Source organism: Archangium sp. Cb G35, assembly GCF_001896145.1.
Taxonomy (GTDB): domain Bacteria; phylum Myxococcota; class Myxococcia; order Myxococcales; family Myxococcaceae; genus Archangium; species Archangium violaceum.
The window spans coordinates 288358-345650 of record NZ_MPOI01000003.1; the positions used below are offsets into that span (position 1 = coordinate 288358).

Below are 57293 nucleotides of genomic sequence, written 5' to 3' on the forward strand. Positions count from 1 at the left end.
GGACGTGGGGTGCAGGAACACGGTGTTCAACGCGCAGGCGCAGAGCGCGGCCTCGCTGGTGCCGAAGCTGCTGGAGCGAGGGGTACGCCGTTTCCGGGTGGAGTTCGTGCGCGAGTCCCAGGAGGAGGCGGCACGGGTGCTGGCGGCCTACCAGGAGCTCCTGGCGGGAAGAATCTCCCCGGCCGAGGCCGTACGCCGCACGGCGGTGCACGAGCAATTCGGAGTCACGAGGGGCACGATGAAGGTGTTGAGCACCCCCCCAAGTGCCCACTGAGCACCCTCCCCTGAGCACCCTCCCCTCGCCCCCCGGGAGAGGGACAGGGTGAGGGTGCCCGGACCCGTGCTCCCCACCGTGCTCAAGTCCCGGAGGCCCGTGAAGCCGCCCGTGTATTCGCGGGAGCGAAGGCCTCGACGACACCGGACAGGTCCTCGATGACGAGCGCGCGGACGATCTTCCCGCCGCTGAATTCGAGGACGAAGGCGAACTCGCTGTAGCAGGTGCGCCCGGTCTTCTTCACGACGAACTGCTCGTCGCCGAGGACGATGACCTGGTCGCCATTGCCGACGAAGTCCCAGGTCTTCACTTCCAGGACCTCGAGCACCTGCTCGAGCCGCTCGAAGTACTCGAGGATGGCCTCCCGGCCGCGGAACTCCCCACTGAGGGGAGTGCCCTTGGGGAGGGACAGCTTGTAGACGGCCTCGTCATCCAGGGCATCGAGGAGGGGCTGGTTGCTACCGGTCCGGGCCATCTCCTCGAAGATGAGCCGGGTCCGCTCCACGTTCTTCTTTGCTTCTGACACGTCGATTCCCTCGTGGCACTGCGCGGGAAGCCACTCTGCGCCCGAGCGGGGGAACACGGCCATGGCCCCCGTCATGTAGAGTTGGCGGCATGACGGTCGCCATCATCGGATATGGCCGCTTTGGCCGCGCGCTGGGCTCACTGTTGGACGCGGCGGGCATCGCCTACCGGGCGTGGGACACCGCGGCGGACATCCCCGAGCCCCACCGCGCCGGCTCCATCCCGGAGCTGCTCTCGGGGGCCGAGCAGGTGGTGGTGGCCGTGCCGGTGCCGCGGATGCGCGAGGTGCTCGAAACACTGCGTCCCCACCTGACGCCGGAGCAACTGTTGCTCGACGTGGGGAGCGTCAAGGTGAAGCCCGTCCAGGCCATGAACGAGGTGCTCGGGACGAAGGTACCGTGGGTGGGAACCCATCCGCTCTTCGGGCCCCTCAGCCTCGCCATGGCCGAGCGCCCGTTGCGCGTGGTCGTCTCGCCCAACCCGCTCCACCCGGACGCGGCCCGCCAGGCCCGGAGCTTCTTCGAGCGGCTGGGCTGCGAGGTCATCGAGCAGTCGCCCGAGGGCCATGACCGGATCATGGCGCACACGCACGCGCTCACCTTCTTCGTGGCCAAGGGGATGGTGGATGCGGGCTCGGGGGTGGACGTGCCCTTCGCACCCGCGAGCTTCAAGGCGTTGTCGCGCACCATCGAGCTCGTCCGCTCGGACGCCGGGCACCTCTTCACCGCCATCCAGCACGAGAACCCCTTCGCGCACGAGGCGCGCAGGCACCTGCTGCAAGCGCTCGGGGCCATCCACCAGGAGCTGGAGGCGATTCCGCCCGAGGCCGCCACACCGGACACGCCGCGCATGGAGCTGCCAGCGCTCGAGACGGGCCTGCCGGAGCTGAAGGAGACCCGCGAGCACATCGACCAGCTGGATCGCGAGCTGGTGGAGCTGCTGGCCCGGCGGGCGGAGCTGGCCCGGCGGGCGATTCGCACCAAGGCCGAGGCGGGCCAGCCGGTGCCGGATCCGGCCCGGGAAGACGAGATGCTCGCCACGCGCCGGGCCTGGGCCACCGAGCTGGGGCTGGACCCGGAGGGCGTGGAGTCCATCTTCCGCGCCGTGCTGCGCTTCTCCCGGCGCGCGCAGCAGACGAAGGGCTGACCCAGAACCCGCAGGAGGAGGTGTAGGACAACGCGGGCGCCTGCAGTCCGTTGGCGTCACGCGCCACGAAGGTGAAGCTGGATGAAACCCGTGGGGGGGGCATCTGCGTTCAGGCCGCCCGTGGGCTAGCCTCTGGCCCATGTCCCTCCCGCGCGCCCTGTTCACTGGAGTCCTCCTCGCGGCCCTGGCCCTGCCGGGCTGCAAGCGCAGCTCATCTGACGAGGAGAAGCCCCCGGTGCCCGAGGCCCCCAAGGTGGCCCCGGAGCCGTTCGCCCGCGCCGGGCTCACCGCGCCTGGCACCGTGCCGGGCGTGCGGGACACGGGGACAGTGGACCTCCCGGCGCTGCGCGACGCCGTCGCCGACCCGCAGCCCGTCACCGAAGAGGAGCTCATGCGGCTCGTGGTCGCGGCGAACTGGCGAGGCGTTCAGCCCGCTGATGAGCCGCGCACCGGAGCGCCCCAGGCTGGAGCACCACGGCCGAGCCGCCACGACGTTCAGCCTGTCGTCGCGGCGGAGGTGGACGCGTCCCTGGGCTCCGAGCAGATGGAAGGCGCGATGGCCCAGGCTCCGGCGGACGCGTCTCCGCCCCCCCCGCCGCCGCCCCCCTCCCCCGTGGCCATGCCCGAGCCCGCCCCGAGGGCCGCGGCTCCAGCGGCCCCCATGGATGGAGAGGAGGAATTCGAGGAGCGCCCACGCGTGCTGGAGCAGAAGCGGCGCGAAATCATCCAGATCATCAAGGGCGGCGGCGGCGGCTCGTCGGGTGGCCGAAGGGGTGGAGCACCCGCCCCGAGCGCGGCGATGCGGGACGACGCCTCCCCCGAGAAGCCCAAGGAGAAGTCCAAGCTGGAAGAGGCGCCCCGGCCGGTGCTGCCCAAGGTGGAGACCGCGCAGCGCGTGGCCAAGGTGCTGGTGCAGGACGACGAGGGCCGCTACCAGCCGCTGGTGACGCGCGAGGTGCGCGTGGTGACGTACATCCAGGGAGCCCGCGCGCGCACCGTGGTGGACTACCTCTTCGAGAACAACACCGCGCGCGCGTTGGAAGGCACCTTCTACTACCCGCTGCCGGGCGGAGCGACGGTGGCGGGCTTCGCGCTGTACTCGGGCGCGGTGGCGGTGGACTCGCCCTCGCTCTTCCAATCCACGGAGCTGCTGCCGCCACTGGGAGACTCGGGCAAGGCGGAGACGCTGGTGGCGGCCGCCCCGCCGAGCCCGCCGGGAGCGAAGCGCTCGTGGGGTGAGCCCCAGGAGGCCCGCATCGTCGAGCAGAAGCGCGCCCGCGAGGTGTACGAGGACGTGGTGCGCCGCAACGTGGACCCCGCCCTGCTGGAGTGGGCGGGCGCCTCCAACTTCAGCGCGCGCGTCTTCCCCCTGCCGCCCAGGTCCCTCAAGCGCGTGGTCATCGCCTACGAGCAGACGCTCCTCTTCGACGGCCAGCGCCTGCGCTACACGTGGCCGGTGCCGCCGGGCGCGGGCAAGGGCCTGAAGGTGTCGGCGCGCGTGCACGTGGACCCGAAGCACGCGGGCGAGGTGGTGGTGGGCCCGCAGACGGGCAAGCCGCTCACGCTCGGCACGTGGCAGGCGTGGGACTGGCCGAAGCTGCAAGGGGATGGCGTGCTGGACGTGGCGCTCACGCCCAGGAGCCAGGACGCGGACGTGCTGGTGGGCGCGGACCCAGCGGGACTGCCCGGGCAGGCCTTCTACACCCGCGTGCGGCTGCCGGAGCGGCTCACCGCGAGCAGTGAAGAGGCGGCCACCGGGCGGGCGGTGCTGGTGGTGGACACCTCACTGTCGGTGGAGGACGGCAACGCCTGGGCTCTGCAGGGCGCCATGCTGCGCGCGCTGCTGGAGAAGGACCCGAGCCTCACCGAGTACGCGGTGCTCCTCTTCGACGTACGCCCGCGCTGGCTGCACGGCACCGGCTTCCGGCGCAACACGCCCGAGGCCCGCAAGCAGACCTTCTCCGAGCTGGAGCACGCCTTCCTCGAGGGCGCTTCCAACGTGGGCGGCATGCTGTCCGAGCTGGACCGTGCCGGACGCGACTGGCTGAAGCCCGCGGCGGGCGGCGGACGGGTGACGGCCTTCCTGCTCTCGGACGGCAACGTCACCTGGGGACAGAGCAACGTGGAGGAGCTCATCTCCCGCCACCCGGCCGCGGAGACACTGCGGTGGGTGAGCTACCGCTTCGGCGAGGCGTCGGTGAACACGGACCTCTTCGACGCACTGGCGCGCTCGGGTGGGGGCCGGGTGGTGAACGTGCTCTCCGGCGCCGAGGTGGACGCGGCGGCGCGCGCGCACCGGGCGGCCTCGGTGGTGCTCGCCCGGGTGGGCGTGAAGGGCGCGCCGGTGAAGGATCTGGTGGTGTCGGGCCGGCCGCACCTCGTCTATTCCGGGCAGGAGCTGCGGGTGGCGGGGCGGCTGGTGGGCGATGGCCCGGCGCAGCTGGAGGTGGTGACGCAGGCCGCGGGCGAGGAGCGCACCCTGTCGGTGCCCCTGCCGCGCGACGAGGACAGCGCCTTCGCTCCCCGCGCGTGGGCCGAGCTCTTCGTGTCGCGGCTGGTGGGGCTGGATGACGTGAAGCTGGACCGGATGGTGGTGGCGCTCAGCCAGCACTACCGGCTGGCCAACGCCCGGGCCTCCATGCTGGTGCTGGAGTCCGAGGGCGACTACGTGCGCTACGCGGTGCGCGGCGAGCAGATGGATCTCACCGACCTGGACGCGCTGCGGCGGCAGCAGGAGGACCAGCGCCGGGACGAGCTGCTGGGGCTGTCACTGGACGGGGTGCCGGACGCGGGCCGCGAGGTGTTGCGGGTGCTGAAGGAGAAGCAGGCGGAGCTGGGCTCGCGGATGAAGGCCCAGCCGCTGCGGGACGAGCCCTACGCGGGAGGCGAGGAGCGGCTGCAGGCGGAGCTGGCGTACCGGCGGGCGCGGCGGGAGAACAAGGACGACGTGCTGGTGTACGAGACGGTGGCGCGCAAGCGGGCCTTCGCGGGCGACACGTGGGGCGCGGTGCGGGCGCTCTCCTCTCCGGTGGAGCTGCGCCCCAAGGACGCCGAGGCGCTGCGGCTGGTGGGCTATGGGCTGCTCGCGCTCGGCCAGTTCCCGGCCGCCACGGAGCTCTTCGAGCACGTGCGGCTCAACCGTCCCTTCGAGCCCCAGTCCTACCTGGAGGAGGCCCTGGCCCTGGATGCAGCGGGGCGTCCCGCCGAGGCGGCGCGCAACTGGGAGATCGTCCTGGCCCGTGCCTGGAAGCGCCACGATGGCCAGACGAAGACGGTGGCGGCGTACCACTACGGCCGGATGCTGGCGGCCCTGGCGAGACATCCCACGCTGGCCGCGCAGTCGGCGGCGCTGGAGGCCCGGCGGCGCGAGCTGAACAGACTCCAGGAGACGAGCCCCATCGACTACCAGCTCACCACGCACTGGAACTCGGACGGGACGGACATCGACCTGTGGGTGATGGAGCCCAACGCCGAGAAGTGCTTCTACCAGCACAAGGAGACGTCACTGGGCGGCAAGCTGCACTGGGACATCACCGACGGCCTGGGGCCGGAGCTGTACCACGCGCGCAAGGCGGCGCCGGGCACGTACTTCGTGCTGGTGCACTACTTCGGCAACAACTCGCAGCGGTACGTGGTGCCCACCGCCCTGCTGCTGGTGACGGACCGGAACGTCTTCTCCAAGGACGACGCCTACCAGCGGCGCTTCCAGGTGCGCATCCTGCCCAGGCAGAACGCCCAGCTGCTGCTGCGGCGTGAGGAGCTGGTGCCCGCTCCAGCTCCAGTGGCCAAATCCCAGGAGTGAGGCCCCCTCCCCGGCCCCATCACCAGGAGCAGTGCAGCTGGAAGTTCATCCCCGGCTCCAGACACGGCCCCAGGGTGACGGTGATGTGCACGCCCGAGATGTTCTGGGCGATCACCGTATAGGCCCCCAGCAGGAACGAGGGCCCCATCAGCTCGCGCTTCCAGATGAGCCGGGCATGGGTGGGTCCCTCGCGCTCGTACTTGCGCTCGCCATACGTGACGAGCACCCGGGCCGAGGCCTGTGACACCGCCAGCCGCTCGTGCGGGTCATTCCCCACCGCCAGGTGAGCGGCCCTGCTGAAAGGTGTACCCTGGGTGATGCGAGTCACCCACCCGCCCATCTCCTCCAGCGCCTGCGGGTAGGTCAGGAGCCCCTGCTTGTCGGCGAGGTCCGCCGCGGCGTCCATCATCCGCAGCAGCTCCGCCACGGGGTAGCGCTGGAAGCTGGCCCACGGCCGGAGCGGCCATGTGGCTGCCCGCACCGAATCCGCCACGTCCCTGCCCAGCATCTCCCGTATCGACAGGTAGGCGTTCTCGCAGAATAGCCCGGAGACCAGATCTTCCGGGGTGGACTGCTCGATGCGCCGGGCCATCGCCTCTCGTGTATCCGCGTCCATCGGCTCTCTCGGGGCGGGGGTGCTCAGCGCCCGGGGCTCAGGATGAGGCGCAGCTCCTCGAGCATCTCCTGCTCGGAGGCCTGGAGCTTGCCATCACTCGAGATGAGCGCGCGAGCCGCCTCGAGCACCTCATCGGAACGATCTCGCAGCAGGCCCAGATCGGGCGCCGGCAGCGTCACGCCGCCCTCCAGCGCCTTCTTGAGGGCGGCCACCTCCAGCTCGGGCACGCCCCAGCTGCGCGCCGCGCCGAGGATGGTCCCCACCTCCTGCACGTCGATCTGATCATCGCTCCAAGCCAGTTGGAGCATCAACTTGAGCACCTCGATGTTGAAGTGATCCTCGGGGGTGGGTTTCGCCATGGGAAGCGCAGCCTCGCCGTTCCCGCCGCGAACGTCCATGGGGGGCGGGCCCCTGAAAGCGAGAGAGCCCCCATTTCCCGGCGGCCCGACGCACCGCGGCTTCGTCCTCCGGCGCACACCCGGCGGCGGCGGCTGCCCCCGTGCTGCCCACCCGCCGACATCCCTCCCCGGGCCGTGTCCTCGCATTCCCTCCATTCCCAGCAATCCCTTGCACGTATTCGCCATGGACTCACAACACCGGGGGACGGCTCCGCCAGGGCTGCAGAACCGCCAGCCCGGCAAAAGCCTGACAACGCCCCACGCGCGCCCTGCAAGTCATTGTTTGCCCGGTTCCACGCGGGAGCGGATTTCCCTGAGATACAGCGGGGTTCCAGGGTCTCGACCCGGAGGGACGGACTTTTCCAGCCCCGTGGACCCGGGCGGATCGCATGAGCAAAGAATGGCACTGTCCGCCTTGACGAAATGGCGCCCCGGGCGTTTTCTTTTCATGAAAGGGATTACCCTCATCCCGAAGAGGACTGAGGAGAGAGCCGCACATGCGTGGAGACGTAGAGACATCGGCCGGACCGGGCCTCGCCGCCGGGAGCTACTCGGGGTACTCGCTGCACGCCGAGAGGCCGGAGAAGTCCATCAACCTCATCCTGTCCCAGCCGGGGATCAGCAGCAGCCGGGTGACGCGGCTGAGCCCCACCGTGGTGTGGGCCCTCCCCGAGCCGGGCGCCGAGCTGCCTCCCCGAGACCGCCTGCTGCAACTGTTGCTGGACGACAACGGCCGCACCATCGGCCCGCTGAGGGGGGAGCTCTTCTGGAGCGATCCACGCCGGTATGACGCGCCCATCGGCATCCAGCTGGTGGGGGTGACGCGGGAGCAGGGCCGGCAGATCCTCTCCCTGCTGGACGTGGCGGCCCGCGAGGGACGGGCCCAGCCCGCCGTGTCGCCGCAGCCCATCGAGGAGGCCTTCGTCGAGCCCGAGCGCATCCGCTCCATCCTCAAGACGGTGTGCGTCATGAAGCACGAGGGCCTGCTGCGGCAGCTGGGCCGGACGCTGCGCGTGTCGCTGGAGTACTTCGACGTGGCGTCCTCGCAGCTGCACTGGCGGCTGGAGGAGCCAGAGGCGCTCTGGGGCATGGCGCCCTATGACATCGAGGTGGTGGGCCACAACACGGCCTACCGCATGCGCGTGCCGGCGCTCGGGACGCAGGGCGGCCGGATGGTGACACCCCTGCCGCGGCGGCTGTGGAAGGTGCGCCACCGCTCACACCGGCGCGTGCCCGCCCCCGAGGGAATGACGGCCTGGTTCCACCACCCGCTGTGGGGCGAGCTGGGGCCGCTCGAGCGCGAGGTGGTGGACCTGTCCTTCAACGGCCTGTGCCTGCGCGGCACGCCCGAGGACCTCATCTTCCCGGGGCTGCTGCTGCAACCCCTCGAGGTGCGTGGCGCCAATGGCGAGCCCATCCTCCTGCGGGGCGAGGTCCGCTACGTGGGCGGCAAGCAGCAGGACGGGCAACGGCTGTTCGGCCTCCAGGTCACCCCGCGCACGCCGGTGGACGAGGCGCGCTGGGTGCAGCTCGTCTCCCAGGCGCTCTGCCCCGCCACGCGCGGCGCGGAGGGGCTGCTCGAGCCGCTGTGGGAGCTCTTCGTGGACTCGGGCTACTTCAACCTGGCCGGCAAGACGACGGAGCACTTCCAGGAGCTGCGCGCCAGCTTCCTGGAGACGGGCCACCATGCCGCGCACCTGCCGCGGCTCTTCTGCCAGACGGTGTGGCCCTCGGAACGAGGGGTGGAGGCCACGCTCTCCTCGGTGCGGCCCTACCGGCACACCTGGCTGGTGCACCAGCTGGCCAAACGCCCCGGCAAGCCCGCAGCGGACGTGCCGCCCGGACAGATTCTGCGCGACATCCACGTGCGCACGCTGGAGCACGCCCAGAGCGATCCCGACTTCCGGTGGCTCATCGCCTACACCGAGTCCACCGTGCCCCTCATGGAGCGCGTCCACCACGTCTACGCGCGGGAGCACGAGGCCAGCGGCGAGGCCCTGGTCATGCCCGTGCGCCTGATGCACGTGAGTTGCGATGAGCCGAGCGGGCAGACCGGCCACGGTTTCGAGCTCGGCCCGGCGCGCTTCGAGGAGAAGAAGCGGTTGGTGGAGCAGATCGCCCGCACGCGTCCGGCCAGCTACGTGGACGCGCTGGACCTGTCGCGCGAGCGGTTGGACCTGAGGGACGCGATGGAGACGTGGCACGAGGCCGGGCTGGAGCGCGAGCGCCAGGTGCTGGTGGCGCGCCGCGACGGCGTGGCGGTGGCCGCCCTCCTCCTCGAGCTGGGGCAGCCGGGGACGAACCTCTTCCGCCTGCTGGACTCGGCGCGCCTGTTCCCGCTCACGCCCGAGGGTCCGGAGGCCTATGTGGCGCTGCTGGACGAGGCCCGCGAGTGGTACGCGCGGCGGGGCCGCAACGCCTTCGTCTTCGTGCGCGAGGACGAGGACGACAGCTACGCCGCCGCCGCCCGGCTGCACGACGAGCCCGGCGCGAAGCCCTGCCTGTGGCTGCTGTCCGCCCGGCTGCTGCCCGATTTCCTGGAGTACGTGAGCGAGGCGACCCTGGGCCGCCTGACGCCCGTGACTCCCACCGTTTGAAGTGCCGTCGCCGTACCGCAGAAAGAGCCGTCAGGAGTCGTCGCCATGAGTCTGGTCAAAGAGTTGTATGAGCCCTACGTCCTGCCCGCCCGTGCCCGCATCTCGACGGATCCGGTGATGCGCAGGCTGGTGGACCCCGCCATCGAGCCGGCGGTCCTGGAGCGTTTCTTCATCCAGTACCACTCGTTCGGCGTGTACATGACCGAGCCGGTGGAGGGGTGGATCCGCCGGGCGGGCCAGCGCTGCCTCCTCCTGGGGATGGACTCGATTGGCAAGGGGCTGCTCAAGCACGCCAAACAGGAGGCCGGCCACCACCAGATGATGATCGACGACGTGCGGATGCTGGTGCGCCGGTGGAACATCCGCCGCCGGGCCATGCTCCACACGGAGCGGCTGCTGGCCCAGTACCCCACGGACGCGATGCGGGCCTACCGGCATCTGCACGAGGCGACGATCGCCGGGGAGCTGCCCGCGGCGCAGATCGCCATCGAGTTCGAGATCGAGAACCTCTCGCTGGTGCTGGGGCCGCACCTGCTGTCCAACGTGGCGCGGGTGCTCGGCCGGGAGACGCTGGAGGGGCTCAGCTTCCTCAAGGAGCACGTGCAGCTGGAGGTGGGCGGCACCAACGCGCGGATGATGGAGGAGTTGCTGCAGATGATGCCGGAGAACGCCCGGACGCTGGCGGAGACCGGCTCCGAGGCACTCGACATCTACCTGCGCTTCCTGGGGGATTGCCTCCAGTCGGCCGAGGCCGCGCTGTGGTCCCCCCAGGACGAGGCCGTGGCCTGCTGAAGGCCCGGAGACCCTTCCCGAGGAGCGCCTTCATGCCGTAAGCAGGGTGCTCCTCGAAAGGAAGGGTGTGATGACTCGGGTTCCGTCGAAGCTGAAGCGCTCCGCCTCGTCAGTCCCTGGCTGGTTCCTGCTCGGAATCCTGCTGGGCTCCGTGACGGGTTTCGCCGCGGGTGGGGGGCTGAAATACCCCGCCGATTGCGATCACGCGAAGCTCAAGCGAGCGGCCAACAAGAATGGCTGCTCGACGCACTCCGGCTCCAACCACCTCACCGTCAAGAAGAACGGCAAGGTCATCACCCAGATACCCCACACCGTCAAATCCAACGGGACCTGCCAGGGCACCATCAAGGCCATCAACACCCATTGCGGTGGATAAGACCTCCCGCCCGGGTACGGCCCGCCCGAGGCCGGAAGACCCCCTGAGACTCTGGACCATCCGCTCGGGCCCCGAGCGCGCGCTGCTGGAACGGCGGGGCGTGCTGCGCACGGATGGCAGGCGAATCCCCCGCTACCGCCAGGACGCCTACGCCTGGATGGGTGAGCAACTGGCGAAGCGGGTGGGGCCGCCGCCTCCAGGCTGCCGCTACCCGCTCTGGGCCTGGGTCCAGTACGGCGGAGAAGGCCGTCCCCAGCCGGACCTCCGTGCCAGGGGACACTGTCCGCCTGGAACCCGCGCCATTCGCATCGAGGCCGTGCTCCCCAGGCGGAGCGTCCTCCTGTCCGACTTCCAGAAGTGGCATGCGGTCCTCAACCGCACCTACCTCGCGGGCTCCGAGCGCGATTCGCGGGCCTTCGAGGCGGCGCTCCGGCGCGCGGGCGTGACGGACGCCTGGCCGTACCCCGAACCCTTCGCATCCCGGGTCATCCAGAGCTGGGAACGGGTGTTCGAGCTCTCTGACGACGACGAGGCCTGGTGGGGCCCGGCCCGCGAGAGACAGCTCCAGGCCGTGTTCTGGGAGCTCCACGCCGCGCAGGTGCGGCGGCTCACTCCCTTCGTCGCACGGTGAGGGTGCGCCTCAGCGCCCGAAGATGGACTCGGGGCGGGTGAGGCCGCGCGCCTGGGACAGCGCCTGGAGGATGTCCTGGGGCGGCGCGTCCGCGGTGAGCAGCAGCGCGCGCACCGCCGTCTCCACCACGTCCTCGGCGCTGGGGCGCACCATGCCCCGGCGCGCATCCTCCACCCGGCGCTGGCGGTACACGTCGAAGTGCTCCATCACCCGCTGGGCGATGGACTGCATGGCCTTGTCACCCGCCTCCACCCGCAGCTCCGACTCGGTGCGCAGCTGCACCGGATCCGCCAGCACGCCCACCTTGTCGTAGGCCTTGTTGGCCGCGTCCTCGTGCATCGCCGCGTAGTCCTCGCTGTGCGGCGAGGCCGCCGCCGCGTCCTTGGACAGCGACACCAGCCGCTCGGTCACGCTCGCGGTGATGGACAGCCGGTGCAGCTCCACGTCGTACGGGTAGTCGGCGTAGACGGGCTCGTCCACCGTGAGGGGCTCGCGGTAGTAGGCATCCCGGCCCCGCTGCACCTCGCGCCGCTGCGTCTCCGCGCTCTCCTGCGCCGACTCCAGCCGGCGCTCCAGCTCCTGCGCCGCCGAGGCCCGCTGCGACAACGCGCCTTCCTCCGCCTCGCACTGGGGGTTGCAACGCGACGGGCTGCACTCCTTGGGCACCTCGCCGGGCTTGGACTGGCCGAAGGCCCTCACGCACTCGGCCAGCGCGGTGCTGCACGCCTGGCGCTCGCGCGAGCGGCAACGGGTGGCCACCTCGCGCGCCTGGGCCAGCTCGTCCTGCTTGCGCAGGTAGTCCCGCAGCACGCCGGACAACTTGCGCTCCACGTCCTCCAGCTTGCGCTCCTGCTCCAGCAGCACCGACTCCGTCTGCAGCCGGCGCGGGTTGGGCACCGCCTTGTTCGTCACCAGGTAGCGCTGCGACTTCTGCGCCTGCTCCACCGACTTCACCGGCATCACCCGCTCCACCGACAGCCCCAGGCGCACGCCCTCGTGGTCCTTCGGCGCATCGGCGGTGATGACGCGGATGGGCACCTCCTGCGGCAGCAGCGCCGACAGCCGCCCGGGCGACAGCCGCTGCGCCACGTCCGGCGCCTCCGCCTTGTCCTCCGCCGGCCCCGTCACCACCAGGAAGGCGATCTCGTCCTGCAGCTTGCGGCGCACCGCCTCGGCGCGCTCCAGCGCGGGCGTGGCCCCCGTCTGCTCCTGGTTCGCGCGCACGTACGCCAGCAGCGCGTTGCCCAGCTTGCCCTCCTCCTCCAGCCGCTGCGCCGTGCCGAACCACCGCCGCGCCAGCGCCGTCTGCACCCCGATGACGCCCTTGCGCGCCGCCACGTTCCCCTCGTCCACCGCCAGCACCGCCTCGAACTCGGCCCGGGCCTCCGGCAGCCGATCCTCCTTCAACGCCTTCTGGGCCACCTCCACCCGGGCATCCAGCGTCTGCGCCAGCAGCATCCGCGCATCCGCGTTCTCGCCGTCCAGTTGCAGCGCGCGCACCAGCAGCGACGTGGTACCGGCCAGGTCTCCCTCGGTGAGCTTCACCCGGGCGCCCTGGAGGATCTCCGCGCTCCACTGCTGGCGCAGCTGGAGCAGCTTCGCCTTCGCCTCCGCGTCGTTGGGCTCCTCCGCCAGGGCGCGCAGGTAGGCCTCCTCCGCTTCGGCCCACTTCTGCTGGGCGGAGAATGTGTCACCCTCCTTGATGGCTCGGGCGAAGGGCGAACAGCCCGCCGCGGCCAGCAGGGTGACGACGGTGAGGGCAACCAATCCCAGCCGGCGGGCCAGGGGCGACGAGGGGGGGTCGAACGAGGAACGCACGGGGCGCATTGTCGGGGAAAGCCCCATCCGGATGAAGCACCGAGTGAAGGCGCACCAACCAGGAGAGCGGGCCCCCGGAACGGTTGCGTGACGGCCTCACCGCCGGGCGCCCGCCCGCTCGCCTGTTGTGCGGACGAGGCGGCTCGCCGCATCCCCCTTCCCGGCTCGGGAATGACGCGACGCACCAGTGGGTATGAAGAGGAGTCCCGAGGGGGGCTCACAGATTCTTAGAGAGGGAGTTTCAGCGACATGGCCTGCTCGCCACCCAAACCCAATCCCACCGAGCTCCGCCTGCCCATGTGGGCGGACCACCATCGCGTCGAGGACTACCGCAACGTCCACTGCCGCTCGTACGCGATGTGCATCGACGCGGCGGTGCGTGAGGACTGGGAAGGCTTCACCTGCCAGAAGTGCCCCTTGTTCCACAATGACGCCGCGCCGCGCGCGGAGCAGTACGCCTTTGATCAGCCGGCCGACAACGGCCGCCCGTAGTCACCCGGAGTCCAGCCGTCTCCCGGGTGGACGCCACCCGGTGTGCGCCAGCGCACGGGCCGCCCGTGGGCTCCGTGCACTGGCACACGTGGGGACCGTCCCCCGGTGCATTGGCCCACGCGCCCGTACATGGAGCCCTGGCCATTCCACCCCGGCGGCAGCACCTTGACGCGTCCTCACGTGCGGGCCACCCGCGGGAGACGCGATGATCCGACAGCTGCTGCTGTCCGAAACGGACTTCCGGGCTGAAGACGCGACGCGAGCGCACTCCGGTGCCTTCGTGCTGCTGGCCGAGGAGTTTCCCACCGTCACCGTGTGGCCCGTCACCCTGGATGGCCACGAGAACGTGCTGAAACTGGACGCCCAGCAGTGGCGCGCCCCGGGGTTCGACCCGTTCGACTGGGACGAGCGCGTCTTCACCGCCGACGCCGCCGGGAGCCTCGCGGGCCACGACCTGGCCCTGCACATCACCGGCTCCCCGCGCGAGGCGCTCGCGGCCACCGCCCTGGAAGTGCTCACCCGCTACCAGGGACTCATCGGCCGCCGCAACGCCACCTCCGCCGGGCCCCTCTTCGACGCCATCCTCGCGCGCCACCTGGCCCTGCACGACCTGAGCAAGCCCCTCGTGCTGGCGGACTACCGGCATGCGCTGGACACCTGGCAGTGGGTGCTGCGGCTCGCGCCCCACGCGGACCTGGCCCTTCAGACGGCGGCCCTCTTCCACGACGTGGAGCGCCTGCTGTCCGAGGCCGACGCGCGCGTGGAACACCACGCCCCGGACTACCAGGCCTTCAAGGACGCCCATGCCGCCCGCGGCGCGGACGTGGCGTGCGCGCTGCTCTCCGACGTGGGCATGGACAAGGCCACCATCGAGCGCGTGCGCTGGCTCATCGGCCGCCACGAGCGTCCCGAGGGCGACATGAGCCTCACGCTCCTCAACGACGCGGACGCCCTGTCCTTCTTCTCGCTCAACGCCTCGGGCTTCGCCCGCTACTTCCCGCTCGAGCACACCCGCCGCAAGGTGACCTACACGCTCGGACGGCTGCGCCCCAATCAGCGCTGGCGGCTGGCGCGCGTGCGGCTCGCCCCCCAGGTGCGCCGACTCCTCGAGGAGGCCGTCGGGGCCATCACCCTGCCATCCACGCAGCAGGAGTCCGCATGAAACGAAACATTTCCCCTCTCCCCCCGGGAGAGGGACGGGGTGAGGGTGCCGGGTCCAACCGGGTTGCATCCCCCACCCGTGTTCACGGATTTGAAGAACGGTGACGGATACCCTCACCCTGACCCTCTCCCGAAGGGAGAGGGGACAGTGGGTGGTGGGTTGAAACAGGGTGGGTTGAAACAGGTGGGTTGAAGCAGGGTGAGTTGAAACAGGGTGGGTTGAACGGGGTGGGACAGGGCGGGATGGAGCAGGACAGGGCGGGAAGGAGAGGCGGCGTGGAGAGAACCCCAGGAAGGAGGCCCGTGGATGCGGCCTCCTGATGAATCGACGTCGTTGGACAGGTATCTGGGTGGAGACGGGCGCACGGTCGGAGACATCCTCGCGCCCCTGCTGCTGCCGCCCCAGGCGTTGCGCGGCTCCATCCTCTTCATGGCCGCGCACCCGGATGACGAGGTGCTGGGCGCCTCGTGGCTGCTGCGCCGCAGTCCCGGCTGCCACGTCGTCCACGTCACCGACGGCGCTCCGAGGGACCCCACACTGCGCCCCCCGGGTGCACCGCCCGCTCGCGAGGCCTACGCGCGCATCCGCGAGGAGGAGTCCTTCGCGGCCCTGGCCCTGGCGGGGGTGCCCCGGGACAACCTCTTCTCGCTCGGAGCCGTGGACCAGGAGGCCGCACTGGACCTCGCCACGCTCACCGGGTGCCTGGTGGCGCTGCTCAAGGCGCTCCGCCCGGCGCTCCTCGTGACACACCCCTACGAGGGCCGGCATCCGGACAACGACTCCGCCGCCTTCATGGCGCATGCGGCCGTGGCGCTGCTGGCGCGGGCGGGGCGCACACCTCCGGCACTGCTGGAGATGGCTCCCGGGTTCCTCCCCGCGCCGGATGGCCGTCCGGGCACCACCGTGGCCTTCACCGAGGCGGAGTGCATCGCCAAGCAGCGGATGCTCGCGTGCTACGCCTCGCAGGCCCGGGCGCTGGAGTCCTTCCCGGTGGGCAGCGAGCACTACCGGGCCGCGCCACGCTACGACTTCACCCGTCCACCTCACGAGGGAGCGCTCCAGTACGAAAACTCCGGCTGGAGGATGACAGGCGCCCGCTGGCGGGAGCTCGCCCGCGCGGCCCTCGAGACGCTGAAACTTCCGGAGGCACCATGGCACTGAGCACGGACATCACGACGCCCCACCTCCGGCCAGCGCGGGCCCCCGCGCCCCTCGAGGTGGAGGAGATCGTCTCCCTCCGGGGACTCGAGCAACTCCAGGGCGAGTGGCGCTGGCTGTGGACGCGTTGCCCCACGGCCACCACCTTCCAGCGGCCCGAGTGGCTGCTGCCCTGGTTCCGGAGCTTCGGCGCGTCCTTCTCGCCACAGCCGCCCTGGGTCATCACCCTGCGCAGCGAGGGCCGGTTGGTGGGGCTCGCGCCGCTGGCCATCCGCGAGGAGAACGGGGGCCGCGTGGTGCGGCTGCTCGGCGAGGGCAGCGCCGATCACCTCGACGTGCTGATGGATCCACAGCTGGCACCGCACGGAGTGCGGCTCCTGTTCGACTGGCTCGCCCTCAATGGTGAGCTCTGGGACACGTGTGTCTTCGAGCAGCTCCGAGAGGGCTCGCCCCTGCTGCACACGCCGGCACCCGAGGGCTGGGGCGATCGCACCGAGACGCGGGAGCCCTGTCCCCGCACGGGCCTGCACCACTACCGGCGCATCCTCTGGCACGGACCCGAGCGCAAGGTGTGAGCCAGGCCCCGGAGCCGGGGTCCACCGCCCTCATCGAGGAGCGTGGACCCCGCGAGGCTTCGCACCTTCTCAGGAGCCCAGCAGGCGCGGCTTCAACCGCTCCGCCACGCGCGGCAGGTCCTCCGGCGCCTTCACCGGCTCGAACCGGCTGGCCGCCGGGTCCACGCGCTCCACCTCGATGAAGGCCACCGGCATCAGCGGCTGGCCATCCGGACGCGTGAGGCTGCTCGCCTCCGCCGTCACCTGCTCGAGCTGAATCACGGGCTTGTCGTCCACCTTCTTGGAGACCGCCCGGTAGGGAATCGGGACGTCCTTCCCGATCATCGCCTCCAGGTCGAAGGTGATGTTGTTGGTGGAGATGAAGCCATGCTGCGCCGGGTCCACCTTCTCCACCAACTGGAGCTGGCCCTTGAGGCGCACCGGCGCCGCGCCCGCGTCCAGCGCCCCGCTCGGGTTCTTGCGCGGCGTCACCTCCACCGTCATGGCCTTGCCCTGCTTGATGTGCAGACCGATGACGATGGGGTCCAGCGTCGCCCCGAGGTTGTCCACGTTGGAGAAGTACACGTGGCGCACACCGCGCCGGCTCAGCTCGTCACCCACGCCACTGTCGCGCAGCGCCCGGAACACGTCGCCGTGCCCGGACGGGGCGAAGGACAGCTTGCCCTCCGCGTCCTTGAACAGCTCGCCGGAGGACGTGAGCCGCGGGAGCATCCGCTGGCGGAACAGGAACACGTTCTCCTGCAGCCGGTGGTCCGCCAGGTACTCGGCGATCTCCTCATGCGTGAGGTAGGACGTCATCAGCGCCATGGGCACCGGACGCCCGTAGTGCCGCCCCAACTGCCGGGCCTCCTGCAGCTTGAAGTCGAGGAACGACTTCCCGCCCACCACCTGCACGAGCCCCTTCACCCCACCGCCGAAGCGCGTGCCGGCGCCACCGGCCACCACGAGGCCCGCCACATGGCCCTTGCGGAACGCCTCCTCGCCCCGCGCCTTGCAGTCCTCGTACTCGGGAGTGCCCGCGCGCGGCAGCGGCTGGATGTCCCCTTCCTGGAGCGGCTGGAGGGCGCCCGCCAGCGGCGGGGCTTCGATGAGCTCGCCCCGCTTGTACCGGGCGAGCAGCTCGCGAAAGCTCGCGGCGTCGAATCCGTCACGCGCGAGCTGGGGATTGTCGAGGTCCATATCCATCGGTTGGCCTGTCACGAGTGCAAGGAGATTCTGCGCACCTCCGCGGTACGCATGTCCGCTCTGGACCCCCCAGGTCTCTCATGAACACAGGCAAGGGGGAAGAGGCCTGTCTGCTCAGCTGCCGGACATTCAACGGGCTCGGGGCAGGAAGGCCCCGCCGCCATGTCCACTGCTGCGTTGCGTAATCGGTACCTAGCCTCCACGAGGAGGCGGCATGACCAGGAAGATCCAGGGGTCCGTGGTGGTCATCACCGGCGCGTCCAGTGGAATCGGCCGTGCCACGGCACTCGCGTTCACCCGGCACGGCGCGAAGGTGGTACTCGCGGCCCGGAACGAGCAACCGCTCCACGAGGTGGCTTCCCAATGCGCCGGGCTGGGTGCCGAAACCCTCGTGGTGCCCACGGACGTGACGGACGAGGCATCGGTGAAGGAGCTGGCGCGCCGGGCGGTGGAGCGATTTGGCCGCCTGGACATCTGGGTGAACAACGCGGCCGTCACCGGCTTCGGCTTCTTCGAGGACACGCCTCCGGACGTCTTCCGCCGCATCATCGACACCAACTTCTTCGGCTACGTGCACGGAGCACGGGCCGCCCTGCCCCTCTTCCGCGAGCAGGGCAGCGGGGTGCTCATCAACAACGCCTCCATGGTGGCCCGGATGTCGGAGCCCTATGTGAGCGCCTACGTCGCCTCCAAGCACGCCATCCGCGGCCTGTCACAGAGCCTGCGGCAGGAGTTGGCGGTGAAGAAGGCCCGGGACATCCACGTGTGCGTGGTGATGCCCGCCACCATCGACACGCCCTTCTTCCAGCATGCCGCCAACTACAGCGGCCGCGCCGCCAAGGCCATGCCCCCGGTGTACCCCGCCGAGCGCGTGGCCCGGGCCATCGTGCACATGGCGCAATGGCCCCGGCGCGAGCTGTTCGTGGGCAACTCGGCCCGCCAGTTCAACCTGCTGTCCTTCGTGGCCCCGGGCCTCGCCGAGCGCCTCATGGCCCGCATGGTGGACCGGCAGCACCTGTATCAGGATGTTCCAGCCTTCCCGACGCCGGGCAATCTCTTCCAGCCCTCGAGACATGGCGCGGAGAGCAGCGGCGGCTGGATGCCTCATGGCCTGACGCGGCTCCGCCGCTCGGCGTTGAGAACCACACTGACCGCGGTACCCGCGGTCCTGGGCCTCTGGTGGCTGAGAACCCGCCTGCTCACTCGTCTGCCTTCCGCAAGCTGACCCCGGGGACAATGCCTCGTCGGGTGCTACATGACAGCTTGACCTCATGAGCCTGGCGATTCGGAAAGAGAGTGAGCGACGCGAGGTGGAAACCGCTACCGGCCGGCGGTGGGTGATCGTGGCCGCGGATGGACGGGGTTGGTACGTCCGGCTCGAGGGCAGCCGCGGCCTCGACCGGTACCCCAACGTGACGCAAGCCATCCACCGTGGCCGCAGGCTGGCGCACCAGAACAAGCCCTCGGGCCTCGTCGTCCGGTACACGGACGGTGAGGAAGAGGAGTCCCACTACGAGCTCGCGGTGAGCCCGTAGCGGAGGTCCACGGAGCAGGTGGGCTCCGGCTCACTTCTCCGGGTCGCGCGAGGACCCTTCGCGCAGCACCGACGAGCGCAGGCCGGCGGTGGCGGCAGCGGCCATGAAGCGGAGCACGAAGCGCGGATCATCCAGCATCCGCTTCAGCTCGCCGCCGAGCTCCTGGAAGAGGGCGCGGTACGCCTCCATCTTCTCCGGGTCCGGCAACGGGGAGGCGTGTCCGAGCATCGGCAGCCGCTTCTGCCACGCCGGCGAGCGCAGCAGGTGCGTACGGACGTAATCCAGTACGTCGATGCCCGTGGGAGGCATGAGCCCCACCGAGATGGAAATGGCCTCCTGGTCCGGCGCCGTCACCTCGTGCCAGAAGCCGCCGGGAATGTAGAGCCAGTCCCCCGCCTCCAACCGGCACTCCTGGATGGGCGTGCGCTCGCGCGAGGGGCTCATCTCGTCCTTGAGCGTCTCGTGCAGGGGCGTGGGGTTGAGCGTGTTCTGGCGCAGCAGGTAGCGCTTGGCCCCGGACGTCTGGAAGATGAAGACCTCCTCCGGGTCGCAATGCCAGCCGAAGCTGCCGTGGCCCGCGGGCGTGCAATAGACCTGGAGATTGACGGTGCCCTGCAGCTCGGCGGAGAGGGTGCGCCCCAGTTCCGCCAGGCCGGCGTCGTACCGGTCCGGGTTGCGCAGGGCCAGCGAGTATCCCTCCTTGAAGAGCGCGCGGGCCTCGGCGGCGGTTCTGGGCCGGGCACCGGGCCATAGCTTGCCATCGCGCACCAGCAGCAGGTCGCACGAGGTCGTCTCGACGAGGCGATCGACGGTGGCCCAGGTCGCCAGCTCCCGCAGGTGCGCCGCGGTGGAGGGCTTCGCGAGGGGCTGTTTCTGGTAGTGCTCCTGGAGGAAGGTGGAGCGGGGGATGTCTCCCAGGAGTGTATCGATGAGCATGGAGTGAGCGGACACGCGGGGCCGAGGATGCACCTGTTGCCAGGAACAATCCAGGAGCCCCGCCATGCCGCGCTCGGCGAAGTGCTGGTCCACGAGGACATCGCGGAATCAGACCCTCGCGCGGCGTCGCGGTCTCATGCCACCCGGAACCGGACGCTCGGCGGCCTTGTAGTCGGTCATCAGCCAGACCAGGGAGAGGCCAACGCCCGAGAAGAGGAAGAAGTTGCGCGCCGAGACGTCTCGCGAGAAGCCGAACGGGACGGGCGCGATGATGAGGAAGATCGCGACGACGGCCTCGATGGAGCCGTGCACGGTGAAGGGGATGAGCTTCGCCACGCCGAGCGGATAAGCCGTCATCAGGCTCATGAGCAACTGCGCCACGGCCAACACGTAACAGAGCACCGCGGACGACCCCGAGAAGCCGAACAACGTGGGCGCCAGGGCGAGCAGGGCCACGATGAGATAGTCGCCGTAGCCGTGAATCCTGGGGGAAAGAGGGGGTTTCATCGCGGAACCTCCGGAAGTGGACATACCCTGTCACGCAGCGTGGGCATGCCCGGCGCCAATGCCATCCCGGCACCGAACACGCTCCCACGGAGCAAGGGAGCACGTGCCAGCGAGCCCCGGGCTGCCCATCTTCCCGTCCGTGTTGGAACACCGGGTGAAGAACTGGGTGGAGTTGCAGGACGCGCTCTTCGAGGGCTCGTGGAACGAGAGCCTCCGGCGCTTCCGTCCCACGCTCGCCTTCCGTGGCATGCCGGACTCGCGCCATGACCTGGCCACCAGCCTCAACCGTCGCGGGGGCAACTACTCCCGCCAGGAGCACGTCATGCTGCGCGCCTTCCGCAAGTACGCGCGCGGCACCTCCAACCCCTGCGACTCCCTCTGGGATTGGCTGTCGCTCGCCCAGCACCACGGCCTGCCCACCCGCCTGCTCGACTGGACCTTCAGTCCCTACGTCGCGCTCCATTTCCTCTCGGAGGATCCGGAGCTGTACGGCGTGGACGGCGTGGTGTGGAGCGTGGACTACCGGGAGACGAACCGGCTGCTGCCCCGTCCCCTCAAGGCCCAGCTCCAGGAAGAGGGCGCGGACGTCTTCAGCGCCGAGATGCTCGCCTCGGTGGCCGGGGACCTCGCCACCTTCGACCGGCTCACCCGCCATCCCTTCGTCCTCTTCTTCGAGCCGCCCTCGCTCGACGAGCGCATCGTCAACCAGTTCGCCCTCTTCTCGGTGATGAACGATGCGTCGGCGCGCCTGGACACCTTCCTCGAGAAGCAGAAGCGCGGCGTGCGCCGGCTCATCGTCCCCGCGCACCTCAAGCAGGAGGTGCGGGACAAGCTCGACCAGGCCAACATCACCGAGCGTGTGCTCTTCCCCGGCCTGGACGGCCTGTCCCGCTGGTTGCGGCGCTACTACAACCCGCGTCCTCCCGGCGCCCCGGACGGCGCTCAGTAACCGTGGGCTTCCCGGTCCGAGGGGGGCCTCTGGCCCTCCGTGGCCCGACCCTCCAGTTCCACACGCTTGTCTCCCATCCTGCTGATGCCCCCCAGGATGAGGGTGAGGGCGATGACGAGGAAGAACACGATGAATCCAACGAGGAATGCCATTCGAGCGACCTCCTTTCCGCTCAAGCTAGGGCCGCCCCTGGAGCGCGTGGGGCAGAGACACGCGTGAGGGCCTGCCCGCCCGCCCGGTCTCCATGCCGCCCTCACCGCTCAGGCGCGCAGTTCCTGGAGGAGCCAGTCGAGCACCTTCGTGAAGACGCGCTCGGCGGCCTCGTCCAGGACGTGGCCCGCTCCCGGAATGAGCTCCAGCTCCTTCCGCCCCCTCGCCCGCTCGTGGATGCTCAGCGAGCAGCTCGGGGGCAGCACCGCGTCCGACAGGCCATGCACCAGCAGCAGCGAGCGCGGTGACAGTTGTGACACCGCCTCCGTCCCGTAGCTCTGCGGCGCCAGCCCCACCACCGTCGTCACCCAGGGCGATTGCGCCCCGGCGTCGATCATCACCGCCCCGCCAAACGAGTGCCCCACCAGCGCCACCCGCTCCAGCCCCCGCCCCACCAGGAACTCCACCCCGGCGAGCACGTCGTGCACCGACTCCGTCAGGTCCGTCGAGTGCCGGTACTTCAACCGCAGCGTGGACAGGTGATGCCGCAGCAGTTCCTCGCCCAGCCGCGGGAATAGCCCGAGCGCCGGTGTGTCGAAGCCTCCCCCGACGCCACCCGCCAGCAGCGCCCCTTCCTTCGCGCCCAGGGACTCGTACAGCAACGTGTCCACCGGGCCCTGTCTCGTCCGCAGCGTGTACGCCCTCGGCTCCAGCGCCCCATCCTGCGGCGTCTCGATCTCCGACATCCCTCTCCGCGCCTCCTCTCGTACCGCCAGCCCCTTGCCATCACGTTGGGCATGCACGGTCGGTGGGGAAGGCTCGGGAGTTCGAGCGGGAGCCCTCTCCCATGGGGAGCGGGAGTTCAGCTCTTCGCGGTGGGGGGCGTGTGGCGCGGCAGCTTCAGCCAGAAGCACGTGCCCTCCGCCTCCGTGGAGCGCACCTGCAGCATGCCCCCGTGCGCCTTCACGATTTCATGCGTGATGTAGAGCCCCAGCCCCAGTCCCGTGCGCGGGCTCGAGCGAGAGCCCTGCTGCCCGCGCACGAAGGGGTCGAAGATGTGCGGCATGCGCTCGGCCGGAATGGGCGTGCCCTGGTTGTGGATCTCCACCCGCACGCCATCGCCCTCGTCGCGCGCCACCACGCGCACCGCGCTGCCCTCCGGCGAGTACTGCACCGCGTTGCCCACCAGGTTGGACGCCGCCTGGGCGATGCGGTCCGCGTCCCACTCACCCCAGCCCGTGCCGGACACGCTCAGCTCGAATTGCTTCTGCGGATGCGCCACCTCCAACTCCTCCACCACCTGCTTGAGCACCTCGTGCACGTTCATCCACGTGCGCTGCAGCGTGTAGCCGCCGCCCAGCCGCGTGCGGGTGAAGTCCAGGATGTCGGAGATCATCCGCGCCATCCGGTCCGAGGAGATGGAGATGCGGTTGAGGGCCTTGCGCTGGGGCTCGGACAGGCCGCCGTAGCGCAGCAGCAACGCCGCGTTGCCGGAGATGGCCTGCAGCGGGTTGCGCAGGTCATGCCCCAGAATCCCCAGGAACTGCTCGCGGAAGAGCGCCGTCTGCCGCGCGGCCTCCTCGCGCTTGAGGCCCTCCTCGGACCGCTTGCGCTCAATGGCGTAGCGCAGCGCGCGCACCAGCAGCGGCCCCGTGGCCTGGCCCTTCACCAGGTAGTCCTGGGCGCCCGCGTGCATCGCCCGCATGGCCAGCTGCTCGTCATCGGTGCCGGTGAGCACCACCAGGGGCAGCGCCGGCGCCGCCTGCTGCATCCGCTCGATGTTGGACAGCCCGTGCCCGTCCGGCAGGGACAGGTCGAGCAGCACCACGTCCAGCCCCGGCTCCGCCACCGCCGCCAGCGCCTCGGCCATGCGCGTCACGTGGCACACCTCGAAGCGGACGGACGCCACCTCCTTCAGCTCCTCCTGCAGGAGCCGGGCGTCCCCGGGGTTGTCCTCCACCAACAACAGCCGCAAGGGCTTCACCTCGTCCATGCTCATGCCGGCCTCACTCCAGCGAGGGCAGCCGCACCACCGACAGCCAGAAGTCGTCGATGGAGCGCACCACCGAGATGAACTGCTCCAGGTCCACCGGCTTGGTGATGTAGCAGTTGGCGTGCAGGTCGTACGTGCGCAGGATGTCCTCCTCCGCCTTGGACGTGGTCAGCACCACCACGGGGATACGGCGCAAACGTGAGTCGTCCTTGATCTCCGCCAGCACCTCGCGCCCGTCCTTCTTGGGCAGGTTCAGGTCCAACAGGATGAGGTCCGGCCGCGACGCGTTGGCATGGGGCCCCTCGCGGCGCAGGAAGGCCAGCGCCTCCACGCCGTCACGTGCGACGGAGAGGCGGTTGCGGACCTTGCCCTCCTTGAGGGCCTCGATGGTCAGGCGGACGTCGCCGGGGTTGTCCTCCACCAGGAGGATTTCAATGGGGCGTCCGAGGTTGTCGTCACTCATGAGAGAATGCCCGGGGTTGAAGGAGTGGGGACCGCGGGCAGGGTGAACCAGAACGTCGTCCCCTGTCCGGGTTGGGAGTCCAGGCCGATGCGGCCTCCGTGCCGCTCGACGATCTTCTTGCAGATGGCCAGGCCGATGCCCGTGCCAGGGTATTCCTCCTTGCCGTGGAGCCGCTGGAAGATGACGAAGATGCGCTCGTAGTACTGCGGCTCGATGCCGATGCCGTTGTCCTCGACGGTGAAGCGCCACTCGTTGCCCTGGAGCTCGGCTTCCACCAGCACCCGGGGCGGCGCCTTGCCCCGGAACTTCAGCGCGTTGCCCACCAGATTCTGGAAGAGCTGGGTGAGCTGCGTCTCGTCCGCCATCACCTTGGGCATCTTCCCCTGGATGAGGGTGGCGCCCGTCTCCTCCATCAGCGTCTTGAGGTTGGCCAGCGCCTTGTTCAGCGCCAGTCCGGCGTCGAGCGGCTTGAACTCGTGGCCGCGGGTGCCCACGCGCGACCAGGTCAGCAGATCCTGGATGAGCCGCTGCATGCGGTTCACCCCGTCCACGGCGTAGGAGATGAACTCGTCCGCGTCCGCGTCCAGCTTGCCCTGATAGCGCCGCGCCAGCAGTTGCGTGTAGCTGGCCACCATGCGCAGGGGCTCCTGCAAGTCGTGCGAGGCCACGTAGGCGAACTGCTGCAGCTCCTCGTTGGAGCGCGCCAGGTCGCGGGCATGCTCCTGGAGGGAGACCTCGGCGCGGCGGCGCTCGAGACCCTGGGCCACGGCATCCGCCACCGTGGCCAGCGTGGCCAGCGTCTCCTCCTCCAGGGACGTCTGGCCGTAGACGGCGAGTACGCCCACCAGCTGTCCACGCACCAGCAGCGGGGCACCGAGGAAGGACACCAGCCCGTTGACCTCCGCCCACGTGCGCGAGCGCAACCGGGGATCCGCCAGCAGCGCATTGACGAGCAACGGCTGGCGCGACTGACCCACGGCGCCCACGAGCGTCTGTCCCAGCTCCACCCGGGACAGCTGCACCGACGGGGGCGCGGCGGAGCCGGCATTGCCCTGCAGTTGCAGCACCTGGGCCTCGCGGTTCCAGGTCCACAGCTGGACGAGCGCCAGCACCGGCAGGTTGCGCACCATCACCTCGGCGCAGGCCTGGATCAGCCGGGACGGGGTGTCCTCACGGGAGAGCACCTCGCTGACCTCGGCGCGCAGGGCCTCCAGCTGGCGGGCGCGCTGCTCGCTCTCCAGCCGGCGCGAGGTCTCCTCGGCGCGGCGCTGGGCGGTGATGTCCGTGCTGGTGCCGATCCACTCGCGCACCTGGCCCTGCGCGTCGAACATGGGCACGGCGCGCGACAGGACGGTGGCCCAGCTGCCATCGGCCCGGCTCAGGCGCATCTCCACCTCGTAGGGCTGCTTGATGACCCGGGCCGCCTGCCACCCGCGCCGCACGCGCTCCTGGTCCTCGGGGTGGACCACGGCGAGCCAGCCATAGCCCTGGTACTCCTCGAGGGCCTGGCCGGTGAAGGCACGCCAGGTGGGCGAGTCCTCCGCCACCATGCCCTCCGGCTGCATCACCCAGACGGCCTGCGCGGTGGCGTGGATGAGCGAGCGGAAGCGCTCCTCGGCGCGGACGGAGTTGGTGTAGAGGCGCGCGTTGTCCACCGCCAGGGCGGCGCGGCCGGCGAGTTGCTCGGCGAGGGCCAGGTCCGCGGGGGTGTAGCGCCGGCTGGACTCGGCGAAGATGAGCGAGAGGGCCCCGAAGGTGCGGCCCCGCGCGGTGAGGGGCACCGTCATGGCCGAGCGCAGGCCCAGCTCGCGGGCGATGCGCAGGTGCTCGGCGTCGCCGCGCGTGCCGGCCACCAGCAGCGCGTCGGGGATCTCCGGAAGCATCTCGGAGCGGCCGGTGCGGATGACCTCGTGGAGGCCGTGCGGGTCCTTGGGGTCGGGCGGGTAGCGCCGGCGCAGCTCGTGGGCCCACTTCACCTTGGCGGGGTCCACGTGGGCCACGGCGAGCAGGCGGACGACGCCGTCCTCGCCCAGGATGTCCAGGGAGCACCAGTCGGCGAGCCGGGGCACGGCGAGCCGGGTGAGGGCCGCCAGCGTCGTCTCGTAGTCCAGCGAGGAGCCCAGCAGGGCGCCGGCCTCGGCGAGGAGTTGCAACGAGTCCGTGGTGCGGTTCTGGGCGTCGAGGCCCGGGGTCGGATTCGACAGCGGTGGCACGTCCGGGACGCGTCGCTCGGAGGGGTTCATGAAGGGGACGTGGGACGTTAACAGGGCCAGAACAGCCCGGAGTGCCCCACCCCATCCCCACCCTACCGCCTTTCCACCAGCGGACACTCCCTCGACGGGAACGGCCTCCCGGGGGGACCGGGTGTGAAGCACTCACCTGCCCGCTCCCCCTGGAGCCCGCCGCACATGGCGTCGCGGCCGGGCGCGAGGCACAGATGCGGGGAAGGCCGACATAAGGAGGCGACCATGGCCAGGGCGATGTGGAACGGAGCGGTGATTGCCGAGAGCAACACGTACGAGGTGGTGGAGGGCAACATCTACTTTCCGCGGGAGGCGGTGAATCGAGAGGTGCTGAAGGACAGCACGACGCACACCACGTGCCCGTGGAAGGGGGTGGCGAGCTACTACGACGTGGAGGTAGACGGGAAGGTGAACAAGGACGCGGCCTGGTACTACCCCGAGCCGAAGGACGCGGCGCACAACATCCGGGGACACATCGCCTTCTGGAAAGGCGTGCAGGTGGAGCGATAACGACATGTCCTGGCTGGTCCCCTGCGCAGTGCTCTCGGCCGCCCTGGCCCAAACGGCCCCCGGGGAGACGACGGTGGTGGCGCCGAAAGTCCCCACGCCGCTGAGCCGCACACCGGCGGCGGTGAGCGTGGTGGAGCGGGAGGACATCCAGGAGGGCCGAGCCACGCTGGGCCTCCACGAGTCGCTGGTGGGGGTGCCGGGGCTGGTGACGCAGAGCCGCAACAACGCCGCGCAGGACCTGCGGCTGTCCATCCGGGGATTCGGCGCGCGTTCGGCGTTCGGCATCCGGGGCATCACGGTGCTGGTGGACGGCTTTCCGGAGACGCTGCCGGACGGGCAGAGCAACGTGGACAGCCTGGACATGGGCTCGGCGGAGCGCGTGGAGGTGCTGCGGGGACTGTCCTCGTCGCTGTACGGGAACGCGGCGGGCGGGGTGGTGAGCATCACCACGGAGGAAGGCCCGGACCGGCCCTTCGTGGAGGCGCGGACGGTGAACGGGGACAACGGGCTGTGGAAGCTGAACGTGAAGGGCGGGGGGAAGAGCGGGGACGTGCGCTGGATGGTGGGCGCGTCGCGGCTGGCGCAGCAGGGGTGGCGGAGTCTGTCGGGCACGGAGCAGGTGCTGCTGAACGGCAAGGTGGGCTGGACGCCGGACGGGAGCTCGGAATGGAAGGCGGTGCTGTCGCTGGTGGACGCGCCGGAGGCGGGGGACGCGGGAGGGCTGACGCGGACGGAGGTGGAAGATGACCCCCAACAGGCCTCGCCGCTCAACGCGCAATACCGGGCGGGCGAGTCGGTGCGACAGGGGCGGCTGGGGCTGACGTACCGCCGCCGTCTGGGCGAGGCGCACGAGGTGGAGGCGAGTGGCTTCCTGGCGTTGCGGCGCTTCCAGAACGCGCTGCCGCAGACGGTGGTGGCGTTCGACCGGGCGTTCAACGGGGTATCGGTGCGCTACGGGAACCGGGCGCCGCTGCTCGGGCTGCGCAGCCGTTTCACGGTGGGAGCGGAGGTGCAGTCGCAGGCGGACCGGCGGAAGAACTTCGACAACACGGAAGGCCAGCCGGGCAACGTGTTGCAGCTGGACCAGGACGAGGGCGTGCTGGGGCTGGGCGTCTTCGCTCAGGAGGAATGGGAGCTGCGCGAGCGCCTGACGCTGGTGGCGGGGGCGCGGTACGACGTGTCGCGCTACACGGTGGACGACTTCCTGAAGGAGGACGGGGACGGGACGGGGGCGCGGACGTTCCAGCAGCCCACGGGGCGGCTGGGGCTCATCTGGGCGCCGAGGGCGGAGGTGTCGGTGTTCGCGAGCGCCACGCAGTCCTTCGAGGCGCCGACGACGACGGAGCTGGCGGTGCCGGCGGGGACGGGCGGCGGGTTGTCGAGGGACTTGAAACCCCAGCGCTCGAACGGGGTGGAGCTGGGGGCGCGAGGGTTGCTGTGGGGCCGGCTGCGTTACGACGTGGCGCTGTTCGCGGTGTGGATCCAGGACGGGCTGGTGCGCTTCGAGGACGAGCGGGCGCGAGCGTACTTCCGCAACACGGGGCGCTCGAGGCACATGGGGGCGGAGGTGGCGCTGGAGGCGAAGGTGACGGAGGAGTTGAGGGTGAGGGCGGCCTACAACGCGTTGCAGGCGACGTTCCGGGACTACGTGTCACAGGGCCAGCAGCTGAGGGGCAAGCAGGTGCCGGGGATACCGGCGAACCAGGTGAGCGCGGAGGCGGTGTACCAGCACGCGAGCGGGGCGCGTGCGGCGGTGGAGGTGTTCAGCGCGGGAGGGCTGTACGCGGACGACGCGAACACGGTGCGCGAGCACACTTCCTGGGTGGTGAATGCGAGGGTGGGCCACCGCTTCACGATGGGGATGTTCGAGGTGAGCCCGTTCCTGGGCATCCAGAACCTGCTGTCGGCGCGCTACAGCGACAACGTGCGGGTGAACGCGAGCCGGGGGCGCTACTTCGAGCCAGCGCCGCCACTGTCGGTGTACGCGGGAGCGGGCCTGGCACACCGCTGGTGAGGCGCGTGCATCAACGCTGTGCTCGCGGTTCCATGGGAGCCGAGAGTGAGCTTTGAGCAATCTGCCAGGCAGGGGGAACCTGGGCGCGCCAATCCTCCGGGATGATCTGCTTCGCTCGCAGCGTCCTGTCCAGCGATACATCCCGCCCCAGCATGCGCGCGATGAAGAGTTGCTCGGTGGCTGAATAGAGCGCCTGCGTGTTGTTCTGCGAGAGGTGGCGTTCGATACGGATCAACCGGGGAGGCATCACGTAGAACGACCAGCGGTGCACCTGAGCCAGTTGGCGCGATGCACCCCCCTGCTCGAAGGACAGGACGCCCCTTGCTCGCTCGAAAACCTCACGGAGCTGTTGCTTCAAGAAGTCCGCGGGATGGACGAGGGTCTCTCGACCGATACGGTCCATGGTCATGAGCTCGGGTTCGGTCAGTGACGCACGGCCCGCCAGCGACAACAACCATCCCCTTCCAGCACGAGCCTCGAGGATGCACCCCAGGGCAATCCGGTCCTTCTCCGGAGTAGCCGGGTCGGGACGGTAATCGACGAACGAGAGCCACACCTTGTCCAGGCTCATGGGATACCCGGGTACATGCTGGCCATGATGCCGCGAATCCTGGACTGACGGTACGACAGTCCCTCGCGGATGGCGGTCCGATGCTGCTCCGACAGGAAGCTACCAGGAATTCTATTCACGATTTCACGCAGCGTCGCGGGCGGGAACCGTTCAATCTCGCCAATGGCCAACCCCATGCTCCGCACATCCAACGGCACTCCGTCCGGATAGCAGGCAACCCCCTCCTCCAGCTTCCACCACCGCTCACCCTTTCCCCAGCGGTACGCGAGCGAGTTGGCGAAATCCAGGTATGCCACCCGCAGCACCGGAGGACTGGCGGAGTCATCCTCACTCACCAGCAGGTTGCCATCGTTCTGCCGATCCGCGTTCGCCACCCAGGAGTCGAAGACGGCCATCGCGGAAGCCACGGCCGCCAGCCGGGGGAGGAGGCGTGAAGACAGCCCGGCGGCCATCGCCCAGGGGTTGGCTCTTGGGAAGGCCAGCGCGGAGATGGACGCATACCGCTGCTGCTTCGGCCCCGCTCCGGAGCGCGACCACAGGAGGACCGGTGGGACGGGAAGCCCCAGGTCGAACGCGAGATCCGCCGCGATCTTCTCGTGCGCGGCCCTCGGAAGCTGATGGACCGGAGGCTCCACGGTCCCGGGCTTGGCGAGTCCAGCCGCTCCCTCCGAGGAACGCACGAAGAACGGCTCGGACTCGAAGTGCTCGATGACGTCTCCCACCTGGGTCCAGATTGAAGACGTCAGGACCTCACCACGCCACTGGCGCGCGAGCTGCTCGACCTGGGGAGGAAACGTCCGGAGATTCATTGCCCGACAGACTCCAAGCAAATCCCTGGCCATGAGATAACACACGCCCCATGACCGCCCCCGCCTCGAATCCGCTGCTCTCCGACCGTGACGTGGACTTCCAGCTCTACGAGGTGCTGGACACGGAATCGATCTGCCAGCTCCCGGCCTTCGCGGACCACTCGCGCGAGACGTTCACGCTCTTCATGGACAGCACGCGCCGCTTCGCGAGGGACGTGCTCCTCCCCACGTACCGGCTGATGGACACCGAGCCGCCCTCGTTCCGGGACGGGCGCATCCACGTGCACCCGCTGATGCGCAAGCTGTACCCGCAACTGGTGGAGCTGGGCCTGCTGTCGGCCACGCACCCGGTGGAGGCGGGAGGCCAGCAGTTGCCCATCACGGTGTACTCGCTGGCCTCGGCGTACCTGATGGCGGCCAACCTGAGTGCGTATGGCTTCATCGGGCTGACGACCGGCGCGGCGCACCTCATCCAGGCCTTCGGCAGCCCGTGGCTGAAGGACGAGTTCATGTCGCGGATGTACCGGGGCGAGTGGACGGGCACCATGGCGCTCACCGAGCCGCAGGCGGGCAGCAGCCTGGCGGACGTGAAGACGCGGGCCACGCCGGTGGGGGACGGGACGTACCGCATCACGGGCTCGAAGATCTTCATCAGCGGTGGGGACCAGGACTTCACGGAGAACGTGGTGCACCTCACGCTGGCACGCATCGACGGCGCCCCGGCGGGGACGCGGGGCCTGTCGCTCCTCGCGGTGCCCGCGCGCCGGCCCGAGGACGGGCGGCTGGTGGACAACGACGTGCGGGTGGCGGGGGCCATCCACAAGATTGGCTGGAAGGGGCTGCCGAGCCTGGCGCTCAACTACGGCGAGGGCGGGGACTGCCGCGGGTGGCTGGTGGGCGAGGAGGGCAAGGGCCTGGCGCACATGTTCCAGATGATGAACGAGGCGCGCATCATGGTGGGCCTCAACGGCGTGGCGACGGCCTCGGTGGCGTACCACGAGGCGCTGGCGTACGCGCAGAACCGGCCGCAGGGGCGCCCCGCGTGGGAGAAGGACGCGGCGCGGCCGCAGCGCCCCATCATCGAGCACGCGGACGTGCGGCGGATGCTGCTGCGGCAGAAGGCGATTGTCGAAGGCGGCCTGTCGCTGCTGGCGGTGGCCTCGTGGCACGCGGACGTGGCGGCGCACGGGAAGACGGAGGAGGAGCGCCGGCGCGCGGGGCTGCTGTTGGATCTGCTCACGCCGCTGGCGAAGACGTTCCCCGCGGAGAAGGGCTTCGAGGCCAACGCGCTGGCGGTGCAGGTGCATGGGGGCTACGGCTACTCGAGCGAGTACCTACCCGAGGCATACCTGCGGGACCAGAAGCTCAACAGCATCCACGAGGGCACCACGGGCATCCAGGGGTTGGACCTGCTGGGGCGCAAGGTGATGGCGGCCGGGGGCGAGGCGATGAGGGCCTTCACGGAGGAGGTGGGGGCAACGGTGGAGCGGGCGCGGAAGGCGGGCGTGGAGCCGGCGTGGGGCGAGGCGCTGAACCGGGCGTTGCAGGAAGTGGTGGAGCTGACGATGGAGCTGGGCGCGGCGGGGATGGCGGGCGAGGTGGAGCGGATGCTGCGCCACAGCGCGGACTACATGGAGTTGTTCTCGGTGCTGGCGGTGTCGTGGCGATGGCTGGCGCAGGCGGCGGCGGCGCGCGAGGGCCTGGCGCGCGGAGGCGAGGGCCGCGACTTCTACGAGGGGAAGCTGGCGGCGGCGCAGTACTGGCTGAACACGGAGTTGCCGCGGGTGACGCACCTGGTGGCGCTGTGCCGCTCGGGGGAGGACTCGTACACGCGGATGAAGCCCGAATGGTTCTGAGAAGAGGGTGAGGCTCTACCTCTTCAAGTAGGTCCGCGACAATTTCCCCTCTCCCTTCGGGAGAGGGACGGGGTGAGGGTGCCAGGGTCCCGGGTTGAATCCCCTGTCCACACTGAGGGCCACGGGTTGGGAGAACGGGCTCGGATACCCTCACCCCAACCCTCTCCCGGGGGGAGAGGGAGCATGGAGCCCCTTCGATCATTTCCCTGAAGGGGATTAGCCTCCCGAGGAACCGTGTCCGTCTCCTTCCACCTGTGCCAGCCCGGCCGTGGCGCCTCGTGCGGCGCCTGCTGCGGCCTCTACAACTTCCGCGACCACTCGCGCGCCACGCTCACCGAGCGTCTCGCCACACAGACCGACACCTTCGCCCCATTGCCCAAGGAACCCGGGGCCTACCAGGCCGCGGCCCGGGCCCTGCTCGAGACCCGTCGCGCCACGCCTCCCCTCTTTCCCGCCGTGCGCGTCTGCCCGCTGCTGGGCTTCCTCGACACGGAGCGCACGCGGGTGGGCTGCCTCGGCCACCCGAAGGTGACGGGCGGCGCGGACCTGCGCGACTGCGGCGTCTACCGCGCCGACATCTGTGAAACCTTCACCTGCCCCTCCTTCACCTGGCTCTCGGACGCGCAGGCCCGGCTCGTCCACGCGGCGTGCGCGGACTGGTACCTGTATGGGCTCGTCATCACCGACGTGGAGTTCGTCCGCGGCTGCCTGCGTCTGCTCGAGTGGGAGCTGGCGGGACCCGTGGACCCCGAGGTGCTCGCCGCCCGCCCGGAGACGCTCGAGGCCGTGCGCCAGCTCTTCGCCCTGAAGGAAACCGCGCCCGGCCGGGGCACCCACGCCGCCGTGTTCGGCCGCTTCACCCCGGACACCGAGGGCGAGCCACTCTCGCGCACGCTCGACTACGCCGCACTGGGCGCGCGCGCCGCTCCTGAGGACGAGGTGGTGCTGTGCCTCGGCTATGTGCCCACGCACCTGGAGGAGCTCACCCGCGCCCGGGAGCTCGTCCGCTCGCACGTGAGCGCCGTGGCCCACGCCCTGGGAGCGTAACGGCATGGACAACCTCACCCACGGCTTGCTGGGCCTGGCCCTCGGCGCACTGCGCCGGCCCGAGTCCCCCGCCGGCTCGCCCCTCTCCCCCACCGACAAGGCCGTGCTCCTCGGCTCCGTCCTCGCCGCCGAGCTGCCCGACCTCGACACCCTCCTGCCCGCCGCCAACTCCGTCGATCACGCCCTGCGCGCCCACCGCGGCCTGTCCCACGCACTCGCCTTCGCCCCCGTCGTGGCGCTCGCCGCCACCGGGCTCGCCCTGCTCGTCTTCCGCCGCGCCCGCTTCCTCCCCGTCTACCTCTCCAGCCTGCTCGCGCTCTGCGGGGCACACCTGCTGCCCGACCTGTGGACCGGTTGGGGCACCCGCATCCTCCTCCCCTTCTCCGACCGGCGCCTCACGCTCGACTGGACCATGGTGGTGGATCCGCTCGTCACCCTTCCGCTGCTCATCGGCGCGGTGTGGGCCTGGCGCCAGCGGGCACGGTGGCGGCGCGCCCTGCTCGTGGGGCTCGCGTGCTCGGCCGCGTACGTGGGCCTGCGCGGCGTCCTCCAGGCCACGCTGACGTCCCGCGTGCGCGAGGCCTGGCCCTCGGCGGAGCGGGTCCAGGTATTCCCCGCGTGGTTCTCCCTCACCACCTGGCGCTACGTGGCCGTGCTCCCCTCCGAGTACGTGGCCGGCTCCGTGTCCCTCGCTGAGTCCCCGCGCGAGGAGCGCCGCCTGCCCCGGCCCTCGGTGGAGTCCCTCCCCGCCTCCGTGCGCGCCGTACCCACCGTGCACGAGGCGCTCGCCTGGGCCCGCTTCCCCGTCATCTCCTCGGCCTCCGGCGAACAGGGGCGCACCGTGGTGCGGATCGGAGACCTGCGCTACCACCTGCGCGGCGAGCCGACACTCGCGTTCGTCCTGGAGTTGGCGCCAGACCTGTCGGTGGTGGACGCACGGCTCGAGCGGGGTGGCAGTGCTCGCGAGTTGATGGAACGGTGGCGCGGGCCGCGCGGGGGGAACCCGGGGAGCGACATACCCTCACCCTGACCCTCTCCCGAGGGGAGAGGGGAAATCGAGCGCATGGTGGCTTGCTTGCTCTCCCACATGGGACGGGGACGGAGCGCTTGCCGTGCTCACGCCCGCTCACCACCTTCCCCGGGGCTGAGGGTGAGGGGGGCGTGGGATGGCGAAATGGATGAAGTGGGCGTTGCTCGGCGGGTGTGTCCTCTGTTGGACGGGATGCCGGAAGCCGGAGCCGACAACGGAAGTCACGAAGGTCGCGGTGGCCACCGAGGCTCCAGCCCCATCCGCCCCCGTCCAGACCATCGACGTCGTCGAGCTGCCAGAGCTGGCGGCCCCTGACACCGAAGCCGAACGGACCGGAGCGGCGGAAGAGCACCTCGCGAGCGGAGCGGACGCGGATGCGCCCCCCTCGCGGATTCTGGAGACAGACTCCGAATCCAGGGAGCGGCCGGGAGGCCAACCCGCCCGCCCCGGCATTCCGGATGAGGACCGTATCGGCTTCCTGGAAGCCGCCGAGGCGGCACGTGCCGGCAACGCGAGCATCTCCGCCACCGAGCCCGCCGAGGAGGTCACCATCGCCAGCGGCACCGTGGATGGCCGGGTGAAGCGCGTGCGCCCCGGCACCATCGAGGTGAGCGACGACGAGGGCAACGTCTACGAGCTGCGCATCGACGGCCGCAGCCGTGGCCTTCACCGGGGCCGCCACATCCCGCTGCGGACCATCACCGAGGGCACGCCCGTGCGCGCCTCGTTCGACCTAGTGGGCGGAGGCGAGAGCCTCGCGCGGGACATCCTGCTGCGGCGTTGAGCGCTCCGCATAAAAGACGACGGGCGGCCCCCACGAGGAGAGCCGCCCGCCCGTCAATCCATCCTGCCCACCCGGACTACGGCCGGGTGTAGCTGATGTTCAGCGAGTACGTGGACGAGGTGTAGCCGCGCACCATGACGTAGGCGCTGCTCTGGCCCGCGGGCACCGTCAGGTCGCACGTCTCGGAGGCGTTGGAGGTGTACGGACGGCAGTTGTAGGTGGTCGTCGTGGGCGCCGCGCCGAAGCGGACGTAGAGGTCCGGGTCACCCGAGCCCGACATCACCACCTTGAACTTGGTGCCCGCCACCACGCTGTACGGACCGAAGTTGTCCGCCGCGCCCGAGTTCACGCTGTCGTTGATGGTGAGGGTCACCGGCGTGCCACCGCCACCGCCAGTACCGCTGTACGTGCCCTTGAGGGTGACACCCGAGAACGCCGAGTAGGGGTTCAGGAACACGTACCAGGTGCCCGCGGCCGGGTTGGTGAAGGCGCAGTTCTCCGTGTTGCCACCCGCGTACGGACGGCAGTCGTAGGAGCTGGTGGTCGGCAGCGCGCCGAACCTCACGTGCATGTCCGCGTCACCCGTGCCACCGCTGATGTCGAACACGAGGTTCGCCTGGCCGGCGGGCACCTGCAGCGAGTAGTACTTCTTGCCACCGGAGATGCCGGTCACCGACACGCCGTTGGTCAGCGGATCGATCACGGGCGGCGGAGGCGGCACGCCCACGGCCTTCCAGGCCTCGTTCACCGCCAGGGACTCGGCCGAGCCCGCGCCGTAGAGCGAATCGGCGGCCTGGATGGTGTACGTCTTGGCCTGCTCGAAGGTGGTGCTGGCCGTGAAGAGGTCCGTGTTGGCCTTGTAGAAGATGCGGCCGGCCTTCTCCGGGCCAATCGCCGGCACGGAGTTGGTGGACTTGCCGCGCGGGTGCACGCCGCCCTTGCTCAGCAGCGAGAACACCAGGTTGCTGATGCCCGAGCTGTAGTGCACGTCCACGCCCGCGGAGTAGTCGCCGTAGAAGTCGAGCGACACGCCATCCCTGGCCGGGTCATCCATGTAGCGGAGCGCGTCACCCGCGGTGCCGGGCGTCCAGATGTCCTCGCCAATCTTGAAGACGTCCGCGTCCACGGCCCAGCTGCGGTTCCAGCTCTCGCACACGCCGGCGAAGATGTCGGACATGGACTCGTTGAGGCCACCGGACTCACCCGAGTAGATGAGATCGGACTCGGAGTCCGTCACGGCGTGGGTCAGCTCGTGGACGGTGACGTCCAGGTCCTTGCCCAGCTCGATGGAATCCGAGTTGTTGCCATCGCCGTACACCATCTGGGTGCCGTCCCAGTAGGCGTTCACGTAGTTGCTGCCGTAGTGGACGGTGCTGATGAGCGTGGCGCCCGCGTTGTCGTACGAGTCGCGGTTGAAGAGCGTCTTGTAGCAGTTGTAGGTGACGCCCAGCATGTCGTAGTTGATGTCGACATGCGCGTCACCAATGGCCGCCTGGCCCTCGCTGCGCTTGAGCGTGCCCGGCGTGGTGGAGCCATTGTTGGCCGAGTACACCCGGCGGTTGAGCGCCGTGTGGATGAGCGGGTTCTCCAGGAGGACGCCGCCGCGCTGCGCGTCCACGTAGACGAGGTCGTTGGCGGGCATGCCCTGACGCTCGCCCTTCACGGACACCTCGTAGGCCAGGCGCAGCTCGGAGCTGCCCTCGGCGCGCACGTAGACGAGCTTCGCCTCGCCCTGGGAGGAAGCACCCCGCGCGGAGGAGCCGGCCACGGCGGCACGCAGCGCGGCCTCGGGAGCCACGCGCGCCGCGGCGGACAGCTGCTCACCCGGCCGGAGCGAGCCGTTGATCGCGTAGATGTTGCCCGCGCCATCCGCGTGCATGACGAGCTCACCGCCCACCACGCGCAGGCCGTTGAGCGTCTGCTGGAAACGCAGGTGGCGGTGGCCCTGCTCGTCCACGGTGGAGCGCTTGAACACCAGGTCCTCGCCGCTCACGCGGAACACCGGCGCGAGCTCCACCACCGCCTCACGCAGCTCGTCCTTGGCGCGCAGCTCGCCTACGCTGCCCGCGGGCGACAGCCGGCCCAGCTGACCCGTCACCGCGTACGGAACGCCGGCCTCGCTGCCCACGACGCGCGCGTCCTTGAAACGCGCCAGCGCCGCCTGGATGTCCACGTCCTTCTCCCCCGCCTTCACCGCCTCCTCGTTCACGTCCACAGTCGAACCGCAAGCGGCGAGGCTCGCACCCAGCCATGCCACACACAGGGTCCGCATCAGTCGATGAGCCAAAGCAATACTCCTCGGTAGAAGAGACCGTTCACTTGAACTCCGAACTAAGCCGTGAACAAGAGGCTGTGATGGTTTTCAGGAATTTTTCTGTTGCGAGGGCTGTAAACGTTACCTCCGTCCCCCTTGTCTCCTCCCCGGAGACATGGAACGGTGCGCGATTTTTTCACGTGGGCCGCAACGTGCTGGTCGCGTGCGGGCTGGCGGCGCTGGCGGCCTGTGCGCCCCGGCACACCCGGCCCGAGGTGCCGCTGCCCCCGCGCGTCACCGTGGAGCAGGCGGCGCAGCTGGTGCCACCGGGAGAGAAGGAACGGGAGGGCTGGGCGGAGGACGTGCTGGCGGCGCTGGAGGCGCACCGGCTGTACCCCTCGGCGGAGGCGGTGTGCTCGGTGCTGGCCGTCATCGAGCAGGAGTCCGGCTTCGAGGCCAACCCGGCGGTGCCGGGCCTGTCACGCATCGTCCGGGAGAAGCTGGACGCCTACGCGGACAAGCTGGGCCCGCTGGGGCCGCCGGCGGTGAAGGGGCTGCTGGAGGGCAAGGCACCGGGCTACTCGCAGAACTTCGAGCAGCGGCTCGCGCAGGTGAAGACGGAGCGGGACCTGGATCGCGTCTTCCGCGAGCTGCTGGAGTACTACGAGACGGAGTACCCGAAGACGTACTTCGCGGCGCAGATGGCGAGCAGCCTCTTCAAGTCCACGCGGCTGGAGGATCTCAACCCCATCACCACGGCGGGCTCCATGCAGGTGAGCGTGCGCTTCGCGGAGGAGCTGGCGGGAGGTGACGACCGCGCGCTGCAGCGGGTGCGCGAGGAGCTCTACACGCGCAGCGGCGGGGTGTACTACGGCACGGCGCGGCTGCTGGGCTACGAGGCCCACTACAGCGAGCCGCTCTACCGCTTCGCGGACTACAACGCGGGCTACTACGCCTCGCGCAACGCGGCGGTGCAGTCACAGGTGAGCCGGCTCACAGGCATCAAGCTGGTGACGGATGGAGACCTGCTGGCCTACGACAAGCAGGGCGAGCCGGTGGACGAGGACAGCAACTCGCTGAAGGCGATTCTGGCGTTCCGGGAGCGGTACGTGCCGGAGGACGTGAGCGAGCGGCGGGTGCGCAAGGACGTGGAGAAGGAGAAGGAGCTCGCCTTCGAGGAGACGGACACCTGGAGCGCCATCAAACGCGTGTACCAGGAGCAGACGGGAGAGACACCGAACTACGAGCAGTTGCCGGCGGTGACGATCCGGAGCCCGAAGATGAGCGGGGACAAGTCCACGGCGTGGTTCGCGCAGTCGGTGAACAGGCGTTACAAGAAGTGCATGGACCGCTACGCGGCGCTGCCGAAGTAATCCGCCAGCCCCTCCAGGAGGGAGAACCGGCAACTCCCTCTCCCCTCGGGAGAGGGCGGGGGTGAGGGTATCTCGCCCCCGTCCTCCTGACCCGTGGAGAAGACCCGCGCCTACCGCGCCTTCGCCGCGGTCCCGCGGGGAGCGAAATACGGGTCCGTGATGCTCATCTCCGTCACGGGCCCGTACTTGCGAGCCACTTCCCGGATGGCCGAGGCCTTGCCGATGAGCACGACGGTCAAATCCTCCTGAGCCGGCATCACCCGCTGGATGGCGGCGTGGATGCGGGCCTTGTCGGCGGCGGCCACCTTGGAGGCGAACTCATCCACGTCGCTCGAGTCGAGGCCGTAGAAGGCGAGCTCGGACAGGCGGGAGGCGATCTGCTGGCTCGTCTCCAGCGTGGGAGGGAACTGGCCCAGCAGGTACTCCTTGGCGGAGGCGAGCGTGGCGTCGTCCATGCCGTGCTGGCGGTAGTTGGCGAGCACGTCCAGGGCCATATCCAGCGCCTGCCCGGTGGACTCCGTCTTGGTGTACGAGGAGACGGCGAAGGGGCCGGGCTGGATGCCGGGAAGCACCGCCGAACCCGCGCCATACGTCAGCCCGGACTTCACACGCAGCGCCGTATTGAGCAACGAAGTAAACCGGCCGCCGAGCACCGTATTGGCGAGCGACACGTCCACACGGGCCGGGTCGGTGCGCGAGATGCCCGTATTGCCGGCCCAGAAGTACGTCTGCGTGGCGTCCGGCTTGTCCACCAGGAGCACACGCCGGCCCTTCAGGGGCTGAGTGGGCGGAGCCACCGGCACCGGAGTGCCCGCGCGATTCCACCCGCCGAGCGCCGCCTCGAGCTGCTTCCCGAGCTTCTTCGCGTCGAAGTCGCCCACCACGGAGAGGATGAGCCGGTCACCGCCCAGGTGCGCCTTCGCGTAGGCCAGCACGTCCTCGCGCGTGAGGGTGGCCAGCGTGGCCTCGCTGCCGCCCACCGGCCGCCCGTAAGGGTGCGTCCCGAAGTGGAAGCCCTGGAAGTAGGTGCCGATGAGGCCGCGCAGGTCTCCATCCTTCGCCGCGGCGAGTTCCGACACCATCCGCTCGCGCATCTTGTCCAGCTCGGCGGCGTCGAAACGGGGCCGCATCAGCATGTCCGAGAGCAGCTCCACCATGAGGGCGGTGTCGCGCGACATGAACTGTCCGCCGATCTCCAGCGACTCGCGGCTGGAAGCCACCCCGAGCACGCCGCCCACGCTGTCCACGGCCTCGGCGAACTGCGCGGCGTCCCGCTTGCCAGCGCCCTTCTGGAGCAGCTCGGCGGCGAGCGCGGCCACGCCCTCCTTGCCCGCCGGATCTCCGAGCGCCCCGCCGCGCACCTTCGCGCTGAAGGACACCAGCGGCACCTCGTGCTTCTCCACCAGGAGCAGCCGCGCGCCGTTCTTCAGCTCCAGCACGGTGGCCTTGGGCAGCTTCACCGCGTCCTTCGCTGCGTCCTTGCGCACCTGCTGCGCCGCCGGGGCCGGGGCCTTCGTCTCCTGCGCCCCCGCCGAGGAGGCCACCAGCAGCGCCGCGAGCGCCACCTTCCCGTTCATCACCTTCATCGCGCCGCCTCCTTCTTCGCCTCGTCCGCCGCGGCCTCGGGCACCAGCACGCCCACGGAGCGGTTGTTCCTCGCGAACACCCGCGCGGCCACCTTCTGCACCTGCTCGCGCGTCACCGCCTCGTAGCGCTCCGGCGCGCTGAAGAGCTTCTGCCAGTCGCCGTGGAATACCTCGTAGGTGCCGAGCGCCTGCGCCCGGCCGCTGTTCGTCTCCAGGCTGCGCCAGAACTCCGCCACGGCGATGTTCTTCGCCTTGCGCAGCTCCGCGTCACTCACGCCCGCGGACACCGCCTTCGCCAGTTCCTCGTCGAGCAGCGCCTCGGCCTTGCCCAGATCGCCACCCGGAGGCAGGTCCACCAGCATCCACGTGAGCGACGGATCGAACCCCGCGCCCCGGTACCCGCCCACGCTGATGGCCACCTGCTCCTCCTCCACCAGCCGCCGGTGCAGCCGCGAGGAGTCGCCCTCCGTGAGGATGCGCACCAGCAAGTCGAGCGCGGGCGCGTCCGCATCACTGGCCTTGAGGCCGTGGAAGGCCATCTGCAACAGCGGCGCCTGGGCCAGCTTGCGCACCACCACCCGGCGCTCGCCCTGCTGCGGCGGCTCCAGGGTGCGCACCGGCTCGGGCTCGGGCTGCGCGGGGATGGGCTCGAGGTACTTCTCCGCCAGCGAGAAGATCTCCTCGGGCGTCACCGCTCCCACGACGATGAGCGTGGCGTTGTTGGGCGCGTAGTAGGTGCGGAAGTAGCGCTCCAGGTCCTCCTGCTTCCAGCTCTCGATGTCCGAGGGCCAGCCGATGACGGGGAACTGGTAGGGGTGGGCCACGAAGGCGGTGGCCTGCACCTGCTCCATGAGCAACCCGTTGTTGTCGTTGTCCACGCTGGAGCGCCGCTCCGAGTAGACGACGCCGCGCTCGCTCTCCACCACCTTCGGGTCGATGGCGAGGTGCTGCAGCCGGTCCGCCTCCAGATCGAAGATCTTCTCCAGCGCCGAGCGCGGGAACCAGTCCTGGTACACGGTGACGTCCTCGGAGGTGTAGGCGTTGTTGCGGCCGCCGTGCGCCTCCATGACGCGATCGAACTCACCCGGGCCGTACTTCTTCGCGCCGTTGAACATCATGTGCTCGAAGAAGTGGGACAGGCCGGTGATGCCGGGACGCTCGTTGCGGCTGCCCACGCGGAACCAGTTGTAGAGCGCGACGCTGGGGTTGTCCGGGTCCGCCCAGACGATGACCTTCAACCCGTTCTTCAGCGTCTTCGTCCGCACCTGGGCGCCGGGCTTCTGCGCGGCGGTGGTGGCCGCCGTCCCGGGCGCCGCGGCCCGGCCCTGGGCACACGCGGCCGTCCCGGCCAGCAGCACCAACCCCGTGACGAGCAACTTCTGTCTGAGCATCCGCTCTCCCTCCACATGCTTCGAAGAGCCCACCCAACGGGTGGACCCACTGGAAATTCCTCGGGACCGGCTCCGGCCTTCAGCCCACCGACGACTTGAGGGCGGACGCGGCGGCGGGCGGCGCCATGGCGACCGGCGAGCCGTGGACCCAGCCCCGCAGCGCCGTGGAGAGCGAAGCGAGGTGCGAACCCCGCACGGCCCCGTAGAGATAGCGATCCGGACGGAGGACGGCGATCTCCACCTTGTGCTCGCGGAACCAGGCGTCGAGCTTGCCCTCGGTGTCCACCACCTCACCGGGCTGGGCCTGGCCGGAGCGCGGGGGGATGATGTTCAGGCACCGGGCACCCATGCTGTCGGCGAGCACCTGGGCACCGCGGCGCGCCGTCTCGCGGGTGTCGGGATGCACCAGCACGGCGAAACCAGGGCCCAGCAGCTCGTCGAGCCGGACCACCTCGCCCCCCGGAGCGCCCACGCGGGGCTGGGGGAAGTAGGTGCCCTCGGGGGCCTGACGGTGGGCCCGCGAGCCGCCGAGCATGAAGCCGCGGGAGATGAGGGGCCGGGGCTTGAACTCGAAGTTGCGGATGAAGCGCTGGGCGCGGGGGATGCGATCCAACGCCCGGAAGACGTTGTCGCGCAGCATGGCCATGGGGCGGCTGCCGGTGAGCACGACGCGGCCCATGTGGACACTGGTGTCGAGCATGGCCTCGACGTGGGGGCGGCGCTCCTGCTCGTAGGTGTCGAGGATCCGCTCGTCGGCGTGGCCGTGGAGCACAGACGCGAGCTTCCAGGAGAGGTTGTGGGCGTCGCGCAGGCCGGAGCACAGCCCCTGGCCGAGCACGGGCGGCATGAGGTGGGCGGCGTCGCCGAGCAGGAACAGCCGCCCATCGCGCCAGCGCGAGGCCATGCGGCGGTTGAAGACGTAGGCGGCGGCGCGGAGGATGGTGGCGCGATCCGGATCCACGAAGGGGGCGATGAACTCGCGGAGGCGCTCGGGCTGGAGCAGGTCCTCGACCTTCTCGTCGTGGCGGATGGTGGCGTCCACGCGCATCTCGTTGCCGGAGCAGCGGGCGACGAAGATGTGGCGGTGGGGGTCGCACACCATGCGGCAGATGGGCGGCGGGGGCTCGGGGAGCAGGAGCGAGATGGCGAGCATCTGCTCGTCATAGGTGGAGCCCACCATCTCGATGCCGGCGAGGCGGCGCAGGGTGCTGCGGCCGCCGTCACTGCCCAGCAGGTAGCGGGCACGCACGGTGCGCTCGGAGCCATCCGTGGCGTCGCGGACGGTGGCGGAGATGCCGTGGGAGTCCTGCGAGTAGGCCTCGAGGGACTGGCCGAACCGCAGCTCGACATGGGGGAAGCGGGAGAGGCCCTGGCGCAGGACGTCCTCGACGTAGGGCTGGCTGAAGAAGCGGAGGGCGGGGAAGCCGTTGCCGAAGTCGAGCCCCTGGATGACGACACGGGCGAAGAGCTCACCGTTGGCCCCGGTCATCTGGACCTCGGGGACGGTGTACATGAGGGCATCCATGGGCTCGGCGAGGCCCGCGGCCTGGTAGATGCGCAAGGCCTCGTCGTCACACGTGATGGCACGTGGCAGGCCGTGGGGGGTGGGCTGGCGCTCGATGAGGAGCGTGCGGACCCCGTACAGCCCGAGGAAATTGGCCGTCAGCGCCCCCACGGGGCCGCAGCCGACGATGAGGACATCCGTCTCTTCCACACGTGGTGTCATGGAACTCCCTGCCGAGAAACCCCGGCTGTGGGGTTCTGGCAGGGGGGAATGTACCGGATGCAAGCCGTCCCACCACGTTCGTTGTCACGGGGCTACCCGGCTGGCACGCGGACGGGAGGTTGCATGCCCACACCCGGGGTGCACTCCCCCTGGTTCATGGGACAGGGGGTGGGAGCCGGACCAACCCACGGCGGTGGCTCCCGGAGACAGGTGAGATACGGTGCCGCGCGTGAGCTCCCCCTTCCTGAAAGTGCCCGAAGCCGAATGGGTGGCCTCCAACGCACTGGCCTTCGCCATCCGGGACCGGTTCCCGGTGAGCCCGGGACACACACTCGTGATTCCGCGCCGGCCGGTGGCCACCTGGTTCGACGCCACACCCGAGGAACAACGGGCCCTCTTCGAATTGGTGGACGAAGTGAAGCGCGGGCTGGACTCGAGCTCCCGGCCGCCGGACGGCTACAACCTGGGCATCAACGTGGGCGCGGCGGCGGGACAGACGGTCTTTCACCTCCATGTGCATGTGATTCCCCGCTACCAGGGAGACATGGCGGACCCACGCGGCGGAGTGCGCCACGTGATTCCGGGCAAGGGCAACTACCTGACGGCCTCGGTGAAGCCCCTGTCCACGGGAGGCCTGGAGGATCCCTTCCAGCGGCACCTGGATCCGCTGTTCGCGCGAGCCACGGATGTGGCGGTGCTGGCCGCCTTCGTGCAGGACAGCGGGCTGGAGGCGCTGCGCGAGCCAGTGGAGGCGGCGCTGGCGAGGGGCGCACGGGTGCGCATCCTCACCGGGGACTACCTGGCCATCACGCAGGCAACGGCGCTGCGCCGGCTGCTCGACTGGATGGACGAGAGCGCGGCACGGCGTGGGGCCGAGGAGCAACCCGAGACGCCCCGGGGTACCTTCGAAGCACGGGTCGTGGAAACGGAGAAGCTGGGGCGCTCGTTCCATCCGAAGTCCTGGCGTTTCGAGGGGCCGGGGCTCGCAGCGGCATTCGTGGGCTCGAGCAACGTGTCGCATGCGGCCTTGCGCACGGGCGTGGAGTGGAACCTGCGTGTCGAGCGCGACAGGGATCCACACGCCTGGCAGGAGGTGGTGGCGGCCTTCGAGAGCTGGTGGGCACGGGCGCTGCGCTTCGACGCGGCCTGGGTCGAACGGTACGCGGCCCGGGCACGGCGGATGGCCGGCCCGCCGCTGCCGGATGACGCGGAGGTGGAGGAGCTGGAACTCCCGCGCCAGCCCCATGAAGTACAGCGCGAGGCGCTCGAGGCCCTGGCACGGAGCCGGAACGAGAGGCGCCAACGGGCCCTCGTGGTGCTGGCGACGGGATTGGGGAAGACGCTGCTGGCGGCCCTGGACGTGGCGGCCTTCGAGAAGGCGCGGAAGCAACGGGCACGGGTGCTCTTTCTCGCGCACCGGGCGGAGCTCCTGGCCCAGGCGGCGGAGACGTTCCGGCGGCAGCTTCCCGAGTCACGCTTCGGCTGGTTCGTCGCGGACCAGTCGGACCTCGAGGGAGACGTGGTCTTCGCGTCCGTGCAGAAACTGTCGCGCCCTGACAGCCTCGCGAAGCTCCGGGAGTCGCCCCGCTTCGATTACGTCGTCGTGGATGAGGTGCACCACGCGGCGGCGGCGAGCTACCGGACCATCCTGGCGAGCCTCGAACCGGAGTTCCTGCTCGGGCTGACGGCGACTCCGGAACGCGCCGACGAGGGCGATGTGCTGGGCCTGTTCGACGATCACCTCGCCTACCGTGCGGACGTGGGCGAGGGCATCTCGCGAGGGCTGCTGGTGCCGTTCACGTACCACGGACTGAAGGACGACATCGCGTACGAGAACATCCCCTGGCGCAACCGGCGCTTCGACCCGGAGAAGCTCGCGGCGGCGGTGCAGACGGAAGCGCGCATGCAGCGGATGTGGTCGGCGTGGGAGGAGCACCGTGCGACGCGCACGTTGGTGTTCTGCTGCTCGGTGTCGCACGCGGATTACGTGAAAAGCTGGCTGAAGGAGCGAGGCGTCCGGGTCGTGGCCGTGTACTCGGCGAAGGGAACGGATGACCGGGCGGAGGCCCTGCGCCAACTGGCCGCTGGCGAACTGGACGCGGTCTGCGCGGTGGACCTCTTCAACGAGGGCGTGGACGTACCCGCCGTGGACCGGGTGGTGATGCTGCGTCCCACGGAATCGCCCGTGGTGTTCCTGCAGCAGCTCGGGCGCGGACTGCGCAAGGCCGAGGGCAAACCCACGGTCACGGTCATCGACTTCGTCGGCAACCATCGGATGTTCCTGGATCGGGTGCGCGCATTGCTGGCCCTGGCGGATGCGGGCGAGCGGCTGTCGCTGCGCGACTTCCTCGTGGATGGCAAGGAACCCGAGCTGCCTCCGGGCTGCTCCGTCCAGGTGGAACTGGAGGCCAAGGATCTGCTGGCCCGGTTGCTCCCGAACGGACGCAGCGAGGTGGAGCGGATCTACCTCGAGCTGCGGGAGACCTGGGAGCGGCGGCCCACGGCAGGTGAACTGTACCGGATGGACTACCGGCCATCGACGCTGCGTGGGCCGGAAGGAGGATGGCTGCGATTCGTCCAGGACCAGGGTGACCTGACGCAGGCGCAGTCCCGCGCCTTGGAGATGGGTGTGAAGTGGTTCGACGAGCTCGAGACCACGCCCATGACCAAGAGCTTCAAGATGGTCTCACTGGAGGCGCTCCTCGAAGCCGGAGCGTTGGCGGAGGGACTGCCGCTCTCACAGCTGGCCGAGCGCAGTCTGGCCATCCTGCGCCGCTCCCCGGAGCTGCTGAAGGACATCGAGGGGGTCAAGGCGCTGGGAGACGACTGGCGCAACCCGGAACCGAAATCCTTCCTCAAGTACTGGAACGACAACCCGGTCAAGGCGTGGACTGGAAGCCCCTGGTTCCGGAAGGAGGGCGACCAGTTCGTTCCACGCCTTCCCATCACCGAGGAGACGCGGGAAGCCTTCGTGGAACTCACGCGGGAGCTGGTGGACTACCGGCTCGCGCAGTACCGCGCCCGGCAGCGAACGGAGACCCTCGGGACGGCCTTCGAGGCCAGGATCCTCCGGAACACACGAGACCCCATCATCAAGCTGCCCTCACGCAAGCAGCGGACGGATCTGCCAGAGGGCGAAACGGACGTGAGACTGCCCGATGGCAGTCCCTGGCGCTTCCGGATGGCCAAGGAGTACTGCAACGTGGCGAGACCGGTGGGCACGGACCGCAATGTCCTGCCGGACCTGCTGCGGCGCTGGTTCGGCCCCACGGTGGGCCAGCCAGGTACCGCCTTCCGCGTCCGTTTCACGCCGGGCCCCGACGGATGGAGCGTGGCTCCCATCGAAGCGGAGGTGCTCTCCCTCCCCGCGCGGGGAACAATCGTGGCATTCCCGAGCCTGCGTGCCGCGGCCGGAGCGGTCATCCACTCGCTCGCACTGGAGAGCGCACCGGAAGCGGAGCAGGTGAACCTCCCGGTGCAGGCACGTGGAGAAGGGCTCTTCGCGATACGTGCGTCCGGCGACTCCATGGATGGAGGCGAGCGCCCGATTCGAGACGGTGACTGGCTCATCATGCGTTACGCCAGAGCCGCCGGGATTGGCGCGGTCGAGGGCCGGGTCGCGCTCGTGCAGGTGCCGGACTCGTCAGGCTACGGGTACCAGGTGAAGCGCGTCGTGCGCGAGGGCGACAGATGGATTCTGCGCTCCGACAACCCGGCACGGCCATCCTTCGAGGCGACGGAGGAGGTGGTTCCCATCGCCCTGCTCGTAGAGGTGATTCCGCAGACGTCTCCCTGAGGCGGCTGAACGAGCCATGGCCTGGGTCCAACACCTGCTGAGCACCCATCCTCCCGGGAGCATCCGTCAATCGGCTCTGCTATCTGGAGGGAACACCGAAGGGCTCGACCCAGTGGAGCGATACAGGCTGGGCCTTGTACCTCCTGCATGTTCTGGAGAATGAGTGACCTCCACGATCGATCTCCACATCATCGCGAGCTGCAGCGATCGGAAGCGCGCGCCTGTTCCCTCCGAGCTTCACCTGCGAACCATTCAGGCGGAGACTCCCGAATCCCGGGCCCAGCACTGGTGCAGCAGCCTTTACAACCATCCTCATCCCACGCGGCCCGCGCTGGAACTCTACGCGGGCGACCACTGGAATGTCGTTCTGGAGCTCCCTGCTCTGGCTTCACAGGCCGGGCTGCGACCACAGCTGTGGGTAGCTTCGGCAGGATATGGGCTCATCCCCGCGGATGCGGCCATCCGTCCATACTCGGCCACGTTCACCCGAGGTCATGCGGACTCCGTCATCCCCAGGGGAGAGTCCGGCCCCACGAGCGCGCTGCACCAACACTGGTGGAAGGCACTTACCCGGGAACCCGGTCCAACCCCCGGGGCCCCACGTCACATCCACCAACTCGCAGAGACCGCGCCCCGTGCCCGCCTCCTGGTCGTGGCCTCATCCCCCTATGTCGCCGCGCTCGAGCAGGACCTGGCGCTCGCTGCACGCGCCCTGCGAAAACCCGAGTATCTTCTCATCGTCTCCAAACCCGGGCCCCTCTTCAGGGGTGTTCTGGAGCCCCATCAAGTTCCCTCGACTTCCCATCTCCAGCCCCTCCTGGGCGGGCCGCTCCAGTCGCTCCACGCGCGTGTCGCCCGGGACCTCCTCGAGCGCACCCGCGACGCAGGTGCCGAGGTAGACGCAACCCACGCCCGGGATTATTACGAGAGCCTCATCCGCCGCAGCGCGCCCCCCGTTCGCTACGAGCGGACGCCCATGACGGATGACGAAGTACGCCGGTTCATCGAGCGGACGCCGCGCACGGAGAAATACCTCTGGAGCGCCACCCTGAAACAGCTGCGGGACAGCGGCCTCGCCTGTGAGCTGAAGCGCTTCAAACGGCTCTTCCACGAGGTCCAGCAGCGAGCGGACCAACAACACCAGAACCCTGCCGCGCAACCACGGCCCACCTGAACACCTGACGGACACCCGATTGAAGTTCTTTCTGCCAGACAGCCAGGATTTCGTCGATCCCACCTTCGATTTCGAGAGCGAGCGCCGCTCAGCCACCCGCCAGCGCCAACTCGACGACCTCTACGCCCACGAACTCTTCTCCACGCCCGCTTTCGACGGGCTGCTGGTCTCCAAGAGCATCGTCGATGGTTTCGGCACACTGGGCAGCCGCTACACGGCGGCCCAGCGCCACCGGCTGCTGCGACGCGGCGCCCCCGCGTTCTTCCGCCTGGACCGGGCCCCCCGCCCTCTCGAGCTCATGGGCGACTGCGGTGCCTTCACCTACGTGGCCGAGGAGGTCCCGCCGTACTCGGTCGACGAGGTGCTCGATTTCTACGAGAGCTGCCGCTTCGACATGGGCGTGTCGCTCGACCACGTCATCCTCGACTTCAAGCCCGCGGTGGACACACCGGGTTCCGCGGTGGGGCTCCCCGAGGCCGTCCGGGACAGGCAGAGGCTCACCCTGCAACTGGCCGAGGAGTTCCTTCACAAGCACAAGGCGGGGCGCCATTCCTTCGAGCCACTCGGAGTAGCCCAGGGCTGGAGCCCGAAGTCCTATGCCGCGGCGGTGAAGGCTTTACAGAAAATGGGCTACGGCTACATCGCGCTCGGCGGCATGGTGCCCCTCAAGACCCCCGAGATCCGCATGTGCCTGGAGGAAATCCAGACGGTGCGCAAGCCAAGCACCCGCCTGCACCTGCTGGGCGTGACGCGCACGGAGCACCTCGAGGAGTTCTCCCGCCTGGGGGTCGTCTCCTTCGACAGCACGTCCCCGTTGCGGCAGGCCTTCAAGGACGACCACGACAACTATTACTCGGACGAATTCAAGTACACGGCGATCCGCATCCCTCAAGTCGAAGGGAATCCCGGATTGCAGCGGAAGATCTCCTCCGGGCAGGTCTCCCAGGAGCAGGCGCGCCGGCTGGAGCGGGCCTGCCTGGAGGCCATGAAGCTCTTCGATGAGGGCCGACGCACGCCCGCTCAGGCCGTGGAGGTGCTCATGGAGTACGAGCGGTTCTACGATCCGGACACGAAGAAGAACCACGCCCCCGCCTACGAGAAGACGCTCCGTGATGCGCCCTGGCGCCGCTGCCCTTGCGAGGTGTGCCAGCGCCTGAAATACCACGTCATCCTCTTCCGGGGTGCCGAGCGCAACCGGCGGCGGGGCTTCCACAACATCTGGACGCTGTACCGGCAATTGGAGCGGCTCGGGCTGGACAGGGAAGAGACATGTCGAAAGAACTGAAACTTCCCGCCGTGGAAGTGCAGCAGTCCCCCGGACGCAAGCTGTACTCCTTCGCGGTGGATGGAAAGCTGATCCACCGCTTCGCCACCATCTCGCGCGTGAGCCGTCACGAGAAGGGTGGCCTGCATGGCTATCAGCGGCCCGAGGTGCTCTCGCATATCGAGGAGATCCGCAACTACCTCGAGGGCCCCTCGCCGATGGTGCCCAACACCATCGTCCTGGCGTTCGATTCGCGTGTGCGCTTCGAGCCGGCGAAGGGCAGCTCCCCCACGGACTACGCGCGCCCGGGCTTCATCACCATCCCGCTGGAGGAGAACCTCCCCGACGAGCGCAAGCCGGGCTTCATCGTGGACGGCCAGCAGCGCCTGGCTGCCATTCGCGAGGCGTCCATCGAGCGCTTTCCCATCTGCGTGACGGCCTTCATCACCAACGACGTCAGCGAGCAGACGGAGCAGTTCATCCTCGTCAACTCGACCAGGCCCCTGCCCAAGGGACTCATCTACGAGCTGCTCCCCAAGACAACCGTCCAGCTGCCGGCACACCTCAACCGGCGCCGGCTCCCAGCCCAGCTCATGGAGCGGCTCAACCTGGATATCAGCTCGCCCCTGCGCGGAATGATCCAGACTGCGACCCATCCGATGGGCATCATCAAGGACAACTCCATCCTCAAGATGCTCGAGAACAGCCTGAGCGATGGCGCGCTCTACAAGTTCAAGCAGCCGGGGAGCATGGAATGCGATGTCGAGCCCATGCTGGAGCTGCTGCGCAACTACTGGACCGCGGTTGCCCGGGTCTTCAAGGCGGCCTGGGGGCTCCCGCCCAGGAAGTCGCGGCTCATGCACGGCGCGGGCATCGTCAGCATGGGGTTCATCATGGACACCATCAGCGATCGCCTCCACGACTCGTTCATCCCCACCGTCATCCAGTACGAGACGGACCTCCTGCCGCTCAAGGACAGATGCCGGTGGACCGCCGGTCACTGGAACTTCGGTGGCGGGCAGCAGCGCAAATGGAACGAGCTCCAGAACACATCCAGGGACATGGATCTGCTCGCCAGCCACCTCATCACTCAATACAAGAGCTTGGTGTGGAACCGGCCGGCGAAGGCCAGGAAGACCGCACGCGCCGCACGCCGCTGAGCAGTGAGCCCTCGAGAGCGGTGGCGCGTATCACCCGGGGAGGTGGGCCTCAGTAAGGGTACTCGCGCGAAAGCCGCTCTGCTCGAAGGAGGGGGTCATCGAGACCGGTGAGCAGCCGCACAATCGGCGCCCGCTCCTTCTCGAGAATCCGCTCCAGCACCGGAATGGGATTGCCTCCCGTTTCCAGGATCTCGTCGAGCCGTGCGAAGAGAGCGCTGGGGTACCGTTCCGCCCGATACAGCTCTTGGCGCGTCTCCTGCGCCTCGTGTGCGCGACCGAGCACCGCGAGGGCTCTGGCCCGCCACCGGTGCCGACAGTACTGGACGTGCTCCCGCGTGGCGCTCCAGGACACCTCCCCGTCCTCGAGGAAGGTGAGCGCATGCTGGGGGCGGCCGACCAGAACGTAGGCTCGCCCGAGTGCGAGGTGGAGGAAGGCGCGTGAGCCGGAATCCAACCGAGGGCTAGCCCGAAACTGCTCCACCAGCGATAGGACGGCTTCCTGTCTCGTGGGTTCCCCGAGAATGCCTATCACCCGGAGGAGCTCACAGAGAGCATGGGAGGACTCCTCGAATTGCCCAAGCTCCCGCCACGCCTCCACGGTCTCAAGCAGGAACACACGTGCATCCTCGTGGCGCCGGAGCGACACCAGTGCACGGCCGATGGCTCCGCGCAGGATGAGCTGGGGCTCGTAGCAGTCCAGTACCGAGGGCGGCAGGGAAGCTCGCGCCCGCTCCACGATCTCCTCCAGGTTCGCCGCCCCCTCGTCATTGGCGGCTTGAACCACCTGGGCGATGAGCTTGTCCCGTATCGGCCGGGGTAGTTGGCTCAGGAGCCCGTCGGGAGGCCAGTCCAGCGGCGCGGACTTGTGGCTGTGGCGCCGGGCCACTTGTCGTGCGGTTTGCGCCTCCATGAAGGCAGGCGCGTCCGGCATGAGCCGCTCAAGGACCCTGGTGGCTCCCCGTTCAACGGACTCCCAGTCCAGAATGGGTGAGCGTGCATCCAGGGCGAGGTGGAAGAGCTTTCGTGCCGCCCGCCGGAGCTGTTCCGGTTGGTTCAGACGCTCGGATAGGGTCTGGTAGTGCTCCCCGAAGAGTTCCTGGAAGACTTCACTCGCCGAGCATGCCCCCTGAACCTTCACCGGACTCCCGAGCTCCGCGAGCAGCTCCCTCGCCCTGGTGACCTGGGACTGCCCGACCAGGAGCCGCTTCAGTCCCAGCCCCGAGCCCGCCAGGATAAAGAGCTTGTCCTCAAGTCCCTCGACCGGACCCAGTCCGCCCGTGACGTCTACCGTGGCGGAGGCCACGAAATCGGAGGGCAGGGGCTCGTCCATGAGCAGCGAGGCCACGGCCAGGAGCATCGACAGTCCATAGGACGGGCCATCCAGGGAGTCATACCCACTGTGGCCGATCTTCGTGATGAGCTCCGCGCACCACACCTCCTGTCTCAGCAGGGGCTCCAACGACAGGATGAACGGGAGTCCCCGCGTCACGATCTGCTCGGAAATCCGCAGCGCCCTCATGGCTTCGGGCCGGAAGTCGCGCTCGAGCGGGGACAATCGGGCATGCAGTGGCTTCCTCCGCAACTTCCAGAGCGCTGCCCTGCGGGGCTCCGGGGCCGCAGAGACCAGGAGCGCTTCTCCAGGCCGTAAAGGCTCGGGGGGTGCCTTCACGAGTTCCAACGCGCTCGCCAACAGAGGGCCCTCGTGAGGCCAGCACCAGGGGTGCCGCAGTGCCTGTCGAACCGGCTCCCGGATGGAGAAGGTCGCGTGACAGGCTCCGGGCAGTTGGGTCCGGAGCCACTCCGGATGCTCGTCAGGCAACGGCAAGCTGACCCCACCACGCATCGGGTTCCTGCCAGGCGACGGCCCGCAGGCGCTCGTTTTCGCTCACATCCAACGTCGCCCAGAGCGATTCAAACTCCGAGGCATGGCGATCCAACTCCGCCAGCTTCCCTTCCAGGGACTTTCCCGTCTCGATGCATCTCAGGAGGAACAGGGCGCATTCCAGGTCATCCCGATCCAGTAGCCATTGGAGGCACTGTCTCGTCGCGGACTCGGGATCGACCAGGGCGTGGGATTGGAGGGTGGGGAGTTGCTGGCTCAGCTCATCCGCTTCCTCCATGGCGGAGGACTCCACCTGATGATGCACGCCCTGCTCCAATGCACGGAACCAGTCCACCGTCGCCTTCCTGGGACCCCATGAACCGGTGAGCGCGCGAGTGAGTGACTCGCGCAGCTCCTGGGAGTCTTCCGGCGACCAGAGACGGGCGACAAGGCCCGCGGCACAAAGCCGGCGGAGAGGCCATGCGGCGGAGGCCATCTGCTCGGATTCCGTCAACAGCCAGTTCTGGAGCCGGCCGCCCGCGGTGAGCGCACGGATGTCTGGTCTGGGAACGTCCGGAATCGGGGCGGCGCGCCACTTCTCGAGTGCATCGAGTGAGGCGGAGCTCGTGGGAGTGGAGGCCTCCAACAGCTCGATGTTCCCCTCCTGGCAACCGAGGATGCAAACACAGGTGCTACCTTCCAGGCGCACGAAGGTGGGCCCCTGACGGGAATCGAGAACGAGCGAGGCCCCCTCATCCAGCCACTCGTGCGCTCCAAATGGCTTGGAGCCCCGGACAGCTCCGGCTTCGAGGAGGACAATGAATGGATCGGACAGCCAGCGACGGAGCTGAAGGCCTGGGAACCGCTCGGCCAGACCCTCCAGTTGGATCTGATTGAAGACAGGTGCGGTGCGCAGGAGATCCGCCAGACTTCCCGAACGAGGCATTTCGGATGCGGTGGCGCGTCCTTGTGCCACGGGAGCATTGGGAGCGAGATCGCTGGCGACCGGAATCAACTCCGTATCGAGTTCGAGGCCGAGCTCCGCGAGGACTTTCGAGGTGAGCTGTTTCATGAGGACTCCTCCGCGAACCATCCGAGACCCATTATGGGGATTTGCCATGCGCGACGCCCGCCACGGAATCCGACTGACATCTGTTCAAATTCGCGATGAGTTGGCGGGCCAGCATGGCATCGTCCGGTGACAACAGTCCTTCCTGGTTCATGACATCCACGGTCAGCAGCAGGCTCTTGCGCAGCCGGCTATGGTTCTGATGGATGCGCTGTTGCGCTGCCTTGCGCTCGCTCTGAGACGTAGATGCGGTAACGCCTTCGTCATTCCGCAAGAGTTCCTGCATGGTGGCATCTTCGAATGCCAGGCCCCGTACCTGGGCCCATGTATGAGTAAGTTCCTTACGGAAGCGCGGTGCGCGCCGGGAATACAGCTCCTGGTAGACCCGCTCCAGGAGCTTCCGGTTGTCGGTGAGCGACAAGGCCGCGTCGGATGAGGGGGGAGTGGACGCCAGGCTAGCGCTGTCGGCCTGTTCCTCCAGAGCGAGCTGCTCGTGCCGGTTGCGCCTGCGCTGCTCGTCGATCCAACGGTTGCGCAGCATGGCCTTCAGGTAGCGCCTGCACTCTCCCTCGCTCCTCGTAACGACTGGCAGCGGGCTCTTCTCCAGGATTTTCAGGGCGACTGCGTTGATGACATCGTCCCGGTCCTGCTGGGGGATGTTCAGGCTCTTTCCGGTGCTCTGGACGATGAAATCCTCGCTCGCGAGCTCTTGGAGCTGGGCATAGAGCTGCCCCCAGACCTCCTGGCGCCGAGGGGATCCCGGAGATATGTCGAGCAGCAGCTGGACTAGGCTCATGTCTCTCCCCCTGTACGCTTCCGGGCTTCCAACGCTGACAGCCAGAGCCTGGCCTCGTCCACGGCCCAGGCCGGCTGTACGCCCGAGAGGCCGGGGAGCGGCTGGCCGGTGAACGCCGCCTCGAGAAACGCGCGGGGGGCGCCGTTGGCGGAGACCGTGGGCAGGGGCTGGCCGCTGAGGGGGTCGGGTAACTCCACGGCGACTCCCGTCGACTTCCAGAACCCCTGCGCCAGCACCTCCCAGGAGCGGGGCGTGAGCTGGACGCGGAGCTGGTTCATGAGGTGATCGGCCAGGACCAGACCAGGATGTACGGACACACTGGAGTAATCCTCGGGAGGGACGACGACCGTGTGGATGGGAGTGCCGATGCCCGAGATGCGCAACGCCTCGTTGAACGCTTGGTGGACATCCGCTCGCGTGAGGGAGGTACGCCCACCGGTCGGCCGAAGTACATGCCGTGTCGCGGTCCTGATGCTCAGGTACACGGGCTTCTGGAAGGAGCGAAGCAGCGCGATGGTCCGCTGGAAGAGCGCCACGAGAAGGTTCAGGTACCGGTCGGTGAACGGCCCGGGCACGGCCCCCATGGACTCGGCGGCCGCCACGGTCAGGCACCCTCCCGAGTAGAGTCGGCTGAGCTCCTCCAGCAGTCGCTTCATCCTGCCCTGGGCCGTCCAACGCACCGCCTGGAGCGCGTCGCTGGCCTCGGCCCGCATGCGGAGCCAGGTGTCGCAGCGCACCAGGGCTGGGAGCTTCGGTCGCGGCGGCGCCTGCCCCGGCACCACCGCCAGCTCCGGGGGCAGCCCGGCCTCCGCGAGCACCCGTTGCTCCGCCCGGGTCAGCGGCTCCTCGAACTCGCGCGGGACCTCCGCCCGGCGAGCCGGAGACAGGCTACGCCAGCCCACCAAGTGGCAGGAGAGCCGGTGGAGTTCGGTGGCGTGAGGTGGGTAGGGCAGGTGCGGATACACCTCTTCCAGCTTCGCACGGAGCACCTGGGCCAGACGGAAGGAGTCCGCCTCCTGGAGGAGAAGGCCGCCCACGCAGACGTGCTCATTCGGGGTGTCGAAGTCGCCGGACTCGTCGATGCTCAACACCCACTTCACCTGAGCGTCCAATCGTTCCGACCTCCTCACCCACGTGACACGGCCTGTCACTGCATCGCATACCCGGGCTTCGAATATCCAGGGTTCACGGCTGGAGCTGCGCGGCGACCAACTGGTCCGGCCAGAGGAAACGGTCCCCATCCGGAACGGAGAGCCCCCAGCCTCTGGCCGTGAGCTCCAGCACCTGCGAGGCCAGCTCCCGCGCATGAACCACCTTCTCCTGGTTCACGATCGCGGGAGCATGGTTGACGCGCGTGCGGAGGGTGAAGGCATTGTTCAATTCGTCCATGCGCAGGGTGCGCATTCCCGACAGATCCAGGGCCCGGCAGGCGAGGATCATCTCCAGTCCTCCATGCAGCTCATCGGGCAGGGCGGTGGGAAGCCGGTCCCGGTCCCGCCCACAGCGGCGGGCGTCCTCCTGGTACTGAGAGAGCGCATCGGAGGGGCGAGCGTCCTGGGGAAGCGGCTGACCCTTCCGCCAGCCCCGCTTCGTGAGCTGGGCCTGCGTGGCCGACTCGATCACCACCATGAAGTCCTTGAAGGCATCCGCCCACCGCTGGAGGCGTTCACGCCGCCGGGCGCGCGCGAACTCGAGCGCGAGGCGGTCCAGGATGAGGCTCTTGCTCTCCTTGTCATAGAACCTCGGAAGGTCCTCGATCCGCACCACCTTCTTCCAGAAGTCCACGAGGGCACGCGCCTCGTCGTCCAGCCCGTCACCGAGCGACTCGAGCCCGGCAATGGCCTGTTTGTAGTCCGCGTTGATGGCCCCTTCGAGCGCATGGGCCACCCCCTTGAGGCGATTCACGGATTGGCGCTTTCCCTCTCCCAGGGCGTCCCCGTCTTCCACTGCGTGCAGGAGTTCCAGGGCTACTGCCGGGTTTCCCTCCCGGATGAGCCTCACCACGCGATCGAAACGCAGCTCGGAGGAATTGGCGGCCTTGAGCGCCATCTGCTTGATGCGTTCACCTTCCACGTGGGCTCGCAGGGGCGAGTCGAAGATCTCGACCCGCTCCTTGGAGTTGGAGTACGGACGGAGGCTGTAACGGGCCCAGTCATGACGCAGGATGAGGCTCACGTGCTCCGGCGGGTTGTCCAGGCCCATCAAGGACCGCTGCAGCACCTGCTGGCTGTGCGTGTCCAACCGCTCCCAGAACTTCTGCGCCTCCCGCGCGAGGTCGGCGCAGGCGCTGAACTTCAGCAGATTCGCCAGGTCATCCCGCTGGCGCTTGACCAGCGACTCCAGCAGCCGAAGGCCCTTCTGGACCCGGTATTCAGCGAAGCCGTACTCCCGGACCACGAGGTTGGCAGCCTCGTCCGACGCAAGCAATGAAGTGTCGCGCCAGGCGGACGCGACGTCGCCGAGGCTGACAGGGTGGGGCTGGCGCGTGGTGAAGTTGTTCGCGAAGTGCGAGACGCCGGTGAGCGACTTGCGGAGATCCTTGTAGCTGGTGACGAAGCAGTACACTCCTGCCTCCGGCAGGATGTCCCGCAGCGCCTCGAAGCAGCTGTCGAGCTCGATGTGCGTGGTCTCGACCGCATCCAGGTGCTTGAAGAACAGCACCAGCCGGGCAACGGGGCGCAACTCCCGGAGCGCGTCGCGCAGGGCCTCCTGACGCAGGAAGAGCGCCTGCTGGTGGGCAATGCCCTGCAGCCGTTGCACCACCTCCAATGGGGCCACCGCCTTCACGCGCTCGAGGATGCGGTTGCCCAGGTGTTGGAAGAAGTCCTCCGGTTGGCGTGGCGACGTGGACACGTCGATCACGACCCAGTGCTCCCGCTCCACCGGAAGCTCCACGGCGGCGTGCTGGGCGAACTCGAAGCGGCCGCTCAGGGGACAC

At 69.2% G+C, this 57293-nt stretch carries 48 protein-coding genes (2 of these 48 only partly in view); 25 read left to right on the forward strand and 23 right to left on the reverse strand.

The annotated features are described in order from the left end of the window. Window positions 1-274, forward strand: the final stretch of a protein-coding gene (locus BO221_RS11720; RefSeq protein WP_073560505.1) for a U32 family peptidase. The gene continues 2336 nt to the left of window position 1, outside the view; the window shows 274 of its 2610 coding nt (coding positions 2337-2610); the start codon falls outside the window, past its left edge; the stop codon is at window positions 272-274. Window positions 275-356: 82 nt separating this feature from the next. Here BO221_RS11720 and BO221_RS11725 read toward each other — a convergent pair whose 3' ends face one another. After that, complete coding sequence (locus BO221_RS11725; protein ID WP_158079824.1) at window positions 357-800, reverse strand: nuclear transport factor 2 family protein; 444 nt, start codon at window positions 798-800, stop codon at window positions 357-359. 89 nt (window positions 801-889) lie between these two features. Here BO221_RS11725 and BO221_RS11730 point away from each other — a divergent pair, with 89 nt between their 5' ends. Further along, window positions 890-1945, forward strand: coding sequence for a prephenate dehydrogenase/arogenate dehydrogenase family protein (locus BO221_RS11730; RefSeq protein WP_073560507.1), 1056 nt, complete (start codon window positions 890-892; stop codon window positions 1943-1945). Between the two features lie 139 nt (window positions 1946-2084). Continuing rightward, the gene (locus BO221_RS11735; RefSeq protein ID WP_073560508.1) at window positions 2085-5747 is read left to right on the forward strand and encodes a DUF2135 domain-containing protein; all 3663 of its coding nucleotides are present in this window, start codon (window positions 2085-2087) and stop codon (window positions 5745-5747) included. 19 nt (window positions 5748-5766) lie between these two features. On the opposite strand, the gene BO221_RS11740 is transcribed toward BO221_RS11735, so the two are convergent. Then, window positions 5767-6363 (reverse strand): DUF2378 family protein, encoded by a 597-nt coding sequence (locus BO221_RS11740; protein WP_083680962.1) that lies wholly within the window; start codon window positions 6361-6363, stop codon window positions 5767-5769. Window positions 6364-6386: 23 nt separating this feature from the next. Next, window positions 6387-6722: a TerB family tellurite resistance protein gene (locus BO221_RS11745; protein WP_073560810.1), complete on the reverse strand. Its 336-nt coding sequence runs from the start codon at window positions 6720-6722 to the stop codon at window positions 6387-6389. Between the two features lie 536 nt (window positions 6723-7258). Here BO221_RS11745 and BO221_RS11750 point away from each other — a divergent pair. The 4 genes from BO221_RS11750 to BO221_RS11765 all read left to right on the forward strand — a co-directional run bounded on the left by BO221_RS11750 (window position 7259) and on the right by BO221_RS11765 (window position 11157). Further along, entirely contained in the window at window positions 7259-9358 is a 2100-nt protein-coding gene (locus tag BO221_RS11750; RefSeq protein WP_073560510.1) for a hypothetical protein, read from the forward strand. 45 nt (window positions 9359-9403) lie between these two features. Continuing rightward, complete coding sequence (locus tag BO221_RS11755; RefSeq protein ID WP_073560511.1) at window positions 9404-10150, forward strand: hypothetical protein; 747 nt, start codon at window positions 9404-9406, stop codon at window positions 10148-10150. A gap of 70 nt (window positions 10151-10220) precedes the next feature. Next, window positions 10221-10526, forward strand: a complete 306-nt coding sequence (locus BO221_RS54820; RefSeq protein ID WP_073560512.1) for a hypothetical protein — start codon at window positions 10221-10223, stop codon at window positions 10524-10526. After that, entirely contained in the window at window positions 10519-11157 is a 639-nt protein-coding gene (locus BO221_RS11765; RefSeq protein ID WP_073560513.1) for a DUF3841 domain-containing protein, read from the forward strand. The genes BO221_RS54820 and BO221_RS11765 overlap by 8 nt, the downstream gene beginning before the upstream one ends. Window positions 11158-11166: 9 nt before the next feature. On the opposite strand, the gene traC is transcribed toward BO221_RS11765, so the two are convergent. Next, window positions 11167-12984 (reverse strand): outer membrane exchange accessory lipoprotein TraC, encoded by a 1818-nt coding sequence (gene traC / locus BO221_RS11770; RefSeq protein WP_143195399.1) that lies wholly within the window; start codon window positions 12982-12984, stop codon window positions 11167-11169. 240 nt (window positions 12985-13224) lie between these two features. Between traC and BO221_RS11775 the strand changes: the two genes are divergently transcribed. From BO221_RS11775 to BO221_RS11790, 4 genes are all read left to right on the forward strand, one after another. Then, the gene (locus BO221_RS11775; RefSeq protein WP_073560514.1) at window positions 13225-13467 is read left to right on the forward strand and encodes a hypothetical protein; all 243 of its coding nucleotides are present in this window, start codon (window positions 13225-13227) and stop codon (window positions 13465-13467) included. 205 nt (window positions 13468-13672) lie between these two features. Continuing rightward, window positions 13673-14629: a DUF4202 family protein gene (locus tag BO221_RS11780; RefSeq protein ID WP_073560515.1), complete on the forward strand. Its 957-nt coding sequence runs from the start codon at window positions 13673-13675 to the stop codon at window positions 14627-14629. A 306-nt stretch (window positions 14630-14935) separates the two neighbouring features. After that, window positions 14936-15790, forward strand: coding sequence for a PIG-L deacetylase family protein (locus BO221_RS11785; RefSeq protein WP_143195400.1), 855 nt, complete (start codon window positions 14936-14938; stop codon window positions 15788-15790). Further along, on the forward strand, window positions 15781-16362 hold the full coding sequence (locus BO221_RS11790; RefSeq protein ID WP_073560516.1) for a GNAT family N-acetyltransferase: 582 nt from the start codon (window positions 15781-15783) through the stop codon (window positions 16360-16362). Before BO221_RS11785 ends, BO221_RS11790 begins: the two co-directional genes overlap by 10 nt. Window positions 16363-16431: 69 nt before the next feature. Here BO221_RS11790 and BO221_RS11795 read toward each other — a convergent pair whose 3' ends face one another. Continuing rightward, on the reverse strand, window positions 16432-17547 hold the full coding sequence (locus BO221_RS11795) for a UTP--glucose-1-phosphate uridylyltransferase (RefSeq protein ID WP_073560517.1): 1116 nt from the start codon (window positions 17545-17547) through the stop codon (window positions 16432-16434). Between the two features lie 214 nt (window positions 17548-17761). On the opposite strand from BO221_RS11795, the gene BO221_RS11800 reads away from it, so the two are divergent. Both BO221_RS11800 and BO221_RS11805 read left to right on the forward strand, forming a co-directional pair. Next, complete coding sequence (locus BO221_RS11800) at window positions 17762-18772, forward strand: SDR family oxidoreductase (RefSeq protein WP_073560518.1); 1011 nt, start codon at window positions 17762-17764, stop codon at window positions 18770-18772. 85 nt (window positions 18773-18857) lie between these two features. Further along, window positions 18858-19082, forward strand: a complete 225-nt coding sequence (locus BO221_RS11805) for a DUF2188 domain-containing protein (RefSeq protein WP_158079825.1) — start codon at window positions 18858-18860, stop codon at window positions 19080-19082. A gap of 30 nt (window positions 19083-19112) precedes the next feature. Here the strand turns inward: BO221_RS11805 and BO221_RS11810 are convergent, their stop codons facing one another. After that, window positions 19113-20033, reverse strand: coding sequence for a JmjC domain-containing protein (locus BO221_RS11810; protein WP_233165923.1), 921 nt, complete (start codon window positions 20031-20033; stop codon window positions 19113-19115). Between the two features lie 93 nt (window positions 20034-20126). Next, the gene (locus BO221_RS11815) at window positions 20127-20525 is read right to left on the reverse strand and encodes a hypothetical protein (protein WP_073560520.1); all 399 of its coding nucleotides are present in this window, start codon (window positions 20523-20525) and stop codon (window positions 20127-20129) included. Between the two features lie 139 nt (window positions 20526-20664). On the opposite strand from BO221_RS11815, the gene BO221_RS11820 reads away from it, so the two are divergent. Beyond that, window positions 20665-21474: an FRG domain-containing protein gene (locus tag BO221_RS11820; protein ID WP_073560813.1), complete on the forward strand. Its 810-nt coding sequence runs from the start codon at window positions 20665-20667 to the stop codon at window positions 21472-21474. On the opposite strand, the gene BO221_RS54825 is transcribed toward BO221_RS11820, so the two are convergent. The 5 genes from BO221_RS54825 to BO221_RS11840 all read right to left on the reverse strand — a co-directional run bounded on the left by BO221_RS54825 (window position 21468) and on the right by BO221_RS11840 (window position 26323). Further along, a complete protein-coding gene (locus tag BO221_RS54825; RefSeq protein WP_158079826.1) occupies window positions 21468-21626 on the reverse strand; it encodes a hypothetical protein in 159 nt (52 codons plus the stop codon). The genes BO221_RS11820 and BO221_RS54825 overlap by 7 nt on opposite strands. Before the next feature lie 108 nt (window positions 21627-21734). After that, window positions 21735-22370, reverse strand: a complete 636-nt coding sequence (locus tag BO221_RS11825; RefSeq protein WP_073560521.1) for an alpha/beta hydrolase — start codon at window positions 22368-22370, stop codon at window positions 21735-21737. Between the two features lie 116 nt (window positions 22371-22486). After that, on the reverse strand, window positions 22487-23623 hold the full coding sequence (locus BO221_RS11830) for a hybrid sensor histidine kinase/response regulator (RefSeq protein WP_073560522.1): 1137 nt from the start codon (window positions 23621-23623) through the stop codon (window positions 22487-22489). Window positions 23624-23630: 7 nt separating this feature from the next. Next, entirely contained in the window at window positions 23631-24080 is a 450-nt protein-coding gene (locus tag BO221_RS11835; protein WP_073560523.1) for a response regulator, read from the reverse strand. Beyond that, window positions 24077-26323, reverse strand: coding sequence for an ATP-binding protein (locus tag BO221_RS11840; protein WP_083680966.1), 2247 nt, complete (start codon window positions 26321-26323; stop codon window positions 24077-24079). The genes BO221_RS11835 and BO221_RS11840 overlap by 4 nt, the downstream gene beginning before the upstream one ends. 225 nt (window positions 26324-26548) lie before the next feature. Here BO221_RS11840 and BO221_RS11845 point away from each other — a divergent pair, with 225 nt between their 5' ends. Together BO221_RS11845 and BO221_RS11850 are read left to right on the forward strand one after the other, a co-directional pair. Further along, window positions 26549-26833, forward strand: coding sequence for a DUF427 domain-containing protein (locus BO221_RS11845; protein ID WP_073560525.1), 285 nt, complete (start codon window positions 26549-26551; stop codon window positions 26831-26833). A gap of 4 nt (window positions 26834-26837) precedes the next feature. Further along, window positions 26838-28847 (forward strand): TonB-dependent receptor, encoded by a 2010-nt coding sequence (locus BO221_RS11850; RefSeq protein WP_073560526.1) that lies wholly within the window; start codon window positions 26838-26840, stop codon window positions 28845-28847. A gap of 10 nt (window positions 28848-28857) precedes the next feature. Here the strand turns inward: BO221_RS11850 and BO221_RS11855 are convergent, their stop codons facing one another. Further along, the gene (locus tag BO221_RS11855) at window positions 28858-29418 is read right to left on the reverse strand and encodes a hypothetical protein (RefSeq protein WP_073560527.1); all 561 of its coding nucleotides are present in this window, start codon (window positions 29416-29418) and stop codon (window positions 28858-28860) included. After that, complete coding sequence (locus BO221_RS11860) at window positions 29415-30227, reverse strand: hypothetical protein (protein WP_073560528.1); 813 nt, start codon at window positions 30225-30227, stop codon at window positions 29415-29417. Before BO221_RS11860 ends, BO221_RS11855 begins: the two co-directional genes overlap by 4 nt. 50 nt (window positions 30228-30277) lie before the next feature. On the opposite strand from BO221_RS11860, the gene BO221_RS11865 reads away from it, so the two are divergent. The 4 genes from BO221_RS11865 (at window position 30278) to BO221_RS11880 (ending at window position 34944) form a co-directional block, all read left to right on the forward strand. Beyond that, window positions 30278-32083, forward strand: coding sequence for an acyl-CoA dehydrogenase (locus BO221_RS11865; RefSeq protein ID WP_073560529.1), 1806 nt, complete (start codon window positions 30278-30280; stop codon window positions 32081-32083). A gap of 234 nt (window positions 32084-32317) precedes the next feature. Further along, window positions 32318-33130, forward strand: a complete 813-nt coding sequence (locus tag BO221_RS11870) for a hypothetical protein (protein ID WP_073560530.1) — start codon at window positions 32318-32320, stop codon at window positions 33128-33130. A gap of 4 nt (window positions 33131-33134) precedes the next feature. Continuing rightward, entirely contained in the window at window positions 33135-34160 is a 1026-nt protein-coding gene (locus BO221_RS11875; protein ID WP_073560531.1) for a metal-dependent hydrolase, read from the forward strand. Window positions 34161-34296: 136 nt separating this feature from the next. Next, the gene (locus BO221_RS11880; protein ID WP_073560532.1) at window positions 34297-34944 is read left to right on the forward strand and encodes a hypothetical protein; all 648 of its coding nucleotides are present in this window, start codon (window positions 34297-34299) and stop codon (window positions 34942-34944) included. A 76-nt stretch (window positions 34945-35020) separates the two neighbouring features. On the opposite strand, the gene BO221_RS11885 is transcribed toward BO221_RS11880, so the two are convergent. Next, on the reverse strand, window positions 35021-37216 hold the full coding sequence (locus tag BO221_RS11885; protein ID WP_083680968.1) for a M4 family metallopeptidase: 2196 nt from the start codon (window positions 37214-37216) through the stop codon (window positions 35021-35023). A gap of 182 nt (window positions 37217-37398) precedes the next feature. On the opposite strand from BO221_RS11885, the gene BO221_RS11890 reads away from it, so the two are divergent. After that, a complete protein-coding gene (locus BO221_RS11890; RefSeq protein WP_073560533.1) occupies window positions 37399-38571 on the forward strand; it encodes a DUF1615 family protein in 1173 nt (390 codons plus the stop codon). Window positions 38572-38681: 110 nt separating this feature from the next. On the opposite strand, the gene BO221_RS11895 is transcribed toward BO221_RS11890, so the two are convergent. The 3 genes from BO221_RS11895 to BO221_RS11905 form a co-directional block, all read right to left on the reverse strand. Next, window positions 38682-40157, reverse strand: coding sequence for a pitrilysin family protein (locus tag BO221_RS11895; protein WP_073560534.1), 1476 nt, complete (start codon window positions 40155-40157; stop codon window positions 38682-38684). Then, the gene (locus BO221_RS11900; RefSeq protein WP_073560535.1) at window positions 40154-41548 is read right to left on the reverse strand and encodes a pitrilysin family protein; all 1395 of its coding nucleotides are present in this window, start codon (window positions 41546-41548) and stop codon (window positions 40154-40156) included. The genes BO221_RS11895 and BO221_RS11900 overlap by 4 nt, the downstream gene beginning before the upstream one ends. Before the next feature lie 79 nt (window positions 41549-41627). Beyond that, window positions 41628-43274, reverse strand: coding sequence for a bifunctional 3-(3-hydroxy-phenyl)propionate/3-hydroxycinnamic acid hydroxylase (locus tag BO221_RS11905; protein ID WP_073560536.1), 1647 nt, complete (start codon window positions 43272-43274; stop codon window positions 41628-41630). Between the two features lie 229 nt (window positions 43275-43503). Here BO221_RS11905 and BO221_RS11910 point away from each other — a divergent pair, with 229 nt between their 5' ends. From BO221_RS11910 to dbpB, 4 genes are all read left to right on the forward strand, one after another. After that, window positions 43504-47070, forward strand: coding sequence for a DEAD/DEAH box helicase family protein (locus BO221_RS11910; protein ID WP_073560537.1), 3567 nt, complete (start codon window positions 43504-43506; stop codon window positions 47068-47070). A gap of 652 nt (window positions 47071-47722) precedes the next feature. Beyond that, window positions 47723-48244: a hypothetical protein gene (locus BO221_RS56090; RefSeq protein WP_233165925.1), complete on the forward strand. Its 522-nt coding sequence runs from the start codon at window positions 47723-47725 to the stop codon at window positions 48242-48244. A gap of 19 nt (window positions 48245-48263) precedes the next feature. After that, entirely contained in the window at window positions 48264-49529 is a 1266-nt protein-coding gene (gene dpdA / locus BO221_RS11920; RefSeq protein WP_073560539.1) for a tRNA-guanine transglycosylase DpdA, read from the forward strand. Further along, window positions 49514-50668, forward strand: coding sequence for a DGQHR domain-containing protein DpdB (dbpB, locus tag BO221_RS11925; RefSeq protein WP_073560540.1), 1155 nt, complete (start codon window positions 49514-49516; stop codon window positions 50666-50668). Before dpdA ends, dbpB begins: the two co-directional genes overlap by 16 nt. A 49-nt stretch (window positions 50669-50717) precedes the next feature. Here the strand turns inward: dbpB and BO221_RS11930 are convergent, their stop codons facing one another. The 5 genes from BO221_RS11930 to BO221_RS11950 all read right to left on the reverse strand — a co-directional run. Next, on the reverse strand, window positions 50718-52223 hold the full coding sequence (locus BO221_RS11930) for a S16 family serine protease (RefSeq protein ID WP_073560541.1): 1506 nt from the start codon (window positions 52221-52223) through the stop codon (window positions 50718-50720). A gap of 256 nt (window positions 52224-52479) precedes the next feature. Then, on the reverse strand, window positions 52480-53562 hold the full coding sequence (locus tag BO221_RS11935; RefSeq protein WP_073560542.1) for a hypothetical protein: 1083 nt from the start codon (window positions 53560-53562) through the stop codon (window positions 52480-52482). A gap of 31 nt (window positions 53563-53593) precedes the next feature. Continuing rightward, entirely contained in the window at window positions 53594-54355 is a 762-nt protein-coding gene (locus BO221_RS11940) for a hypothetical protein (RefSeq protein WP_073560543.1), read from the reverse strand. Next, window positions 54352-55467, reverse strand: a complete 1116-nt coding sequence (locus BO221_RS11945) for a hypothetical protein (protein ID WP_073560544.1) — start codon at window positions 55465-55467, stop codon at window positions 54352-54354. The genes BO221_RS11940 and BO221_RS11945 overlap by 4 nt, the downstream gene beginning before the upstream one ends. 73 nt (window positions 55468-55540) lie before the next feature. Further along, window positions 55541-57293: the 3' portion of a hypothetical protein gene (locus BO221_RS11950; RefSeq protein WP_073560545.1), read on the reverse strand. Its footprint extends 110 nt past the window's final position; 1753 of the gene's 1863 nt are visible here — the last part of the coding sequence; the start codon falls outside the window, past its right edge — the gene reads right to left on this strand; it ends in the stop codon at window positions 55541-55543.

Bases quoted from the DNA above. Each gene is read 5' to 3' on its own strand.
- BO221_RS54820 (WP_073560512.1), top strand. From the start codon at position 10,221: ATGACTCGGGTTCCGTCGAAGCTGAAGCGCTCCGCCTCGTCAGTCCCT.
- BO221_RS54825 (WP_158079826.1), bottom strand. From the start codon at position 21,626: ATGGCATTCCTCGTTGGATTCATCGTGTTCTTCCTCGTCATCGCCCTC.
- BO221_RS11800 (WP_073560518.1), top strand. From the start codon at position 17,762: ATGACCAGGAAGATCCAGGGGTCCGTGGTGGTCATCACCGGCGCGTCC.
- BO221_RS11830 (WP_073560522.1), bottom strand. From the start codon at position 23,623: ATGAGCATGGACGAGGTGAAGCCCTTGCGGCTGTTGTTGGTGGAGGAC.
- traC (WP_143195399.1), bottom strand. From the start codon at position 12,984: ATGCGCCCCGTGCGTTCCTCGTTCGACCCCCCCTCGTCGCCCCTGGCC.
- BO221_RS11895 (WP_073560534.1), bottom strand. From the start codon at position 40,157: ATGAAGGTGATGAACGGGAAGGTGGCGCTCGCGGCGCTGCTGGTGGCC.
- BO221_RS11840 (WP_083680966.1), bottom strand. From the start codon at position 26,323: ATGAACCCCTCCGAGCGACGCGTCCCGGACGTGCCACCGCTGTCGAAT.
- BO221_RS11885 (WP_083680968.1), bottom strand. From the start codon at position 37,216: ATGCGGACCCTGTGTGTGGCATGGCTGGGTGCGAGCCTCGCCGCTTGC.
- BO221_RS11855 (WP_073560527.1), bottom strand. From the start codon at position 29,418: ATGAGCCTGGACAAGGTGTGGCTCTCGTTCGTCGATTACCGTCCCGAC.
- BO221_RS11815 (WP_073560520.1), bottom strand. From the start codon at position 20,525: ATGAAACCCCCTCTTTCCCCCAGGATTCACGGCTACGGCGACTATCTC.
- BO221_RS11790 (WP_073560516.1), top strand. From the start codon at position 15,781: ATGGCACTGAGCACGGACATCACGACGCCCCACCTCCGGCCAGCGCGG.
- dbpB (WP_073560540.1), top strand. From the start codon at position 49,514: ATGTCGAAAGAACTGAAACTTCCCGCCGTGGAAGTGCAGCAGTCCCCC.
- BO221_RS11735 (WP_073560508.1), top strand. From the start codon at position 2,085: ATGTCCCTCCCGCGCGCCCTGTTCACTGGAGTCCTCCTCGCGGCCCTG.
- BO221_RS11935 (WP_073560542.1), bottom strand. From the start codon at position 53,562: ATGAAACAGCTCACCTCGAAAGTCCTCGCGGAGCTCGGCCTCGAACTC.
- BO221_RS11835 (WP_073560523.1), bottom strand. From the start codon at position 24,080: ATGAGTGACGACAACCTCGGACGCCCCATTGAAATCCTCCTGGTGGAG.
- BO221_RS11940 (WP_073560543.1), bottom strand. From the start codon at position 54,355: ATGAGCCTAGTCCAGCTGCTGCTCGACATATCTCCGGGATCCCCTCGG.
- BO221_RS11740 (WP_083680962.1), bottom strand. From the start codon at position 6,363: ATGGACGCGGATACACGAGAGGCGATGGCCCGGCGCATCGAGCAGTCC.
- BO221_RS11845 (WP_073560525.1), top strand. From the start codon at position 26,549: ATGGCCAGGGCGATGTGGAACGGAGCGGTGATTGCCGAGAGCAACACG.
- BO221_RS11900 (WP_073560535.1), bottom strand. From the start codon at position 41,548: ATGCTCAGACAGAAGTTGCTCGTCACGGGGTTGGTGCTGCTGGCCGGG.
- BO221_RS11785 (WP_143195400.1), top strand. From the start codon at position 14,936: ATGCGGCCTCCTGATGAATCGACGTCGTTGGACAGGTATCTGGGTGGA.
- BO221_RS11825 (WP_073560521.1), bottom strand. From the start codon at position 22,370: ATGTCGGAGATCGAGACGCCGCAGGATGGGGCGCTGGAGCCGAGGGCG.
- BO221_RS11795 (WP_073560517.1), bottom strand. From the start codon at position 17,547: ATGGATATGGACCTCGACAATCCCCAGCTCGCGCGTGACGGATTCGAC.
- BO221_RS11755 (WP_073560511.1), top strand. From the start codon at position 9,404: ATGAGTCTGGTCAAAGAGTTGTATGAGCCCTACGTCCTGCCCGCCCGT.
- BO221_RS11850 (WP_073560526.1), top strand. From the start codon at position 26,838: ATGTCCTGGCTGGTCCCCTGCGCAGTGCTCTCGGCCGCCCTGGCCCAA.
- BO221_RS11775 (WP_073560514.1), top strand. From the start codon at position 13,225: ATGGCCTGCTCGCCACCCAAACCCAATCCCACCGAGCTCCGCCTGCCC.
- BO221_RS11730 (WP_073560507.1), top strand. From the start codon at position 890: ATGACGGTCGCCATCATCGGATATGGCCGCTTTGGCCGCGCGCTGGGC.
- BO221_RS11905 (WP_073560536.1), bottom strand. From the start codon at position 43,274: ATGACACCACGTGTGGAAGAGACGGATGTCCTCATCGTCGGCTGCGGC.
- BO221_RS11745 (WP_073560810.1), bottom strand. From the start codon at position 6,722: ATGGCGAAACCCACCCCCGAGGATCACTTCAACATCGAGGTGCTCAAG.
- BO221_RS11860 (WP_073560528.1), bottom strand. From the start codon at position 30,227: ATGAATCTCCGGACGTTTCCTCCCCAGGTCGAGCAGCTCGCGCGCCAG.
- BO221_RS11865 (WP_073560529.1), top strand. From the start codon at position 30,278: ATGACCGCCCCCGCCTCGAATCCGCTGCTCTCCGACCGTGACGTGGAC.
- BO221_RS11880 (WP_073560532.1), top strand. From the start codon at position 34,297: ATGGCGAAATGGATGAAGTGGGCGTTGCTCGGCGGGTGTGTCCTCTGT.
- BO221_RS11750 (WP_073560510.1), top strand. From the start codon at position 7,259: ATGCGTGGAGACGTAGAGACATCGGCCGGACCGGGCCTCGCCGCCGGG.
- BO221_RS11780 (WP_073560515.1), top strand. From the start codon at position 13,673: ATGATCCGACAGCTGCTGCTGTCCGAAACGGACTTCCGGGCTGAAGAC.
- BO221_RS11875 (WP_073560531.1), top strand. From the start codon at position 33,135: ATGGACAACCTCACCCACGGCTTGCTGGGCCTGGCCCTCGGCGCACTG.